This is a genomic window from Frankia torreyi (assembly GCF_000948395.1).
GTDB lineage: Bacteria > Actinomycetota > Actinomycetes > Frankiales > Frankiaceae > Frankia > Frankia torreyi.
This window is the reverse complement of sequence record NZ_JYFN01000043.1, coordinates 1-57,671: the sequence shown is the minus strand read 5'-3', so window position 1 is coordinate 57,671 and position 57,671 is coordinate 1. Positions and strand designations below refer to the sequence as shown.

The 57,671-nt window shown below is 74.1% G+C and carries 27 protein-coding genes and 4 pseudogenes; 7 read left to right on the top strand and 24 right to left on the bottom strand.

The window, feature by feature from the left end; genetic code table 11:
- Positions 1 to 458: 458 nt before the first annotated feature.
- A complete protein-coding gene (locus FF36_RS41545; protein WP_199865463.1) occupies positions 459 to 755 on the top strand; it encodes a DNA glycosylase AlkZ-like family protein in 297 nt (98 codons plus the stop codon).
- 125 nt (positions 756 to 880) lie between these two features.
- Here FF36_RS41545 and ctaD read toward each other — a convergent pair whose 3' ends face one another.
- Together ctaD and FF36_RS22295 are read right to left on the bottom strand one after the other, a co-directional pair.
- The gene (ctaD, locus tag FF36_RS22300) at positions 881 to 2,599 is read right to left on the bottom strand and encodes an aa3-type cytochrome oxidase subunit I (RefSeq protein WP_044887090.1); all 1,719 of its coding nucleotides are present in this window, start codon (positions 2,597 to 2,599) and stop codon (positions 881 to 883) included.
- Positions 2,600 to 3,124: 525 nt separating this feature from the next.
- On the bottom strand, positions 3,125 to 3,712 hold the full coding sequence (locus FF36_RS22295) for a MarR family winged helix-turn-helix transcriptional regulator (RefSeq protein WP_236706202.1): 588 nt from the start codon (positions 3,710 to 3,712) through the stop codon (positions 3,125 to 3,127).
- Between the two features lie 223 nt (positions 3,713 to 3,935).
- Between FF36_RS22295 and FF36_RS22290 the strand changes: the two genes are divergently transcribed.
- The gene (locus FF36_RS22290; RefSeq protein WP_044887098.1) at positions 3,936 to 5,513 is read left to right on the top strand and encodes an MDR family MFS transporter; all 1,578 of its coding nucleotides are present in this window, start codon (positions 3,936 to 3,938) and stop codon (positions 5,511 to 5,513) included.
- Between the two features lie 42 nt (positions 5,514 to 5,555).
- Here FF36_RS22290 and FF36_RS34425 read toward each other — a convergent pair whose 3' ends face one another.
- The 15 genes and pseudogenes from FF36_RS34425 to FF36_RS22235 form a co-directional block, all read right to left on the bottom strand.
- Positions 5,556 to 7,058 (bottom strand): cupin domain-containing protein, encoded by a 1,503-nt coding sequence (locus FF36_RS34425; RefSeq protein ID WP_044887089.1) that lies wholly within the window; start codon positions 7,056 to 7,058, stop codon positions 5,556 to 5,558.
- A pseudogene (locus FF36_RS41065) lies at positions 7,055 to 7,357 on the bottom strand (hypothetical protein); the annotation flags it as partial. The gene FF36_RS34425 and the pseudogene FF36_RS41065, both read right to left, overlap by 4 nt.
- A gap of 1 nt (position 7,358) precedes the next feature.
- On the bottom strand, positions 7,359 to 7,423 hold a 65-nt coding region (locus tag FF36_RS41060; RefSeq protein WP_422615107.1), incomplete at its 3' end, for a hypothetical protein.
- A pseudogene (locus tag FF36_RS41055) lies at positions 7,421 to 8,887 on the bottom strand (amino acid adenylation domain-containing protein); the annotation flags it as partial. The pseudogene FF36_RS41055 and the gene FF36_RS41060, both read right to left, overlap by 3 nt.
- Positions 8,888 to 8,903: 16 nt before the next feature.
- The gene (locus tag FF36_RS22275) at positions 8,904 to 10,055 is read right to left on the bottom strand and encodes a YqcI/YcgG family protein (protein WP_044887088.1); all 1,152 of its coding nucleotides are present in this window, start codon (positions 10,053 to 10,055) and stop codon (positions 8,904 to 8,906) included.
- Positions 10,056 to 10,114: 59 nt separating this feature from the next.
- A pseudogene (locus FF36_RS38735) lies at positions 10,115 to 22,974 on the bottom strand (amino acid adenylation domain-containing protein); the annotation flags it as partial.
- Position 22,975: 1 nt separating this feature from the next.
- Positions 22,976 to 29,295 (bottom strand): annotated as a pseudogene (locus tag FF36_RS38730) (amino acid adenylation domain-containing protein); the annotation flags it as partial.
- A 1-nt stretch (position 29,296) separates the two neighbouring features.
- Positions 29,297 to 29,845: condensation domain-containing protein (locus FF36_RS38725; RefSeq protein ID WP_242422748.1), on the bottom strand; the 549-nt coding region annotated here is incomplete at its 3' end.
- A 92-nt stretch (positions 29,846 to 29,937) separates the two neighbouring features.
- Positions 29,938 to 31,611, bottom strand: coding sequence for a (2,3-dihydroxybenzoyl)adenylate synthase (locus FF36_RS22265; protein WP_044887086.1), 1,674 nt, complete (start codon positions 31,609 to 31,611; stop codon positions 29,938 to 29,940).
- On the bottom strand, positions 31,608 to 36,725 hold the full coding sequence (locus FF36_RS22260) for a salicylate synthase (RefSeq protein WP_082122134.1): 5,118 nt from the start codon (positions 36,723 to 36,725) through the stop codon (positions 31,608 to 31,610). The genes FF36_RS22265 and FF36_RS22260 overlap by 4 nt, the downstream gene beginning before the upstream one ends.
- Positions 36,722 to 37,018 (bottom strand): MbtH family protein, encoded by a 297-nt coding sequence (locus FF36_RS22255; protein ID WP_044887085.1) that lies wholly within the window; start codon positions 37,016 to 37,018, stop codon positions 36,722 to 36,724. The genes FF36_RS22260 and FF36_RS22255 overlap by 4 nt, the downstream gene beginning before the upstream one ends.
- A gap of 129 nt (positions 37,019 to 37,147) precedes the next feature.
- On the bottom strand, positions 37,148 to 38,836 hold the full coding sequence (locus tag FF36_RS22250; RefSeq protein ID WP_044887084.1) for an ABC transporter ATP-binding protein: 1,689 nt from the start codon (positions 38,834 to 38,836) through the stop codon (positions 37,148 to 37,150).
- Positions 38,829 to 40,571: an ABC transporter ATP-binding protein gene (locus FF36_RS22245; protein ID WP_082122135.1), complete on the bottom strand. Its 1,743-nt coding sequence runs from the start codon at positions 40,569 to 40,571 to the stop codon at positions 38,829 to 38,831. Before FF36_RS22245 ends, FF36_RS22250 begins: the two co-directional genes overlap by 8 nt.
- Before the next feature lie 245 nt (positions 40,572 to 40,816).
- A complete protein-coding gene (locus FF36_RS22240; RefSeq protein WP_044887083.1) occupies positions 40,817 to 41,899 on the bottom strand; it encodes a FecCD family ABC transporter permease in 1,083 nt (360 codons plus the stop codon).
- Positions 41,896 to 42,990, bottom strand: coding sequence for a FecCD family ABC transporter permease (locus tag FF36_RS22235; RefSeq protein WP_052681310.1), 1,095 nt, complete (start codon positions 42,988 to 42,990; stop codon positions 41,896 to 41,898). The genes FF36_RS22240 and FF36_RS22235 overlap by 4 nt, the downstream gene beginning before the upstream one ends.
- 342 nt (positions 42,991 to 43,332) lie before the next feature.
- On the opposite strand from FF36_RS22235, the gene FF36_RS22230 reads away from it, so the two are divergent.
- The gene (locus FF36_RS22230; RefSeq protein WP_044887081.1) at positions 43,333 to 44,706 is read left to right on the top strand and encodes a lysine N(6)-hydroxylase/L-ornithine N(5)-oxygenase family protein; all 1,374 of its coding nucleotides are present in this window, start codon (positions 43,333 to 43,335) and stop codon (positions 44,704 to 44,706) included.
- Positions 44,707 to 44,794: 88 nt separating this feature from the next.
- Here the strand turns inward: FF36_RS22230 and FF36_RS22225 are convergent, their stop codons facing one another.
- On the bottom strand, positions 44,795 to 45,808 hold the full coding sequence (locus tag FF36_RS22225; RefSeq protein ID WP_242422742.1) for an iron-siderophore ABC transporter substrate-binding protein: 1,014 nt from the start codon (positions 45,806 to 45,808) through the stop codon (positions 44,795 to 44,797).
- A gap of 325 nt (positions 45,809 to 46,133) precedes the next feature.
- Here FF36_RS22225 and FF36_RS22220 point away from each other — a divergent pair, with 325 nt between their 5' ends.
- Together FF36_RS22220 and FF36_RS22215 are read left to right on the top strand one after the other, a co-directional pair.
- Positions 46,134 to 47,885, top strand: a complete 1,752-nt coding sequence (locus FF36_RS22220; protein ID WP_242419412.1) for an ABC transporter ATP-binding protein — start codon at positions 46,134 to 46,136, stop codon at positions 47,883 to 47,885.
- A complete protein-coding gene (locus tag FF36_RS22215; protein WP_044887079.1) occupies positions 47,882 to 49,687 on the top strand; it encodes an ABC transporter ATP-binding protein in 1,806 nt (601 codons plus the stop codon). Before FF36_RS22220 ends, FF36_RS22215 begins: the two co-directional genes overlap by 4 nt.
- On the opposite strand, the gene FF36_RS22210 is transcribed toward FF36_RS22215, so the two are convergent.
- Positions 49,657 to 51,399: an amino acid adenylation domain-containing protein gene (locus FF36_RS22210; RefSeq protein WP_044887078.1), complete on the bottom strand. Its 1,743-nt coding sequence runs from the start codon at positions 51,397 to 51,399 to the stop codon at positions 49,657 to 49,659. The two genes, FF36_RS22215 and FF36_RS22210, sit on opposite strands and share 31 nt — an antisense overlap.
- A gap of 183 nt (positions 51,400 to 51,582) precedes the next feature.
- Positions 51,583 to 51,960 (bottom strand): dihydrofolate reductase family protein, encoded by a 378-nt coding sequence (locus FF36_RS22205; RefSeq protein WP_242419413.1) that lies wholly within the window; start codon positions 51,958 to 51,960, stop codon positions 51,583 to 51,585.
- Between the two features lie 43 nt (positions 51,961 to 52,003).
- Between FF36_RS22205 and FF36_RS22200 the strand changes: the two genes are divergently transcribed.
- Complete coding sequence (locus FF36_RS22200; protein WP_044887077.1) at positions 52,004 to 52,357, top strand: VOC family protein; 354 nt, start codon at positions 52,004 to 52,006, stop codon at positions 52,355 to 52,357.
- Between the two features lie 31 nt (positions 52,358 to 52,388).
- On the opposite strand, the gene rox is transcribed toward FF36_RS22200, so the two are convergent.
- Positions 52,389 to 54,053 carry a rifampin monooxygenase gene (gene rox, locus FF36_RS22195; protein WP_242419414.1) on the bottom strand — a complete coding sequence of 555 codons (1,665 nt, stop codon included), beginning with the start codon at positions 54,051 to 54,053 and terminating at the stop codon, positions 52,389 to 52,391.
- 26 nt (positions 54,054 to 54,079) lie between these two features.
- Complete coding sequence (locus tag FF36_RS22190) at positions 54,080 to 54,619, bottom strand: TetR family transcriptional regulator (protein ID WP_242422740.1); 540 nt, start codon at positions 54,617 to 54,619, stop codon at positions 54,080 to 54,082.
- 112 nt (positions 54,620 to 54,731) lie between these two features.
- Between FF36_RS22190 and FF36_RS22185 the strand changes: the two genes are divergently transcribed.
- Complete coding sequence (locus FF36_RS22185; protein WP_044887074.1) at positions 54,732 to 55,643, top strand: SDR family oxidoreductase; 912 nt, start codon at positions 54,732 to 54,734, stop codon at positions 55,641 to 55,643.
- Between the two features lie 139 nt (positions 55,644 to 55,782).
- Here FF36_RS22185 and FF36_RS22180 read toward each other — a convergent pair whose 3' ends face one another.
- Together FF36_RS22180 and FF36_RS22175 are read right to left on the bottom strand one after the other, a co-directional pair.
- Positions 55,783 to 57,111: a wax ester/triacylglycerol synthase domain-containing protein gene (locus tag FF36_RS22180; RefSeq protein ID WP_236706196.1), complete on the bottom strand. Its 1,329-nt coding sequence runs from the start codon at positions 57,109 to 57,111 to the stop codon at positions 55,783 to 55,785.
- A gap of 301 nt (positions 57,112 to 57,412) precedes the next feature.
- Positions 57,413 to 57,671, bottom strand: a 259-nt coding sequence (locus tag FF36_RS22175; RefSeq protein WP_242422568.1) for a transposase, incomplete at both ends; no start/stop codon positions are given.

The following is a 57,671-nucleotide window of genomic DNA, read 5'->3' as shown; positions in this document are numbered from 1 at the left end:
CTCGCGGCCGGCCGTTATGTAGCGCGGGGGGAGGCGGGCAGAACAGCACGGATCATCGGGATCTGCAGTGGCAGGCGAGCCCACAGGGCGGCGGCCCGGACGCCCACGCCAACGCTGGTCCAGAGCCGGCCGAACCGCCGCGGGGCGGTTCCGCGGAACCGCCGGAGGCGCCATCCGGGATCCGCCGGTGAGCGACTCGCGGTGAAGAGACCCGGGCACACCTCAGCCGAAGATCTTGTGGGTACCGACGTGCAACCGGGGCACCGCACATCTACCGCCGCGGCGATCTGCCCGCCGTTGCCGCGGCCGTCGAGCCCTTCTCCGAGGCGGACGCCGGAAAACGGAAGGCGAGGTGTCGGGCCGGCTGGCGGAGATGATGGACGAGCCGTACCTGCGCCCCTGCCGGCCCTGCCGGGCCACCCACCTGTACGAGCAGCCGTTCCGGCTGGCCGCGCTGCGTGCCGCCTGGAGCTGGCGGCCGGCACGTCTCCCCCGGTCCTGCAGCCCGTCCCGGGGTTCACCCGCGCCGCCTCGGTGCCCGCGCGCTTCGACTGCTCGGCCGCCCCGGCGCCGTGCTCGTGGACGGCGAGATCGCCGGCCTGTGGCGCCCCCGCGCGTCGGGCGCGAAGCTGCGGCTCCTGGTCACCCCGTGGCGGTCGGTCACGCCGGCGCTGCGCGCGTCGATCACCGACCAGGCCGAGCGGCTCGCCGCGTTCCGCCAGATCCGGCTCGTCGGCGTCGAGCTCGACGACTGACACCGCCGGCTCGCTGCTGGGCTCCACCGAGCTGAGCCGCACCGAGCTGGGCCGCATTTGAAACCGAAACCGCCCCGGATTCTCAGGAGTCCGGGGCGGTTCACGTGCACGCGGGTGCCGCGTTCTTATTCCTTGCGCCGTGGGAGCTGCGTGTGCGCGCCGCCGAGCTCCGGCGTCGCGTGGTAGTCGACGAGGCCGACGACCTCCGGGTAGTGCAGGTCGAAGGCGGGCCGCTCGGAACGGATCCGCGGCAGCGTCTTGAAGTTGTGCCGCGGCGGCGGGCAGGACGTCGCCCACTCCAGCGAGTTGCCGTAGCCCCACGGGTCGTCCACCGTCACGATCGGACCCTTCCGGTACGACGACCACAGGTTGTACAGGAACGGCAGCGTCGACAGCGCAAGCACAAAGCTGCCCGCGGTGGCGATGGTGTTCAGCGTGGTGAAGCCGTCGGCCGGGCTGTAGTCGGCGTAGCGGCGCGGCATACCCCGGACGCCGAGCCAGTGATCCACCAGGAAGGTCGTGTGGAAGCCGACGAACATCGTCCAGAAATGAATCTTCGCGAGCCGCTCGTTCATCATCCGGCCGGTGACCTTCGGGAACCAGAAGTACACCCCGCCGAAGCCGGCGAACAGCAGCCCGGCGACGACGTAGTGGAAGTGGCCGACGACGAAGTAGCTGTCCGAGACGTGGAAGTCGATCGGCGGGCTGGCCAGCAGGACACCGGTAAGACCACCGAACAGGAACGTCATCAGGAAGCCGACGGCGAACAGCATCGGCGCCTCGAAGCTGATCTGTCCGCGCCACATCGTGCCGATCCAGTTGAAGAACTTGACCCCGGTCGGCACCGCGATGAGGAACGTCAGGAAGGCGAAGAACGGCAGCAGCGCCGCACCGGTGACATACATGTGGTGCGCCCACACGGCGATCGCCAGCGCCCCGATGCCGATGGTCGCGTAGACCAGCCCCTTGTAGCCGAACAGCGGCTTGCGGGAGAACACCGGAATGATCTCCGTGATCATCCCGAAGAAAGGCAGGGCGATGATGTACACCTCGGGATGCCCGAAGAACCAGAACAGGTGCTGCCAGAGGATGGCGCCACCGTTGCTCGCGTCGAAGATGTGCGAGCCGAACCGGCGGTCGGCCTCCAGGGCGAGCAACGCGGCCGCGAGCACCGGGAAGGCGACCAGCACCAGGATCGAGGTCACCAGCAGGTTCCAGCAGAAGATCGGCAGCCGGAACATCGTCATGCCGGGCGCCCGCAGGCACAGGATCGTCGTGATGAAGTTGACCGCGCCCAGGATGGTGCCCAGACCGGAGACGGTCAGGCCCACCACCCACAGGTCACTGCCGACACCCGGCGAGTAGGCGGTGTTCGACAGCGGCGCATAGGCGAACCAGCCGAAGGAGGCGGCACCGTTCGGCGTGAGAAAACCGGCGGTGACCGTCAGGCTGCCGAACAGCCAGAACCAGAACGACAACGCGTTCAGGCGTGGAAAAGCCACGTCCGGCGAGCCGATCTGCAGCGGGACCAGGTAGTTCGCGAACGCGAACGCGATCGGCGTGGCGAACATCAGCAGCATCAGCGTGCCGTGCATCGTGAACAACTGGTTGTACTGCTCGTTCGAGATGTACTGCAGGCCCGGCCGGGTGAGCTCGGCCCGCATGAACATCGCCAGGACTCCGGCGAACGCGAAGAACAGCAGCGAGACGATGAAGTACATCACGGCGATGTCCTTGTGAGACGTCGTCCGCAGGTACTGCAACAAGCTCCTCACGACCCTGGGCGGGGCCTCGTCCACCGGCGGGTCCGAATGCCCGGCCGGCGTATCGTGCACGAGTGTCACATTCCACTCCCGATCGTGTTGCCGCTGCCGGCGGTGGCGCGCGCGGTCCCGGCGACGGGTGTCACGACCGCCGCCGGGCAGCCCACAATGAATGTGTCGTTACCGTCGGCGGGGACGGGCCCGACGGATAGACGGCCCCGGGCCGCGCGGCTCGGCGCACCGGCTCCAGAAACCTGCCGGCGCTGGTCACGTTATCCACGCGCTGGTTGCCACGACCCTGTCTGACGGCCCGCATTCGGGGGAACTCCGGCACCCGGGCCGGGCGCACAACGTCCTATGTCCGGCCGGCCCGCCATTGCCGGAAGCGCCCTCCACCCCTGTTTCGGGTCGGCCCATGGCCCGCCACCAGCACGTTCCTTGCCGCAGACCGACCGGCGAGTGCCGTCACGCCGCCCGGGACGACACCCGCAGACGATCAGAGCAGCCGTGATGGCCGGTTGACAGGCCGAACCCCCGAATTTCTTGANCCCCNCCCGAACGGGTGGCCCGCCCCTCCGCCGCGGACTGCCTGGCCGGGCGTGGCGATCAGTCGGCTGGGAAGGCGACGGGGCGTGGACGCATCGCGGCGGGAATGGCGGGCTCCGCGTCGACGATGCGCATGAGCAGGCGCAGCAGCTGCTGCTGCTCGTCCGGCGAGAGCATCTGCACCGACGCCGGGGGAACGGACAGCAGCTCCTGGGCGTGGGCGAGAATGCGTCGGCCCTCCTCGGTCATCGCGACCGTCTTGGCCCGCCGGTCGGTCGGATGCGGCTCACGCCGGGCGACGCCGCGGCGCTCGAGCAGGTCGACGACGCTGGTCAGATAGCTCGGGTCGTAGCGGAAGGATTCGACGAGCTCGCGCATCGGACGCGGCCCGCTTGACAGCACCATAAGAATCTTGAAAGCGGCCGGCGTGAGATCGAATGCCTGGCAGACCGCGTGCATCCGGCCGGGCGCCTCGCCACTGAACATCAACGCCAGGATGGCGCGCCACGCTTCGCGAGCCGTCGTCTCGCCGTCCGTCACTCCGTCCGCAGTCACTCCGCCCGCCGCCGCCCCGCCAGCCGTCACCCCGCGCGTGGCCGCGCCCTGGGCAGCCACCTTTCCGGCGGCCTCCTGAGCGTCCTCGATCACCCCTCAATCGTAGCGGCACGCCGCCGCCCATATCGTGGTCCCAATCATATATTTGACACCACTCAACGAACGCCCGATGCTGGGCGGCGACAAGCTCTGTCCCGTCCGGTCGCCGACGGGGCGACGTCCCGGGTTCCTGCCCGATCGGCTCCGAAGTCGAGCGGACAGGTCCGAACTCGACCGACCGTCCCCAGCGCCCGCCACCTTCACCACGGAGATCAATGTGCCCGACCAACCCAACGCGGCCCCGCCGCCCGCAACCGCCGCGCCCGGGCCCGGGCCCGGGTCGGACGACAGGCTCGACCCGGCACTGATCCGGCTGTCCGTCACGGTGATGCTCGGCGCGATCATGGTGATCCTCGACACGACGATCGTCTCGGTCGCCATCCACGCGCTCGGCAACGAGTTCCACACGTCACTGTCGACGATCTCCTGGGTGAGCACCGGCTATCTGCTCGCGCTGGCCGTCGTGATCCCGCTGGCCGGCTGGTCGGTCGAGCGGTTCGGTGCGACGAGGATGTGGAACATCTCCCTGGCGCTGTTCGTCGCCGGCAGCGCCCTGTGCGGGGTCGCCTGGTCAGCGGAGGCGTTGATCGCCTTCCGGATCCTGCAGGGACTCGGCGGAGGCATGATCATGCCGATCTGCATGACCGTGCTCGCCCAGGCCGCGGGCCCGCGACGGATGGGCCGGGTCATGAGCATCATCGGCGTCCCGACGCTCATCGCGCCGGTCCTCGGCCCGGTCGTCGGCGGTCTGATCGTCGACCATCTCAGCTGGCGCTGGATCTTCTACGTGAACGTGCCGATCGGCGTGCTCGCCCTGTTCCTGTCCTGGCGCGTGCTGCCCCGCGACGACCGCGGCTCGGCGCACCACCGCCTCGATCTACCCGGCCTGGCGCTGATCTCGCCGGGGCTGGCGGCGCTCGTCTACGGCCTGTCCGAGGCAGGCAACGGCGGCGGCTTCGGGGCCGCGAAGGTGGAGGTCAGCATCGGCCTCGGCCTGGCGTTGCTGGCCGGCTTCGTCGGGTACGCCCTGCGCCGCGACGGCGCCCTGCTCGACCTGCGGCTCTTCCGTGACCGGACGTTCAGCATGGCGGGCCTCACGACCTTCGCGATCGGCGCGATGCTGTTCGGCGCGATGTTCCTGCTGCCGCTGTACTACCAGATCGCGCGCGGACAGAGCGCCAGCGACGCCGGACTGCTCATGGCACCGCAGGGACTGGGCGCCATGATCGCCATGACGATCGCGGGACGGGTCGTCGACCGCCGCGGCGCCCGGTCGGTCGTCCCGCTGGGCATGGCGCTCGCCCTGCTCGGCACGCTCCCGTTCACCCAGGTCGACGCGCACACCAACGAGGCGCTGCTGGCCCTGTCGCTGTTCGTCCGCGGGCTGGGCTTCGGAGCGGCGATGATGCCCGCGATGACCGCCGCCTACGCGACGCTCGAGCCGGCGGCGGTGCCGCGCGCGACCACGACCCTGAACATCCTGCAGCGGGTCGGCGGGTCGCTGGCCACCGCGCTGGTCGCCGTCGAGCTGCAGCACGCCATCGCCAGCCGGCTGCCGGGCGTCGGTGGTGGCGAAGGCGCCCTCGCCGAATCGGCGGGGGTGCAGCTTCCCGGCTCGGTCGCCGACAAGGTCGCCGAGGCGTTCGGCACGACGTACTGGTGGATCATCGCGCTGACCGCCGTCGGCTTCGTCGCCAGCCTCTTCCTCCCCGGCCGCCCCGCTGACCCCGCGGCGGACGGCCCCGCCAACCGCCAGCCGCAGATCCCGCGGCCCGAACCAGCCGGGGTGGAGTAGCCCACCGGCGGGTAGCGCCCCGAGCGCCCGACTGGCGCGCGATCAGAACGTCAGGTACATGTCGTCCGGGATGATCGGCTGGTGGTAGGTGCACGAACCGGACAGCACCGTGGATCCGTGGAGCCGCGACTTGGGAATGAGAATCTTGTCGCCGTCACTCAGTGCGATCTTGTGAGTGACATTGTTCCAGAAGTGCATGTCACCCGACTCGATCATGACCAGTCGGTGCTCGTCGTGGACGTGCGTCGTCGACGTCTCGTCGCACGACTCGACGAACGTGTCCAGGTCGACCTCGATCCCCTCGGTCGTGAGGTAGGCGTCGATGGCCCGCGCCTTCGCCTTGTACTCCTCGATCGCGTCCGCCCAGGCCAACTGGTCCGCGAGGTCGCGGTCCCACCGGCGGGCGAGCTCGGCGGCGTCGGTGAAGCCGGCGTGGAAGGCGATCAGGGCCGCGTCCCCGGACAGCGCGAGCAGCGGGGTGAGCAGCGTGTCGACCAGCCTGTCCAGGCCGTCCAGGCCGTCCAGGCCGTCCGGGGTGGCCGGGGTGGCCGGGGTGGCCGGGGTGGCCGGGGTGGCCGCCGACGGTCGCGCGGTGAACAGGGCCGGCCGCTCGCCGAGGCCGTCCTCGATCGCGTCCGCCCAGGCGGTGGCGACGACCGCGTCGTCGATGCACTGGTGCACGAACGCGCCGAGCAGTTCGGCGTGCCGGTACGGCGAGCGGGACAGCAGGTGCAGATGGTTGCCGCGGGCCAACGAGGTGTTCAGGTACAGCTGCCAGTACGCCCCGACCGTCGGGGTGAGCTCGGCCGCGGCGAGCAGCGCCGTCCACGCGGACGAGTCCGCCACCCAGCGCCGGTAGTCCTCGACCAGCAGTTCCCGGGCGACCGCGTGGGCCGGGTCGTACTCGCCGAGCGACGCGCGGGCGGTCGCCGTGCGTGCCGCGGGCAGGAACGCCGAGAGCTGCAACAGCGCGAACGTCGTCGCCTCGCGGCGGTCGCGGGTGCCGCGCAGCACCGCGAACGCGTCCCCCGGATGGTCCCGGCGCTCCTCCCAGTAGCCGCGCAGCTCGCCCAGCACCCCGTCGACCGACGGACCGCCCGACAGGGACGGGCGTTGGGGTGCCAGGAACGAGAACAGGTGACGTTCGAGGACCGGCTGGGCGAGCGCGGCGCGTAGCCGGTTCGCCGCGCCGTAGAAGTCCGCGCCGTCACGATCGGCCGCCGCGTTCCGGTTCGGCGGCAGGTACAGCAGGTCCGCGTCGTAGATGTTGCGCAGCATCCGGTGCCCGAGCAGGCCCGAGAGCCCGAGCGTGTCGTCCGGTCCCAGGGCGGTGCCGTAGTTCAGCCAGGCCAGGTCGGCGGGCCGGACCGGGCGGCGGTACGGGTCGTCCTCGGTGGTCAGCTCCTCCCACTCGGCCGGGCGGAAGGCGGGGTTCGCCGCGAACGCGCGCACCAGCGCGTGCGCGTCCGGACCATCCTGGGCGGCCTCCACCCGGCGGGCCAGTTCGTCGAACCCGGCCAGCGTCGTGGCCTGGTCAGAAGTCATCGGGTTCCTCCTCCAGCGGGAATCGTCGTGGGCTGCGGCTGCTGTTCCTGCGGTGGCTGCTGTTCCTGCGGTGGCTGCGGCGGCGGGGCGGGCGCGGCGAGGGCGCGCCGGTCGATCTTGCCGGCCGCGGTCAGCGGCAGCTCGGCGACGTCGACGAAGGTGTCCGGGACCATGTGCGCGGGAAGCTGCCCGGCCAGGACGGCGCGCAGGTTCGGCGGGCCGCCCGTCCCCGCGCGCACGCAGTACGCCCGCAGCTCGTCGTCGCCCGCCTCGCCGTCGCCCGCCTCGCCGGGGACGACNACGACGGCGGCGTGGCGGATGCCGGGCTGGCCGCACAGGACGTTCTCGATCTCCTCCAGCTCCACCCGGAAGCCGCGGAACTTCACCTGGTTGTCGGCCCGGCCGAGGAACTCGATCTCCCCGTCGGTCCGGAACCGGCCCAGGTCCCCGGTGGCGTACATCCGGCTGCCCGGGACCGAGCTGAACGGGTCGGGCACGAACTGGTCGGCGGTGCGCCGCGGGTCGTTGAGGTAGCCCCGGGCCAGCGGCAACCCGCTGATGAACAGCTCGCCGGCCGCGCCGAGGGGCACCGGGTTGTAGTCGGCGTCCAGAACCCGGATCTGGGTGTTCGGGTTCGGCCGGCCGATCGACACGCGGGCGGTGGCCTGATCCGGGTCGAACACCCGGCAGGACACGCCGATCGTCGCCTCGGCCGGGCCGTAGCCGTGGTAGAGCCGGGCCCGCCACCGCTCCCGGAAGCGCCGGTAGGCCTCGTCGCGCAGGACCTCGCCCCCGCACCAGACGTGCCGCAGCGACCGTCCCGCCTCCTCGGCGTCCGGACGTTCGAGCATCGCCCCGAGCGTGGCCGGCCCGACGTAGCAGAACGTCACCGCATGCGCGTGCACGATCGCGAGCAACGTGCCCGGATCCGTCTCGGCCCCCGGCGGCGCGATCACGATGCGTGCGCCGGCGACCAGCGGCAGGAAGACCTCGTTGATCGAGATGTCGATGCTCAGCGGCGCCTTGTGCAGGACGGTGTCGTCGCCGGTGAGGCCCAGCAGGTCGACCTGCCAGTGCAGCCGGTTGCAGATCGCCTGATGGCGGATCATCACGCCCTTGGGCGTCCCGGTCGAGCCGGAGGTGTAGATGACATAGGCGAGGTTCTCCATGTCCACGGTCGAGTACGAATCCCCGGCCGCGTGCGGGTCCCCGGCGGAGCTCGGGTCCGCGAGGGAGCTCGGGGCGTCGCCCGGGACGGGCCTGGCGGACGTGCCGGCGGTGGCGAGCCGGCCGGCGGGGTCCAGCCGGAGCAGCGGCACGAAGCCGGCGCCGGCCGACAGCTCCGGCGGGGCGCCGGCCGTCCCGGCCACCACCGCGGAGATCCGGGCCTCGTCGGCCACCGCGCTGATGCGCCGCGCCGGCCAGGAGACGTCCAGCGGCACGAACGCGCCGCCGGCCCGCAGCACCCCGAGCAGGGCCACCACCTGGGCGGCCGAGCGTGGCAGGCACACGCCGACGGTCACCTCCGGGCCGACGCCGACCGCGCGCAGCGACGCGGCGAGGGCCTCGGCCCGTCGTTCGAGGTCGAGGTAGGTGAGGGTGACGGCTCCCTGCGCCGCCCGGTCGGCCAGGTCGACGACGGCGGTCGCGTCCGGCGTCCGGCGGGTCGCGTCCGCCACCAGGGCGGTGAGCGAGCGCCCGACGAGCGGGTCCACCCGCCCGCTGGCGAAGGCGTCCGCATCCGTTCCCCGCTGGGCGAGGTCGGTCCGGCCCCCGGCGACGTCGCCCGATGGAACCGACGGGGGGCTGGAAGGCCGGCTCGTGACCATGGTTCGTCCCCTCCGATCAGACGGAACTCGTGGCGACCGGCCCGCGGCCCGGCGCCGGATTCGGGCCGCCGACGGTGCCGTACCGGCCGGTGCGCACCCGCGCGGCACCGCCGGACGAGTCGCCGCCGCGTCCCGACATCCGCCGTCGCAGGCTGCGTGGCCGCATATCGGTCCAGGTCAGCTCGATGCTGTCCAGGCAGTGCTGCCGGGTTCCCGTGACGGAGGTGTCGAACCAGCCGAGCGCGTTGGGCCGCCCGTGCGGCCACACCGAGAACTGCTGTTCCTGGTTGACGACCACCTTGAACGGACCCGTCGCGCCCGACTCGGTCAGCGACGGCCCCGCCTGCCCGGCGGGTGTTCCGGCCGGTTGGCGGCCGGCCCCGGCGTGGAACGGGCAGGACTCGGCGACCGAGGCGTCGTCGCGCAGGAAATACTGCTTCCATTCCCGGTTGGCCGGGTCGCCGTAGGAGCCCAGCAACGGCGTCGAATCCACCTCGTCCATCCGGGCGAGGCGCTCGCGAATGACCTTCCGTGCGGCCGCGCCCCGCGGACTGGTCGGCTCCAGCCCGGCGAAGACCCAACGAGGCTGGAAGGTGATGGTGAAGACCGGGCTGCTGCGGCTGCGCAGTCGCCGGTGCGCCGGCGTGTTGCAGACGACGAAGATGGGGGTGCCGCGGAAGCTGAACTCCCAGCCGGGATCGTCGGTGTCGGTCGGGATGTCCGACGGCCAGGGTTCGCCGTCGCTGTCGTGCAGGTAGCTCAGGATCGACCAGAACCGCTGTTCGTAGGACAGGACGTCGTCGGTCTCCTGCCTCGCCGTCCCGCCGCCGGATCCGAAGAACACGACCAGCGAGGTGTCGCGCGATATCGACTGGTAGACCGACAGATACGTGGCCAGGATGTCCGGCAGGACGGACCAGGTCCGCGCGTCGCGCAGGTCCTCGACGAAACCGAACCGCAGCCCGCCCTTGTGGGCCGCGCCCACCGCGAAGACGCAGGGAAAGGGCTCGGTGTCGGACCTCAGCGTCGCCATGATGTCCCGCGCGCAGGCGGCGCCCCAGCCCGGCATCGGGCCGATGGCCAGGTCCAGGATCTCCTCGCGGACCGCGCCGGTCGCGCCGGTCGCGCCGGTCGCACTGCGCCCACTGGGTTTCGGCGTGTCTCGCACTGTCGTTTCTCTCTTTGCTCAGCCGCGGGCCGATCCCGACCCGCGGTCGTGGGGTGGACTCAGGTGCGGCCGGCCGAAGCGACTGCCGGGTGTTTCGCTGCCCCCGGGTGTGCGGCGCGGGCGGCGAGCGCGGCGAGCGCCCGCAGCCACGCGGCCGCGAGGTTGCCCACCACTACCGCGCCCGGCCCATCCGGGCCGCTGCTCCAGCGCGCGCTCAACTCGGGGCCGTCCGGGCCGTCGACGACTCGCACGATCAGGCTCAACGGGAACGGATCGGGTGAGTCGGCGTTCCAGTCGGCGAAGAGCGCCTCGTCCTCGGCGGCGACGGACCAGTCCGCCACCTCGCCTCGGCTCAGCCGACCCACGTAGTTCAGGTAGATCGTCGGTGTGGGAGCGGCCGACAGGTGCGGCGCGGTCCGCGGGTTGAGGAAGCGCAGCATGCTGTAGTCGGTTCCGCCGTCGGGGAGCTGGGCCAGGAGCGCGCGCACCCGTGCCACGGCGGCGTCCACGGCGAACTCACCGAAGGCGGCGCCGTCGTCGGCGGTCCGCTCGAGCAGGAACGGGAAGATCTCGGCCATCCAGCCGACCGTCCGGGACAGGTCCTGCTGGTCGACGATCTGCTCCTGCCGGCCGTGGGCCTGCACGGCGACGACCATCCCCGCCGCGCCGCCCTCGCCGGGTCGGGTCTGGTCGGCCACGGCCAGGGACAGCGCCGCGAGCAGAAGCTCGCCCACGCCGATACCGAACGCGGCGGGGACCGTCGACAGCAGGGCGGCCGCCCGTTCCGGCGGCAGACTCACGGTGATCGCCTGCGGCTGGCCGACCTGGCCCGACCCGGCCGAAGCCGCTGTCCAGGCCACGGGCGTGGCCCGGTCGTGCAGGTCCACCCAGAACGGCAGCCGGGCCTCCGCCTCGGCCGTGCGCGCCGCCTGGTCGAGACGACGCGCCCACTGCGCGTAGGACACCGGAACAGGGGCGAGCTGGGGCCGCCCACCCGCCCCGAGCGCGGCCGCCGCGGCGCGGAGATCCGCCAGCACGATCGGCCAGGAGACGCCGTCGATCAGCGCGTGGTGAATGATCAGCAGTAGCCGGCCCGGTCGTGCGTCGCCCGCGTCCAGCCAGACGCAGCGGATGGCCTGCCCGTTGTCCGGATCGAGTTCGGCGTTGGCCGCCGCCGCGAGCCCCGAGATCAGCCCCAGCCCGCGCCCGCTGTCGAAGCCGTCGGCCGCGGCGAGGTCGACGGCGTCGATCCGGCGGAGCCAGGGACCGACGTCGACACTGCCGCGCGGCGCGATCGCCAGCGACCAGGCAGGTCCGCCGTCCGCGCCCACCGTCGCCGCACCGGGCGGGACAGGGCCGGCGGCGTCCGAGCGGACGAGCCGAGCCCGCAGCACGTCGTGCTGGTCCACGACCGCCGTGATCGCCGCGCGCAGCGTGGACAGGTCCAGCCCGGCCGGGGTGCGCAGCAGCACCGGCGAGGAGAAGGAGGCGAACGACGCTCCGCGGCCGCGCGCCGCCTGCAGGGCCGGGGTCGGCGGGACGAGGAGCACAGCGGCCGGCCCGGTGCCCGCCTCGGCCACGGCGCTGTCGGACGTGTGCGCCGTCCCCGCGACGGCGGTGGCGGCGGACGGCGCCGGAGCCGAAGCGGGCGCTCGGCGCGTGACGACGGTGGCGAGCGTCTCGGGCGTGCGGTGGCCGAACAGCAGCCGCGGGGTCACGGTGAGGCCGGCGGCCCGGATCCGGGTGACCAGCCGCATGGCGACGATGCTGTCGCCGCCGAGGGCGAAGAAGTCGTCGTCGACGCCGACCGCCTCGACCCCGAGCACCGTCGCGAACGCGGCGACCAGGGCCGCCTCGATGTCGTTCGCGGGATCGCGCCCGGCCGGGGCCCCTTCCTCGTCGCCGGCGGGCAACGCCGGGGCCGGCGGCACGCGGTCGGCACCCGCCGGGGCCGCGAAGGTGGCCGGCCAGCTCAGCGCCAACGCGCGCAGCGGTGCCGACGGGTCGGCGGTGACCGCGGCGAGCACGTCCCGCAGCCGCTCGGCGAGCCGGCTGGCGCTGGAACGGTCGAACAGGTCGTCGCTGTAGGCGACGCCGATGGTCAGGCCGCCGTCGGCCCCGGCCCGTTCGATGAAGTCGAAGGACAGGTCGAACTTGGCGCTGGTCCGTCGCACCGGTTCGAGACGGCCACTGACCGCGTCGAGGTCCAGCTCGTCGACGGCGTCGGACGCCGTCAGGTACACGACCATGACCTGGAACAGCGGATGGCGGGCCAGCAGCCGCGGCGGGTTGACCGCGTCCACCACCCGGTCGAACGGCAGGTCCTGATGGTCGAAGGCGGCGAGGTCGCTGTCGCGGACCCGCCCCAGCAGCTCGCCGAACGACGGGTCACCCGACAGGTCGGTCCGCAGGACCAGCGTGTTGAGGAAGAAGCCGACGAGGTCGTCGACGGTCTCGTCGACCCGGCCGGCGACCGGGCTGCCGAGGGGAACATCCTCCCCGGCGCCCAGTCGGTGCAGCAGCGTCGCGACGGCGGCCCGCAGCACCATGAACATGCTGACGTTGTGCGCCCGCCCGACGGCGCGCAGCGCGGCGAGCGCCCCGGCATCGATCGACGTCTCGACGATCCCGCCGGTGTGGCTCGGCTCGACCGGCCGCGGCCGGTCGGTCGGCAACGCCAGTTCGGCGGGCAGGCCGGCCAACGCCCGCCGCCAGAACTCCCGCGATCTGGCGGCCGGCGAGGACGGGTCGGACTCGTCGCCGAGCAGCTCCCGCTGCCACAGCGTGTAGTCGACGTACTGGACGGGCAGCGGCGCCCACTGCGGTGCACCGCCAGCGAGGCGCGCCCGGTAGGCGACCGACAGGTCGCGGGCCAGCGGAGCGTCGGACCCCTCGTCGGCCGCGATGTGGTGGATCAGGAACTGCGCGAGGTGCAGCTGCGGCGAGCACCGGACGACGCGCACCCGCATCGGTGGCTCGCGTTCGAGGTCGAACGGGTAGGCCGCCGCCTCGACCAGCAGGTCCGCCAGCTCCTGCCCGCCCGGTTCCGGTTGCGGTTGCGGTTCGGGCCGGGCACCGCCGGCCGCGGACGCCCACTCGACCACCTCGAACGGAATCGTCACCTCGGTCGGGTCGAGGATGCGCTGCACCGGCTCGCCGTCGACGGTCGGGAACATGGTCCGCAGCGCCTCGTGCCGGACCACCACGTCGTGCACCGCGGCGCGCAGGGCGGCCACGTCCAGCGGCCCGACCAGGCGCCAGGTGATGGGAATGTTGTAGGTCGGGCTGGGTCCCTCCACCTGCCCGACCACCCACAGGCGCCGCTGCGCGTACGACAGCGGCGGGTGCTGCGGACGCCGCCGACGGCGGACCGCCGCGCGGGCCGTGCCGGCGGAGTCCATCCGCCGGGCGAGCCGGGCCACCGTCGGATCCTCGAAGACCGTCCGCGGCGTGATCTCCACGCCGAACGCCGACCGGATGGCCGCGCACAGCCGCATGACGAGCAGGGAATGGCCGCCGAGGGCGAAGAAGTCGTCGTCGAGGCCGACCCGGTCGAGGCCGAGCACGGCCGCGAACCGCTCGCCGAGCAGCTCCTCCCGGGCGTCGCGGGGGCGCCGGCCGGCAACCGGCGCCGGGGCGGCCGGCTCGGGCAGCGCCGCCCGGTCCAGCTTGCCGTTCACCGTGCGGGGCAGCCCGTCCAGCGCGACGAACGCCTGCGGGACCATGTACGCCGGCAGCACCCGGGCCACGTGGGCCCGGGCCGACTCGACCGGCTCCGGCCCGACCCCAGCCCCGGCTCCGCTCCCGACCCCGGCCCCGGCTGCCGGATCGGGCACCAGGTAGGCGACGAGCTGGAGCGCGGGCGGGGCGTCCGGGCGGAAGACGACCGCGGCCGTGCCGACGCCGGGTGCCGCCGCCAGGGCCCGTTCGATCTCGCCGAGCTCGACCCGGAAGCCGCGCAGCTTGATCTGGTCGTCCGCGCGCCCGAGGAAGGTGAGTGCGCCGTCGGACCGGCGGCGGGCGAGGTCGCCGGTGCGGTACATCCGCTCCCCCGGCGCCCCGAACGGGTCGGCCACGAACCGGCCGGCGGTCAGGCCGAGGCGGCCGAGGTAGCCCCGGGCCAGCCCGGGACCGGACAGGTACAGCTCGCCGGCCACCCCGTCCGGGACCGGCGCCAGCGCGGCGTCCAGCAGGTAGGCCCGGGTGTTGGCGATCGGCGCGGCCCAGCCCGGGTCCGCGCTCGCGGCGGCGGCCGACGGGTCGGTGCCGGTCCCGGTGCTGTGCCAGCCGTAGGCGTCGACCGAGTACTCGGTGGGCCCGTACAGGTCGTGCGCCACCATCCCGGGGATCGCGCGCAGCCGCTCCCACAGCGGCGCCGGGGTGGCCTCGCCACCGACCAGCAGCACGCCCGGCCGGTGGCCGTCGGGGCGCAGGAACCCCTGGCTCAGCAGCTCCTGGAGGTAGGTCGGAGTCAGGTCGAGCACGTCGATGCGGGCCCGCTCGACGTACTCGACGAGCGCGGCCGCGTCCCGGGCGATCCGCTCGTCGACGACGTGGACCTCGTGTCCGGCCAGCAGCCACAGCAACGGCTCCCACGATCCGTCGAAGCTGAACGAGGCCGCGTGCAGGACCCGCTGCGGATCCCGGTCGGGGCCGGCGGCGCGCTCGGCCGGCGCGATGAGGTCGACCGCGTGCGAGGCGAACAGGTTGACCAGGCCCCGGTGGGTGCCGACGACCGCCTTCGGAACGCCGGTCGACCCCGAGGTGTAGATCACGCTGGCCGCACCGGCCGGGTCGGGCCGCGCGGCGGCCCGCTCGGCCCGACCGCCCAGGTCCGGGTCACCGAACACCGGATCGCCGAACGCCGGATCGCCGAGGGGCAGGACGGGGGCGGGGACGGCCGGCAGCCGGCCGGCGAAGGCCCGGGTGGTGAGGACGGCGGTCGGGGCCGCGTCGGCCAGCAGGAACGCGAGCCGGTCGACCGGCTGCTCGACGTCGATCGGCAGGTAGCTCGCGCCCGCCGCCAGCACACCGAAGATCGCCGGCACCATCAGCGCCCGGGGCAGGGCGAGCGCCACCACCGCCTCCGGGTCGCCGCCCAGCCGGGACAGGCGGCCCGCGATCCGGTCCACCTCCCCCGCGAGCTCGGCGAAGGTCGTCCGGCCGCCGGCGGTGACCAGCGCGGTCCGGTCGGGATGCGCGGCCACGGCCCGGGCGAGCAGGTCGGGCACGGTCGTCCCCGGCGCCGACAGCGCTCGCCGCGGGCCGGCGGCCGCGCGCAGGGCGGCCGCCCGCTCCTCGGCGTCGGAGATCTCCAGCCGGCTCACCGGTCCGTCGGGGTCGCGGACGATCCCGGCCAGCAGGCGGAGCAGCCGGTCGGCCAGCCGGGCACCGCCGGCCGGCTCGATGACGTCGGTGGCGAAGTCGACCAGCACGGTGATCTCGCCCCGCGCGGCCCGGTCGACGAACGTCACGTCCAGGTCGAACTTGGCCGCCCCGACCTCGGGGTCGATCCAGGTCACCGGGCCGCCGAACAGCTCCCGGTCGTCGCCGGCCAGGTGGTGGTAGCCGGCCATCACCTGGAACAGCGGGTTGACGCCCGGCGTCCGGCGTGGATTGATCGCCGCGACCACGTCCTCGAAGGGGAGGTCCTGGTGGTCGAAGGCGGCCAGGTCCGTCCCGCGGGTCCGGCCCAGCAGCTCCCGGAAGCTCGGGTCGCCGCCCAGGTCGGACCGGATCACCAGCGTGTTGACCAGGAAGCCGACCAGCCCCTCCAGCGCGGCGTCGGTCCGCCCGGAGATCGGCACGCCGATCGGGATGTCGTCGCCGGAGCCCAGCCGGTGCAGCAGGGCCGCGAGGGCCGCGTGGGCGAGCATCGACATGGAAGTCCCGGTCGCCGCGCACAGCGCCCGCAGCCCGGTCGCGACCGCTTCGGGCAGGACCCGGACCGCCCGCCCCGAGGCGCCGTCGCGGACGGCCGGGCGCGGCCGGTCCAGCGGCAGCGCGATCTCCTCCGGCAGTCCCCGCAGGGCGTCCAGCCAGAAGGCGCGCTGGCGGGCGGCCATGCCGCCCTCGTCGGCCGGGTCGCCGAGCAGGGCCCGCTGCCAGAGCGTGTAGTCGGCGTACTGCACCGGCAACGGCGCCCACGCGGGCGCGCGCCCGGCCCGTCGGGCGGCGTAGGCCGCGTCCAGGTCGAGCAGGAACGGCCGGTCCGACCACTCGTCGGTCGCGATGTGGTGCAGGACGACGACCAGAACGTCGTCGTCGGGGCCGCGCAGCACGGTCAGCCGCAGCGGCGCCTCGGCGGCCAGGTCGAACGGGTGGGCGGCCAGCCGGGTGATCCGGCCGGTCACCTCGCCCGGGGCACACTCGACGACGTCGACGGCGGGGGTCGCGGCCGCGGGGTCGAGGATCCGCTGGTAGGGCTGGCCGTCGACGGCGGCGACGACGACCGTCCGCAGGGCCTCGTGCCGCCCGAGCAGGTCGGTGACGGCGGCGCGCAGCGCGTCGACGTCGAGGCGGGCGCCGACGCGCAGAACGATCGGGTAGTTGTAGGCGTCGTTCCCGCCGGACAACGCCTCGACGAGCCACAGCCGACGCTGCGCCGGGGAGAGCGGGATCCGTTCGGGTCGCTGGCCCGCGACCAGCGCCGGGCGCCCCGCGGTCGGCGCGGCGGTGGACGCGGCGGCGACGCGGTCGGCCAGTCGGGCCGCCAGCGCCTCCACCGTCGGTGCCTCGAACAGGTCGCGGATGGCCAGGTCGACCTCGAGCGCCCCCCGGGCCCGGCTGACCACGCGGGTCGCGAGCAGGGAATGGCCGCCCAGGGCGAAGAAGTCGTCCTCCGCCCCGGCCTCGGGCAGACCGAGAACGTCGGCGAACAGCTCGGCCAGGGTGCGCTCGAGCTCCGTGGCCGGTGCCCGGCCGGAGCTCGCCGCCACCGGCTCGGCCGGCGGCAGGGCGGCCACGTCAAGCTTGCCGTTGGCGTTGCGGGGGATCGCCGGCAGCGGCACGAACGCCGCCGGCACCAGGTAGTCGGGCAGCACCGCCGCAAGATCGGTGCGCAGGCGTGCAACCAGCGCCCCGGCGGCCCGGGCGGCCGTCGGGTCGTTCGTGGGCGCCGCCCGGTCGTCCGGGCGGACGTCACGGGCGCCGGGGACGCCGACGGGCAGGGCCGCGGCCCCCGAGCCGCGCACGAGCACGGCGTCGAGCAGCCCGGGGTCGTCTGGCCGCGCCGCGAGCGCCGCTTCGTAGCCGAGGGTGTCGGCCAGCGCGTAGACGTCCTCGGGCTCGACGGTGCCGCCCCCCGCCTCGGCCTCGCCGGCCGAGCCGCTGGCCGCGACCGCGGCAAGTTCGACGGCTGAGCTCGCGGCCAGGTCGACGGCTCTGCTCGCGGCGAGTTCGGCGGCGATGCGGGCGTCGGGGACGGCGGTCAGGGTCACCCGGGCCGGCCGGCGGGCGCCGATGATCGCGGCGAGCCCGTCGAGGCCGCCTACATCTGCCCCCCAGCTCAGGCGGAGGTCGGCGCCGGCGCCGGTCGGGGTCGGGCGGTCCGCCGCCGCGCGGCGCAGCACGACGTCGTAGCGGTGCCGGGTGAGTTCGTTGCGGTGGCGGCCACGCTTGACCCGCACGCACGCCTCGGCGCCGGCGTCGGCGGCCAGCGCGTGGAAGAACGCGGGCGCGACGACGAGCTCCTTCTCCAGCAGCAGGCGCCGGTCGACGGCCGCCGCGAGCCGGGCCGGATCCGCGCCGGCGCCGGAGCGGGCGAGCTCGAGCGCGGCGTGGAACGCGCGCAGCCGGCCCAGGTCACGGACGTCGCCGACGAGCAGCGATCCACCCGGGGCCAGCAGGTCGAGCGCGCCGAGCAGCACCGTGCGCAGGTAGTCGGCGCTCGGGAAGTACTGGATGACCGAGTTGATGATGATCGTGTCGAAGTAGCCGGTGGGCAGCCCGTCAGTGCGGTGGGCCGGCTGCTGGCGCAGTTCGACCCGGCCGAAACGGGCGGGGTCGGCGGCGATCTCCGCGCGCAGCTTCGCGATGACGGGGGCGGCGAAGTCCGTTCCCCAGTACGCCTCGCACTCCGGCGCGAGCGGGCCGAGCAGCAGGCCGGTGCCGAGGCCGATCTCCAGCACCCGCCGGGGCGCGAGCGCCCGGATCCGGTCGACGGTGGCCGCCCGCCACTCGCGCATGTCCGCCAGCGGGATCGGCTGCCCGTCGTAGCTGGAGTCCCACCCGGCGAAGTCCTCGACGGTCACGGCGGTGGGGATCCGCTCGTACTCGTCGCTGTAGAGCTGTCGCCACTCGCCGACCTGCTCGTCCTCGATGGCCGCCACCTCGGCGGCCGAGGGTCCCGCCGGCACGACGTAGGCGACGAGCCGCTTCGCGCCCGGCGTCACCGGGTCCGCCGCCGCGATGACGGCGGACTGGCTGACCGCCTCGTGCCCGTCGAGGGCGGCGGTGACCTCGCCGAGCTCGATCCGGTGGCCGCGGATCTTGACCTGGTCGTCGGTGCGGCCGAGGAAGTCGAGGTTGCCGTCGTCGGGCCGGCGGGTCACCAGGTCCCCGGTGCGGTACATCCGCCCGCCCGGCCGGGCCGGGTCGGCCACGAAGCGGGTCGCGGTCAGGCCGGGCTGGTCGAGGTAGCCGCGGGCGAGGCCGTCGCCGGAGATGTACAGCTCGCCGGCCACGCCGTCCGGGACCGGGCGCAGCCAGCGGTCGAGCACGTGGACCGCGGTGTTGCGGATCGGCCGCCCGACGGTCGGGGTCGGGCTGTCGGCCGTCGCGGCGCCGAGGGTGTTGATCGTGTATTCGGTCGGCCCGTACAGGTTGTAGCCGGCCGTCCCGTCGGTGGTCCGCAGCCGGGTCCAGAGGGAGTCGGGCACGGCCTCGCCGCCCAGCATGACCAGGGCCGGCCGGTGCCGGTGACCATCCCCCGGGTCGCCGTCGGTGCCGCCATCAGGGGCGCCGTCGGGATCGCCGTCGGGATCGGCGGCCGACTCGGTCCGCTCCAGCAGCCCGGCCTCGAACAGGTGGGCCGCGTAGGTCGGGGTGACGTTGACGACGTCGATCCGGTGGCGGTCGCAGTAGGCGACGAGCCCCTCGGCGTCGCGGCGCAGGTTCTCGTCGCAGATGTGCACCTGGTGGCCCTCGACGAGCCAGAGCAGCTCCTCCCACGACATGTCGAACGCGAACGAGACGGTGTGCGCGACGCGCAGGCGCCGGCCCCCGGTCGCCGCCACCGTCGGGGTGAAGATCTCGTCCCGGTGGTTGAGCCACATGTTCGTCAGCCCGCGGTAGGGCGTGACGACGCCCTTGGGCCGTCCGGTCGAGCCCGACGTGTAGATGATGTAGGCCGGGTGGTCGAGCCGGTCGGCGCGGTCGCGGGCGAAGGCGCCGAGCTCGGCGTCTGCCAGCGGACCGGCCGGGGTGGCGGCCAGCTCGGCGGCGATGGTGTCGGTGTCCAGCGCGAGCCAGGTCGGGCCATCGTGGGCGTCCGCCGCGCCGGGCACCTGCGCGCCGCCGGCCAGGTAGCGGCCGGTCGCCTGGCTCGTGACCAGCAGCGCGGCCCCGCCGTCGGCCACCATCTCCAGCAGGCGCGCCGGCGGATGGTCCAGTTCGAGCGGCAGGTACGCGGCGCCGGTGCGCAGCACGGCGAACAGCGCGACGACCATGTCGACCGTCCGCCCGAGCCCGAGTGCCACCACCGTCTCCGGGCCGGCGCCGTGCGCGATCAGCAGCCGCGCCAGGCGGTTCACCCGGTCGTCGAGGTCGCGGTAGGTCAGCCGCTGCTCGCCGAGGACCAGCGCGACCGACTCGCCGATCCGCGCGGCCCGCGCGGCGAGCAGGTCGGCGACGGTGTCCGTGCCGATCGGCAGCGGCGGGGACACCACCTGGTCCAGCCGGGCCCGCTCGGCCGGTAGCAGCGGGTCGAGGGAGCCCACCGGCGCGTCGAGGTGCGCGACCAGCGCGTCGACCATGGCCAGCAGGCGGGCGAACAGCCCCTCGGCCAGGCCCGGCGCGACGACGTCCGGGCGGTGCTCCAGGCGGACGGTGATCCGCGCGCCGGGGAACAGCACGAACGTCAGCGGATAGTGGGTGTGGTCGAGGCTGCTGCCGGCGACGATCCCGTGGCGGGCGCTGGTCTGGTCGTTCGCCACCTCGTCGATGAAGTTCTGCAGGACGTAGAGCGTGTCGAACAGCACCGGGTGCCCGCTGGCCCGCTGGATCTCGCCGAGCCCGAGGTACTCGTGGTCGAGCAGGTCGAGGCGGTCGGCGGCGACGCGCCGCAGCAGCTCCCCGACCGTCTCCCGCGGGTCGAGCCGGACCCGGACCGGGACGGTGTTCAGGAACAGGCCGACGACCTCGTCCATGCCGTCGAGCTCGGTCGGGCGGCCGGCGACGGTCGTGCCGAACACGACGTCGTCCGAGCCGGTCGTGGCCGCCAGCACCAGCGCCAGCGCGGCGTTGAAGATCGTGTTCAGGGTGACGCCGTGGGCGCGGGAGGCCGCCCGCAGCGCGCTGGCCGTGGCCTCGGGCAGCTCGGCGGTGATCCGCGCGGGGGCGACCGGCGGCAGACCCCGCGCGGCCGGCACCACCATCGTCGGGCCCTCGAGGCCGGCCAGCGCCGACCGCCAGGCCCGCTGCGCGGCGGCGGTGTCCCACGTGCGCAGCCAGCGCAGGTAGTCCCGGAAGGACCCGGCCGCCGCCGGGGCCACGTCCTCGCCGCCGGCGGCGTACAGCCCGAGCAGCCCCTCGACGACGAGCGCACCCGACCAGCCGTCCCACAGCAGCACCTGGCGATTGATCACCAGCCGGGACCGCGTCTCGGCCAGGTGGACGAGGATCAGCCGGAACAGCGGCGGGCGGGCGACGTCGAACGGGCGGGCCCGGTCCTCGGCGGCGATCCGCTCGGCCGTCTCCGACCGTTCGGGCTCGGCCAGTCCGGACAGGTCGATCTCCTCGACCGGGGCGGGCAGCTCGCGCGCGATGACCTGCGCCGGGCGGGACAGCCCGTCGCCGAGGAAGCCGGCGCGCAGGGTCGGGGTGCGGGCCATGAGGGTCGCGCAGGCCACGCGCAGCCGGTCGGCGTCGAGCCGGTGGTCGAAGTCCAGCGAGAACTGGGCGGTGTAGGCGTCGCTGGTCGCGTCGAGCGCCGAGTGGAAGTACAGGCCCTCCTGCAACGGCGAGAGCGGCCAGACGTCCTCGATCGGCGCCGGGAAGGTGCGCGCGATCCGGTCCACCTCGGCCGGTGGGAGCGCGATGAGCTCGGCCGGCTCGCCGGCCGCCGTGGGACCGGCGGCCCGCCCGAGCGAGGCCAGCTCCCGCAGCGCGTCGAGGTAGCCGTCGGCGATGCGGGCGGCCTCGTCCGCCGTCAGCACGGTCGTCAGGTAGGTGAGGGTCGCGCGCAGCACCGGCCCGTCGTCCGTCTCGACGCTGACCAGGTCGACGGTCAGCGGATAGCCGACGCCGAGACCGGGGTCGGGCTCGGCCGCGAGGGCGTCGAACTCCTCGGCCAGTCCCCAGTCAGCGTGGCGGTCGGCGCGGAAGCGACCGAGGTAGTTGAACAGCACCTGGGCCCGCCCGGCCCGGGCCAGCGTCGGGCCGGCCAGCGGGTTGGCGTAGCGGAGCAGGCCGAAGCCGATGCCGCGCTCGGGCGTGGCCCGCAGGCGGGCCGTCACGTCGGCCAGGGTCTCAGCGGCCAGGGTCTCGACAGCCAGGGTCCCGGCAGCCAGGGTCTCGACAGCCAGGGTCTCGACAGCCAGGGTCTCGACAGCCTGGGTCCCGGCGGTCGCGGTCCGCGCCGGGGCGAGCCGGACCGGCGCGATGCTGGTGAACCAGCCGACGGTGCGGGCGAGGTCCAGCCCGGGGGTGATCTCCTCGCGACCGTGGCGTTCGAGATCGACCAGCAGGTCGCCGTCGCCGTCGCCGGCCGCCGGGCGGGGGCGGATCGCCATGCGCAGGCCGGCCAGCAGGATGTCGGTGACCTCGGCGCCGGTTGCCGCGGGGACGTCGGTGAACAGGGCGGCCGTGGCCGTCGGCGGCAGCTCGACGACCAGCCGTCCGGTGTCGGCCACGATGCCCACAGCCGCCGGGCCGAGCGCGGGTTCGGCGGCCGGCGCGGCCGGGCCGAGCGGCTCGGTGAACGGCCGCGCCCCCGGGGCGAGCGCCTGCAGCCAGTGGGTCAGCTCGCCGAGGCGGGCCGGGGCGGCCGCGAGCTCGGTGATCACCTGGCTGAAGGCGCGCAGCGAGGTGCCGACCGGTTCGAGGACCGGCCGGCGGCCGGCGCGGACCGCCGCGTGGGCCGCCTCGAGGTCGGCCAGCAGGATCCGCCAGGACACGCCGTCCACGACGAGGTGGTGGGCCACCAGCACCAGCCGGCCCGGCGCCGTCGGGCCGGCATCGAGCCAGACCGCGCGCAGCACCGCCCCGGCGTCGGGGTCGAGGCGCCCGGCGGCGGAGCCGGAGGCGGCGGCGACCACCGCGCGCAGGGCGGTCGGGTCGAGCCCGGCGGCGTCGATGCGGGTCAGCAGGTCGGGGTCGGGGCCGGCCTGGCCGTCGCCGGGCGGATCGATCTGGAGCAGCCACACCCCGGGCGCGGGCCGCAGCAGCCGGGCCCGCAGGGCGTCGTGGTGCGCGACCAGCGCGCCGAGCGCGGCCCGCAGGTCCGCCTCGGTGGCGCCGGCCGGGGTCCGGACGAGGAAGGCCTGGTTGAACCGCCGGATCTCCCCGCCCCAGTCGGCGAGCCGGGCGACGATCGGCGGCGGGGTCAGCACCCCGGTCGCCGCCGGGTCCGGTCCGGTGGAGGTGGCGAGCGGCGACGGCGGGCCGGCCGGGGTTCCCGCGGACCCGGTGACCGGAGTCGCGGCGGCCTCGGCGGCTTCGGCAGGCGCGGCGGCTTCGGCAGGCGCGGCGGGCGCGGCGGNTTCGGCAGGCGCGGCGGGCGCGGCGGTTTCGGTCGCGGTCCGGCTGGCGACGAGCGCCGCCAGCGCGGCCGGCGTCCGCTGGACGAAGACCTCGCGCGGGGTGACCTCGACGCCCTCGCGGCGGGCCCGGTTGACCAGCTGGATCGCGATGATGCTGTCGCCGCCGAGGGCGAGGAAGTCGTCATCGACGCCGACCCGGTCGACGCCGAGCACGGCGGCGAACACTGTGCACAGCGTGCGCTCGGTGTCCGTGCCGCCCGACCGGGCCGAGGTCGCGGCGGTCAGGTCGGGAGCCGGCAGCGCGGCCCGGTCGAGCTTGCCGTTGCCGGTCAGCGGCAACGCGTCCAACGCGACGACCGCCGCCGGGACCATGAAATCGGGCAACGCCGCCGCGGCGCGGGCCCGCAGCGCCGGCCCGTCGACGCGCCGGCCCGCACGCGGTACGGCGTAGGCGATCAGCCGGCGCCGGCCGGCGTCGTCCTCCCGGGCGACGACGACGACCTGCTCCACCGCCGGGTCGGCGGCCAGGACCGCGGAGATCTCGCCCGGTTCGATCCGGAAGCCGCGGATCTTGACCTGGTCGTCGGCGCGGCCCAGGTACTCCAGCGAGCCGTCCGGGCCCAGCCGGGCCAGGTCGCCCGTGCGGTACATCCGGTCGCCGGGCTCGCCGTACGGGTCGGCCACGAACCGGGTGGCGCTCAGGCCGGTGCGGCCCAGGTAGCCTCGGGCGAGCTGGGCGCCACTGACGTAGATCTCCCCCGGCACGCCGGGCGGCACCGGCGTGAGGTGGCGGTCGAGCAGCCGCGCGCGCAGGCCGGCCAGCGGCTCGCCGATCACGCCTCGGCGCCCCGCGGCGGCAGCGGCCGCGGCGGCCCGGTCCAGCGGCAGGTACGTGACGTGCACCGTGGTCTCGGTGATCCCGTACATGTTGACCAGGGTCGGCGCGTCGTCCGGGTGCCGCTCGTACCAGCCGGCCAGCCGGCCAGGCTCGAGCGCCTCACCGCCGAAGATGACGAAACGCAGGCCGAGGTCGTGCCGGCCGGCGGCCTGGTCGGCCTCCACCAGCGCCGCGAACGCCGCCGGCGTCTGGTTGAGGACGGTCACCGACTCCCGCCGGAGCAGGTCGAGGAACTGCCCGGGGGAACGGGTGACGTCGTGGTCGACGACGACGAGCCGGCCGCCGTGCAGCAGCGGCCCCCACAGCTCCCACACCGAGAAGTCGAACGACACCGAGTGGAACATCGTCCAGACGTCGGTCTCGCCGAAGTGGAACAGCTCCCGGGTGTCGGCGAACAGCCGCACCACGTTGCGGTGCGGGATCAGCGCGCCCTTCGGCCGGCCGGTCGAGCCGGAGGTGTAGATGACATAGGCGAGGTTGTCCGGGCGGGCCCGCCCGGCCCCGTCCGGCGGGGTGGTCGGCGCCGCGGCCAGCGCCGCCACGACCAGCGGGTCGTCCAGTGCGATCAGGGGCACGCCGGCCCGAGCCGGCAGCGCCGCGCGGGTCTCGACGGTGGTCACCGCGCAGGCCGGCGCGGCGTCGCGCAGCATGAACGCGATCCGGTCGGCCGGGTAGGCCGGATCCACCGGCAGGTACGCGCCGCCGGCCTTGAGGACGGCCAGCAGGGTCACGACCAGGTCGGTCGAGCGGGGCAGCGCCACCGCCACGATCGACTCCGGCCCGACGCCCCGCTCCGCGAGCAGCCGAGCGAGTCGGTTGGACCGGGCGTCCAGCTCGGCGTAGGTGAGCTCGGCGTCGCGCCAGCGCAGCGCGACCGCGTCCGGGGTCCGGGCGGCCTGGGCCTCGAACAGCTCGGGCAGGGTGGCGTCGGCGCCCCATCCGGGCGTCGGCGGCGCTGGGAGGAGGGCGGCCCGGTTCCGCTCAGCCGCCGGCAGGGCGGCGACGGCGCCGATCGGCCGGTCGGGGTCGGCGGCGATCTCCTCGAGCAGCGCGAGCATCCGGTCGGCGAGGCCCGCGACCGTCGCGTCGTCGAGGACGCCGCGTAGGTAGCCGAAGGTGAGGCGCAACCCGTCGCCGGGGATCACCCGGATGGTGAGCGCGTAGTGGGTGGCGTCGTGCCCGTCGACCGACGCCAGGCGCGGGCCGTCCGGCGGGATCAGGGTGGCCGGCTCGAACGGGTAGGACTCGAGCACACCCACCGTGTCGAACAGGTCCCCGTGCCCGGCCACCGCCTGGATGTCGGCCAGGCCGAGGTGCTGGTGGGCGAACATGCGGCCCTGCGCCGCCTGGAGCTCGGCGATGAGCGCGGCGAACGTCCCCTGGGCGCTCACCCTGGCCCGGACCGGCACGGTGGTCACGAACAGTCCGATCATGGACTCGACCCCGGGCAGCGCCGGCGGCCGGCCGGCGGTCACCGCGCCGAGGACGACGTCCTCGCGGCCGACCGCCCGGGCGAGCAGGATCGCGTGGGCCGCCCGCAGGATGGAATTCAGGGTGAGCCCCCGCTCGCGCCCGAGCGCGGCCAGGTGGGCGGCCGTCTCGGGGCTGACCGCACGGTCGACGGCGGCCGGGATCGGCACCGTCCCGCTCGCCGACGCGGCTCGATGGCCGCCGCCGGCGGCCATCAGGGTCGGCCCCTCCAGGCCGGCCAGCTCGGCCCGCCAGGCCGCGCGGGCGGCGTCGGAGTCCTGGGCCCGCAGCCAGCGCAGGTAGTCCGAGTACGGGCGGGCGACGGGCAGCCGCGCCGCCGTGACCGGGTCGGCCACGGCGCCGGGATCGGCGACGGCCTCGGAGCCAGCCTCGGTGACGGCCTCGGTGACGGCCTCGGCGCTGGGCTCGGCGCTGGGCTCGGCGGCCAGCGCGAACAGCTCTCGCAGCGCCAGTGGCAGCGACCAGCCGTCCAGGACGACGTGGTGGGCGCAGACCGCGAGCCGGGCGCTGTCCGGGCCCGTGCGGACCCACAGGAACCGGATCAGCGGCGGCGCGGTGAGATCGAAACGCGCGGTGCGGTCGGCCGCGACCAGCCGCTCGGCCTCGGCCGCCCGCTCGGCGGCCGGCCAGGCGGAGAGGTCGACGATTGTCCATTCCGGTTCGGCCCGGTCCAGGATGGCCTGGGCCGGCACGGCGCCGTCGGCCAGGACGGCGGCGCGCAGGACGGCGTGCCGGGCGACGAGCTCCCGCGACGCCGCGCGCAGGCGCTCGGGGTCGAGTCCCTCCCCCGCGAGGTCCAGGACGAACTGGATGACGTAGACGTCCGGCGTGTCATCGCCGTCGACGAGGCGGTGGAACAGCAGCCCCGCCTGCGACGGGGACAGCGGCCAGACCTCGGTCAGCCCGGGCAGCCGCTCCCGCCAGCGCGCCAGGTCCGCCGCGTCGACCGACGCCAGATCCACCGCCGCCGCATCCACCGCCGCCGCATCCACCGCCGCCGCATCCACCGCCGCCGCATCCACCGCCGCCGCATCCACCGCCGCCGCATCCACTGCGGCCGCACGTACCGCCGCCGGATCCACCGGCGTCGAGGCGGCCGCCGCGGCGGCGAGGCCGGCGACGGTCGGGCTGTCGAACACGTCGGCCAGCGCGATCGTCACGCCGGCGGCGGCCGCCCGGGTGACCACGGCGAAGGCCAGGATGCTGTCGCCGCCGAGGTGGAAGAACGAGTCGTCGACGCCGATGCCCGGCTGCCCGAGCACCTCGGCGAACACGTCACGCAGGATCGTCTCGGCCCGGGTCGCCGGGGCCCGGCCGGGCCGGGCGGCGGCGGCGAAGTCCGGGGCGGGCAGCGCCCGGCGGTCGAGCTTGCCGGCGGGAGTGGTGGGCAGGGCGGGCAGCGTCACGAAGGCCGCCGGCACCATGGCCCCGGGCAGGACGCCCGCCGCGTGCGCCCGCAGCTCACCCGCGAGCGTCCGGTCGCCGGCCGGGCCCGCCGGATCCCCCGGGCCGGCGGATCCGGCGGCTGCCGGAACGATGTAGGCGACCAGCGCCGGCCCGGCCGGCCCGTCCGCGCGGACGACGACGGCACAGCGCCCGACGCCCGGGTGACCCTCGAGCACCGCCTCGATCTCACCGGGTTCGATCCGGACGCCGCGGACCTTGACCTGGTCGTCGGAACGGCCGGCGACGACCAGCTCGCCGGTGGCGGTCCAGCGCGCCAGGTCGCCGGTGCGGTATATCCGCTCGCCGGCGTCGAAGGGGCTGGCGACGTACCGGGACGCGGTCAGCGCCGGCCGGTGCAGGTAACCGTGGGCGACGCAGTCGCCGGCGAGGTAAAGCTCGCCGGCGACCCCGGGCGGCACCGGCATGAGCGCGCCGTCCAGCACGTAGGCGCGGGTGTTGCGCAGCGGCCGGCCGACCGCCAGCCGTTCCCCGGCGGTCGCGGCGGCGCGCACCGGGCTCGTCGTCACCCAGACCGTCGTCTCCGTCGGCCCGTACAGGTTGGTGAGGCTCTCCGCGCGGGTGAGCAGCTCCCGGGCGAGGTCGGGCGGTAGCGGCTCGCCGCCGCACAGGGCGCGCACCGCAGGGTAGGGCCCCGGGTCCGCGTTGAGGATGGAACGCCAGCGCGACGGGGTCGCCTGCGCCAGCGTGACCGCTCCCCCGCGCAGCAACCCGGCCAGCGCCGACGGATCGCGGCCCTGGTCGCCCTCGGCAAGGTGGATCGAGGCGCCGACGGTCAGCGGCGCGAGCAGCTCGACGGTGCTCGGGTCGAAGGCCAGCGTCGTCGCGGCGAGCAGCCGGTCCGCCGAGGTGATGCCGACGGTCTCGACGATCGACGCCAGGAAGTTCGTCAGCGCTCGGTGGCCGACGACGACGCCCTTGGGCCGCCCGGTCGAACCCGACGTGTAGATCACGTACACCGGGTTGTCCGGATCGACGGCCGGCGGCCAGGCTTCGGCCGAAGCCGCCGGCCCGGATCGGGGCTCGGATCGGGGCTCGGATCCGGGTTCGCGTTCGGGTTCGCGTTCGGGTCCGTCGATCAGCAGCAGGCCGGTGCCGGGCGCGAGCGGGAGCCGCGCGGCGAGCGCGCGCGTGGTCACCACGACCGCCGGGGACGCGTCCTCGATCATGAAACCGATCCGGTCGGCCGGATAGTCGGGGTCGAGGGGCAGGTAGGCGGCGCCGGCACGACCGGTGCCGGCCAGTGCCACGACCAGGTCGGCCGAGTGGGGCAGCGCGACGGCGACGACAGCCCCCCGCCCGACGCCACGGCCGGCCAGCACCCGCGCGAAGGCGTCGGCCCGCGCGGCGAGGTCGCCGTAGGTCACCATCCCTGCCGCGGTCACCAGCGCCGTACGGTCCGGGACACGCTCGGCCTGGGCGGCGAACAGCGCCGTCCACGACTCGGCCGGGCTGGGCCCGGCGGTGTCGTTCCAGGCGGTCAGGACGCGCTCGCGTTCCGTGCCGGCGAGCAGGTCGACGGCGCCGATCGGGGTGTCGGGGCGGACCAGCCCCGCGGCCAGCAGCCGTTCCAGGCGCGGGCCGACGGTCCGCGCGAACGACGGTGAGACCACGCCGTCCTGGTAGGTCGTCTCCAGTTCGAGCGCGTCGCGGCCGCCGCCGTCACCGAGCTCGGCGACGACCGTCAGCGGGAACTGCGCGGTGCCGTTGTGCGCCGGACGCCGTTCGCCGCGCAGGTCCCGGCCGCGCAGCGCGGCGGCGGCCGGGGTGCGGACGGCGAACATCGTCGTGAACAGGCTGGAGACACCGTCGGCGCGGTCCGGGTTGAGGTCGCGGACGACGTCGGCCAGGTCGACGTCGGCGTGGGCGAACGCGCCCCGACACACCTCGCGGGCGCGGTCGAGCAGGTCGGTGAACGTGTCGGCCGGTCCGACCGCGAGCCGCAGGCAGACGGTGTTGCCGAAGTAGCCGAGCACGCCGGCGGTCTCGGCGCGGTCGCGGTTGACCACCGGCGAGCCGATGGTGATGTCGGTCGCGCCAGTGATCCGGTGCAGCAGGGCACCGTAGGCGGCGAGCAGCACCATGAACGGCGTCGCGCCGTGCCGCGCGGCGAACGCCCGGACCTGGCCGGCCAGCTCGGCGGATGCCTGGTGGACGGTCTGCCGGCCGGCGTCGGGCTCGCCGCCGTCACCGGACCTGTCGCCGTCGCCGTTCGAGGTGCCGTCGCCGTTCGAGGTGCCGTCGCCGTTCGAGGTGCCGTCGGCGGCGGGAGCGGGCAGGCGCACCGGTTCGGGCAGCGGGGTCAGCCGCTGTCGCCAGTAGGCCAGCTCGTCCGGGGTGGGACCGGCCGCGTCCGGCGCGACGGCGTCGAGGAACTGCACGCCGATGCCGGCGCCGGGCTGGTCGTCGGCGCCGCTGTCCCGACGGTCGTAGGTGGCGAGCAGGTCGCCGAAGAAGACGTCCCAGCNGGCGTCGTCCCAGGCGATGTGGTGGGCGGCGAGCGCGAGCGTGTGCCGGTCCGGGCCGTGGCTCAGCACCGTCACCCGCAGCGGCGATTCAGCGGTGAGGTCGAAAGGCCGGCGCGCGGCGCGCACCGCGATCTGGCGGGCGCGCGGCTCGCGGTCCTCGTCAGGTTCGGCAGACAGGTCCACGCTGAGCCAGGCCGGCGTGACGTCGTCGCGGACGACCTGTTCGAGCCCGCCGTCCGCGGTGACCCGGTAGGTGGTGCGCAGGACCTCGTGGCGGCGGGCGACGGCGAGCAGCGCGCCGCGCAGCGCGCTGACGTCCAGCGGTCCGGTCAGCTCGAACGCCGCCGAGATCGTGTAGGCGGCGCTGTCGGGTCGCAGCCGTTGCAGGAACCACATCCGCCGCTGGCCCGGGGTGACCGGGTAGCCCACACCGGGGGTCCGCGCCAGGCGTCGGACGCCGCCGGCCGTCGGCTCGCGCGTCAGGCGCTCCGCCGCCAACCGGCGGCGGAGCAGCTCACGCTTGCGCTGCGCGGAGTCGGGACTGGCCACGGTGCACGTCCTTCCGGTGGTGCGGCTTCGGTGGTGCGGCTTCGAGACGGCGTCTGGATCCGCAGGACCGCGGAGGCACGCGCGAGGGGGCGCTAGCCGAGGCGGCGGCGCAGCTCGCGCTTGTCGATCTTGCCGACGGGGGTGAGGGGGAGCTCGTCGACGACCGTGAGCAGGTCGGGAAGCATGAACCGGGCGAGGCCCCGCTCGCGCAGGTGCGCCTTGAGGGCGCGCAACGTCACCGCCGCGCCGGGCGCTGTGACGATCACCGCGCGGACGCTCTCGCCGACCTGCTCGTCCGCCGCCGCGACGACGGCGGCCTGGGCGACCGCGGGGTGGGTGAGCAGGTGCTCCTCGAGCTCGGTGGCGGAGACGTTCTCCCCGCCCCGGTTGATCACGTCCTTGATCCGCCCCTCGACGACGAGGTTGCCACTCGCTGTGAGCCGAACCAGGTCACCGGTGCGGTAGAAGCCGTCCGGGCTGAACGCGGTCGCGTTGTGCTCGGCGGCCCGGTAGTAGCCCCGCACCGTGTAAGGGCCGCGGGTCCACAGCTCGCCGACGGTTCCCGCGGCGACGTCCGCCCCGTCACGGTCGACGATGCGGATCTCGTCCGCCGCCGCGAGCGGCCGGCCCTGGGTGGTGCAGGCGATCTCGTCGCCGTCGTCGAGGCGGGTGAAGTTCAGCAGGCCCTCGGCCATGCCGAACACCTGCTGGACGGTGGCGCCGAGGGTCGGCCGGATGCGCCGGGCCAGCTCGGCGTCCAGCCGGGCGCCGCCGACCTGGAGCAGGCGCAGGCTCACGGTGTCGGGCCGCTCCCACGCGGCAGCGGTCACCCAGAGGCGGGCGAGCGCCGGCACCAGCGCGGTGACCGTCACCCGCTCGCGGGCGATGAGCTCGAAGACGGTCTCCGGGCTGGGCGAGGGCGCCAGGACCACCGTCGCGCCGACGCCGAGCGCCCCGAGGACGCCCGGGCACGCCAGCGGGAAGTTGTGGGCGGCCGGCAGCGCAACCAGGTAGACGTCCTCGCCGGTCAGCCCACACAGCCCGGCGCTGGCCGAGGCGTTGTAGGCGTAGTCCCAGTGGGTACGCGGGATCAGCTTGGGCTTTCCGGTCGTGCCGCCCGAGATGAGCAACAGCGCGACGCCGGCCGGGTCGGGGGGCGCCGCCGGCCCCACGGGTCGGCCCGCGCGGGCGGCGGCGCCCGCGGCCGCGAGCGCGTCGATCCCGGGGAACGGACCGGCGTCGCCGGCCACCAGCACATGGCGCACCGCCGGGACCGCCGCCACGATCTCCCGAGCGAGCGCGCGGTGGTCGAAACCCTCGTGCTTGTCGGGGATCGCGTAGGCCACCGCGCCGGACAGTCGGGCGAGATGCTCGATCTCGACGCGGCGGTGGGCGGGCAGCGCCAGCACTGGGATCGCCCCCAGCCGCAGCAGCGCGAACAGCAACGTCACGAACTCGATCCGGTTCGGCAGGTGGATCAGGACGCGGTCGCCGGCGGCGAGGCCGAGCCCGGCGAGCCCGGCCGCCAGATCGTCGACGGCCCGATCGAGCTCGGCGTAGGAGAGCCGGACTGGCTGGGTGGGCGGCCCGGCGACGAGGGCGGTCGCCGGACCGAACCGCCGGGCCCAGTCCCGCGGCCGTTCGCCGAGCGGCTCGCCCTGCCAGTAGCCCTCGGCGGCGTACCGGCGCCCGAACTCGGCCGGCCAGGGCACCCAGCCGTCCACCGCGGTCGGCGAGGCCGGGCCGGTCAGCGACCGGCGGATCATCGCTCGGCCCCGATGGTGCCGGCGCCGTCGCCCACGAGGCCGGCGCCGGCGCCCAGCCGCACCGCGATCTCGTCGTCGGACAGACCAGCGATCTCCCAGGCGATCGACGCGACGCGGTCGAGACGCCCGGGTGCGATCTCGGCGGCGCGCATGCGCTGCGCCAACGAGGCCACCGTCGGCGCGCCGAACAGCATGCGGACCGACACCTCACCGGTGTCAAGCTCGTCGCGCAGGCGGGTGACGACGCGGGTGGCCAGCACCGAGTCGCCGCCGAGCGCGAAGAACTCGTCGGTCACCCCGAACGCGTCGCCGCCCAGCACCTCCCGCCAGACCAGCATGATCATCTTTTCCAGGTCGGAACGCGGCGGGGAGGACTGCGGCCGGGGGCCGCAGTCCTCCCGCTCCAGCAGCTCGGCGGCCGCCCTACGGTCGACCTTCCCGTTGGCGCTGAGCGGGAGTTCCGGCACCGCGACGACACGGTCGGGCACCATGTGCGGCGGCAGCAGGCCGCGCAGGCCCGCGCGGACCGCCGCCGGACCGTCCGCCGGATCGGCTCCCGGATCGCCGACGACGAGCGCCCCGAGCGGGGCCGGCCGGCCGGCCCCGCCGCCGATCAGCGCGACCACGCCGGCCCGCACGCCCGGCAGGGCCAGCAGCGCGGCCTCGACCTCGCCCAGCTCGACCCGGAAGCCGCGGATCTTGACTTGCTGGTCGCGACGGCCCAGGAACTCGACGGTGCCGTCGGGCAGGTAGCGGGCCAGGTCCCCGGTGCGGTACCAGCGGGCGCCCGCGTGGGTGACGAACCGGTCGGCCGTGCGCTCGGGGTCGCCGAGGTAGCCGCGGGCGACCCCGGCGCCGCCGATCCACAGCTCGCCGGCGACGTGATCGGGGCAGTCCCGGCCGAGAGCGTCGACGACCCGCAGCGCGACGTTGCGCAGCGGCGTGCCGTAGGGCACCGAACGCCACTGCGCCGGCACCGGACCGCCCCCGACGATCTCGCACACGGTGGAATGGATCGCGGTCTCGGTCGTGCCGCCGAGGCCCAGGAACCGGCAGCCGGGGACGGCCGCGGCGAGCCGGGCCGGCAGGTCGACGCCGACCCGGTCCCCGCCGAGCAGCACCGCCCGCAGGCTGTCCCCGAGCTCGCCCGCCCCGCCGGCCACGGTGAGGATCAGGTCGAGCACGGCCGGGACGCAGTTGAGGATCGTGACCCGGTGCTCGGCGACGAGTTCGGCCCAGCGGGCGGCCTCGCGCCGGGAGTCCTCGTCGACCAGCACCACGGCGCCGCCGACGGACAGCGGCGCGAACAGGTCGAAGACCGACAGGTCGAAGTCGAGGGCGGAGACGGCCAGCGTCCGGTCGTCCGGGCCGAGTCCGAGCCGCTCGGTCAGGTCGTCGAGGGTGTTCATCGCCGCCCGGTGACCGACCTCGACGCCCTTCGGCTGGCCGGTGGAACCGGAGGTGAACAGCACGTAGGCGGGTTCGCCCAGCCGGGCCGGGTCGTCCGCCGCGGCGAGGACGAGGCGGTCGGACGCCGTCTCGGCGGGCTCGCCGGGAGTGCCGTCCAGGCCGAGCGGGGTCACCCCGTCGGGCCACCGCGTGCGGGCCGGCGAAGTGATCACGATGCTGAAGCCGGCGGTCGCCGCGATCCGAGCGACCCGCGCGGGCGGCTGTTCCACCCCGACCGGTACGTAGGCGGCGCCCGCCGCCAGCACGCCCAGGACGGCGACGACCTGCGCCGGCCCCTTGGGCAGGCTGACGGCGACCAGGTCGCCGGGCCGCACGCCGCGGGCGGCGAGCCTGCCCGCGACCGCCCGGGCCCGCGCGGCGAGCTCGCCGTAGGACAGCGAGCCGGCCGGCTCGCCCGTCGCCCCCCACACCAGCGCCGGCGCGCCGGGCCTGCGCTCGGCCAGCGCGAAGAACCCCTCGTGGAGCAGGCGGGTGGACGCCGGCCCCGCGACGGCGCCGACGCGGTCGCGCACCGCGCGCACCGACTCGTCGAGCAGCCCGTCGACGGGCCGGTCCCAGACCGAGCCGTCCCCCGCCTCGCCGGCCGACCTGGTGCCGGCCGAACTGGTGCCGGCCGAACTGGTGCCGGCCGAACTGGTGCCGGCCTCGAGCGGCCTGGGGGTGGCCAGGTCATGCACCAGTCGTTCGAAGGCGGCGAACATCGCGTCGACCACACCGGGCGCGAAGATGTCCTCGCGGACGTCCCAGTTGACCAGCAGGCCCCCGTCGAGCTCGGTGATCTGGGCGTCGAGCAGGACCTGCGGCCCCTGCGAGATGATCCACGCCGGGTCGCCGAACTCGCGGCGCACGGCGGGGTCGAACAGTTCACCGAGGCCCAGGGCGCTGGTGAACACGACCGGGGCCAGCACCCGCTCGCCGCGCGCCCGGCCCGCCTCGCGCAGGATCTCGACGCCGGAGAAGCCGGCGTGGGCGGCGTCGGCGTGCAGCCGGGTCTGGACCCGGCGGGCCCGCTCGACGAACGGGACCCGGTCGGTGAGGTCGATCTCCAGCAGCACCGAGCTGGTGAAGTCGCCCACCACCCGGTCGACGTCGGGGTGCACCTGCTCGCGGTCGAACAACGGGACGTTCAGCAGGAACCGGGGCTGGGTGCTCCAGCCGCCGAGCACCTCGGCGAACGCGGTCGCCACGGCCATCGCCGGGGTGAGGCCGCGGCGGTGGGCCGCCTGCCCCAGCGCGACGCGGGCCTGCTCGGGCAGCCGGAAGTGCCGCCGGGACACCCGCGGCTCGGCCGTGGCGCCGACGGCGGCCAGCGGCGACGCGAGCGCGAGTTCGGGCGGCCCGGGCAGGCTGGGCAGGCGGTCACGCCAGGCGCGCCGGGACCGTTCGGCCTGCGCCTGCCGGCCCGCGGTGTGCTCGGCCCGGTACCGCCGGTAGGTGTATGCCGGCGCGGACGCCACCTCGTCCGGGCGGCCGTAGAGGTTCGCCAGGTCGGCCAGCAGGACGCGGTAGCTGACGGCGTCCGCGGCGACCATGTCGACGTCGAGGTGGAACCGGGTCGCGCCGCCCGGGCGCAGGCTGAGCGCGGTCGCGAAGACCTCCCCGCGTTCGATGTCGAGCATCTCGTGGGACAGCGTGTCGCGCACGGCCGCAAGCCGGGCCGCGGCGACGTCCTCGTCGAGGTCGCGCAGGTCGTGCACGGTCAGCCCGCGCCAGCCCGACCGCTCCTCGACGACCTGGCCGCCGTTGTCGGTGATCCGGGTCCGCAACGCCTCGTGCCGGGAGATGAGCCGTTCGATCGCGGCGGCCAGCCGGTCCGGCTCGACGCCCCGCCCGTCGAACTCGCTGTAGAGGTGGGCGGCGACGCCGCCGAGCGGCTGCCCTGGATCGCGGCCAACCCAGTAGGCGTGCTGCATGAGCGCCAACGGGAACTCCCCGCCGTCCGCCGCGGGCGGATCCGGCCTCGCCGCGGCCGGCTGCGGCGGCCCGTCACCGGCGGCGCCGCCCTCGGCGGCCGGCGCGGCGGCCGAGAGCCGGCCGGCCAGCAGCTTGAACCACGCGTCGAGGGTCGGGTTCTCGGCGAGCTCGGCGAAGTTGACCTCCAGGCCGGCCCGCCGCCAGGCGCCGACCGCCTGGATCAGCGCGATCGACTCCAGTCCGCGTTCGAACAGGTTGTCCTCGTCGCCGACGTCGGCCGGGTCCTCCTCCAGCAGGCCGGCGACCGTGCGCCGCAGCGCCTCCCGGTCCGGTCCGGCCGCCGGCGCCGCCACCAGAAAACGGCTGACGCTGCGCAGTTTCTCGCGGGTCTCCTCCAGCTCCCGCTCGGGGCGCGACGCGCCGACGACGCCCGCCCCCGCGCGCAGCCAGGTCCGCCCGTCGCGCTGGAAGGCCGTGCGCAGGACGAGGGCGGCGTCGAGCGAGCCGTCCGCGGCGACACTGATCACGGCGCCGCTGTAGAGGCCGCGCGGCTGCGGCTCGGCCCGCCTGATCACGGCGAGGGCGGCTGCCTTCGGGACGCCGGTGGCCGTGATGGACGGGAAGACGGCGGCCAACGCGTCCCAGCCGTCGCGGCCGGGCGCCAGCCGGCCGCTGACGCGCGAGGCCAGGTGCTGGACGCTGCCCCGTTCGAGCACGGCCATGAACTCGTCGACGACCAGCGTCCCCGGCTGGCACACCCGCCGCAGCTCCTCCTGGGCCACCTGCACCGACACCGCGTGCTCGTAGATCTCCTTGGGGTCGGTGCGCAGCGCCTCCCGGCGGGCCCGGTCGGCCTCGCCGCCGTCGACCCGCCCGCCGTCGAAGGCCGCGGTGCCGGCCAGCGGCTGGGTGGAGACCTGGCCGCTCGCTGCGACCTCGACGACGGTCTCCGGGCTGAACCCGGCCGCGCGCACGCCGCCGAGGTCGAGCAGGAAGGACCGGGCGGGGGTGTTGCCCCGCCGACCCCGCTCGTACGTCGCGATGAGGTCGATCTCGCCGTCGACCGGGATGACCCGGGAGAGGATCACCTTGCGCAGCCGGCCGGCCCGGATGTCCTCGACGGCGCGGGCGACGCCCTGCCGGTAGTCGTCGGCGCCGTGCTCGAGGTCGGCCAGCGGGCTCAGCCGCGCCGCCTCGTCGGCGGCGGCACCCGTGCTGGCGGCGGCGCCGGTGCCGGTGAGGGCGCCGGTGCCGGTGAGGGCAGGCGCGGTGGCCAGCGCCTCGGCCAGGAGGTCCAGGTCGGCCGGGTCGGCGGCGCGCAGGGTCGCCCCCGCCGCCGTCAGCCGCGCCTCTCGGGCCGGAATGATCAGGTGGACCAGCGACTCGGCCGACTGCGGGCCGGGCAGGCCCGCGATCCGGGAACCGAGCTCGAAACCGGCCCAGCCGCACGCCCGCCAGTCCACCACCGGGACGCTCGCCAGCACGCCGGCCAGGGCCCGCAGCGGCGCGGCGCCGACCGGCTCGACGCGCCAGCCGCCGCCGAACCGGTAGCGGATCTCGTCCCACGACAGAACGATCTCGGCCAGGGCACCCGAGCCGAAGCACCACTCGCCGTCGCGCTCGTAGACGGTGTACGGCGCCTCGGCGCCGCGCCCGAGGCGGGCCGCCGCCGCGAGCGGGTCGCCGGTGAGGCGCACCGTCCGCTCGTGGTAGACCAGCGGCGCTGTCACCGGGACACGCCGGATTCGGCTCCGTCGCGGTGTTCCCGCCCGGCCTCGGCGGACTGGTCGGACCCTCGGTCGGCGGGCTGGTCGGCCGCCATCCGGGCGACCAGGCTGGCCGGGCGCAGGTCGGTCCAGGTGGCCTCGACGTACTCCAGGCAGGCCGTCCGGCTGGCGGCGTCGTGCACCGTCCGCCAGCCCGCCGGAACCGGCGCGAAGGTCGGCCAGAGCGAGTGCTGGCCCTCGGCGTTGACCAGGACGTAGAAGCTTCCGTTTTCGTCATCGAACGGGTTCGTCGACATGCGGTTCCCGTCTCCTCGGGTCTGCGGCCTGAGATGGTGTCTAAGGTTAGGTTTACCTAAATTACTGGGGCGCGTCCAGCCTTATCAGGCAAAAACCCCAGCTCGTACGTGCAAACGACCCGCGGGGGGTTACCTCAGGCGGCCGGCCTCGACGCGGACGGTCCGCGGCAACCGGGCGATGGTGGCCGGGCGGTGCGCGATCACGACCAGCGTCCGGCCCGACCGGAGCCGATCGACGGCGGTCTCCAGCCGGCCGGCCACCTCCGGGTCGAGGTCGGCGGTGGCCTCGTCGAGCAGCAGCACCGGCGGGTCGACCAGCGCGGCCCGCAGTAGCCCGACGATCTGCCGTTCGCCGGCGGACAGTCGCTCGCCGCGCGTCCCCAGGTCGGCGTCGAGCCCGCCGGGCAGCCGGGCGACCCACTCGGTCAGGCCGAGCAGCTCGACCGCCCGCGCCATCGCCGCCCGGTCCGGCGTTCCCGGGGCGAGCGCCAGGTTCTCGGCCAGCGTGCCGGTGATGATGTGCACCTGCTGCGGGATGAGGACGATGCGCGCCCGGACCTGCTCCGGCGACGCGGTCCGCAGATCGATCCCGCCGTAGCTCACCGAGCCCGTATCCGGCTCGTAGAGCCCGGTGAGGAGCTTGGCCAGCGTGGTCTTGCCGGATCCGGTGACGCCTACCAGGCTCGCCCGGTCGCCGGCCGGGAAGGCGACCGAGACGTCGCGCACCACGTCCGCCCCCGGCGCGTAGGCGTAGCGGAGGCGCTCGGCGACCAGGTCGCCCCGCGGCGGCAGGTCGGGAGCCGGCGACGAAGCCGGCGGCGGGTCGGCCGGCGGCAGCGCGTCCAGCAGGTCGACCAGCCGGGCGAGGCCGACCCGGGCGAGCTGGGCCTGGCCGGCGAGCCCCGACAGGGTGAGCATGCTCTCGAACAGGTTGCGCGTGGCGAGCACGAACACGACGACGGTGCCGACGCTGAGCTGCCCCGCCCGCACCAGCCAGACGCTGAGCAGCAGCAGCGCCGCCGTGGCCAGCCCTTCGAGCAGCCCGAACAGCTCCAACCGGCTCTGGACGGCGACGGCCCGGTCGTTCGCCGCCAGCAGTTCGTCGTTGTCGGCCCGGAACCGCCGGACCCACTCGTCCGGCCGCCCCGGCGCGACCAGCGCCTCCTGGGCGGTGAGCGACTCGGTGAAGGTCGCGGTCATCGCCGCGTCCGCCGCCGCCTGCCGGCCGAACGTCTCCGGGGAGGCCCGGTTGAACCAGGCCAGCACGGCGATCGCGATCGGCAGGAACAGGGCGATGAGCAGCAGTGACAGCAGCCACGAGTACACCAGCAGCATCACCGTCGTCAGTCCGATGGTGAGGGTGACGCCGAGCAGGTTGGGGAGCTGGTCGCGCAGGAACAGCGTCAGGTCCGCGATCTCGCCGGTCGAGCGGCGTAGCAGGTCGCCGGTGCGGTGGGCCTCGATGAAGCGCAGCGGGGCGCGGGCGAGGCGTTCGACGACGAGGTCACGCAGACCGCGGATCGTCCGTTCGCCGGCGTCGGAGAGCAGGATCTCCGACCAGCGCAGCATGACCAGGCGGGCCAGGACCACCGCGGTCAGCAGGGCGACAGCCCACCACAGCCGGGATCGGTCGCCGGCGGTCACCGCGTCGACGCCCCACCCGATGGCCGCGGCGACGGCCACCACCGCGGCCGTGCTGGCGACGCTGGCCAGCAACGCGACGGTCATGATCACACGATGCGGGCGCAGGTAGGGCCAGAAGCGCCGGAACACCCCCGCCGTCGACGGTTCCTCGGCCAGCATCCGGACCTCAGCCACTGACGCCTCCCACCCCGACGATGTGATCATCTCCGGTGCCCTCGGCCGGGTCCGCGGCCGCGCCGGCAGGCCCGGCGGCCCCGTCCTGGGCGGTCGGCGTGCCGTCCGTCCCGAGCCGGATCACCCGGTCGGCGACGGCGAGCACGGACGGGCGGTGCGAGATCACCACGAGCGCGACCTCGGGCGCCCACGCCCGCAGCCGGGCGAGGATGGTGGCCTCGGTCGCGGCATCCACCGCCGCGGTGACATCGTCGAGGATCAGCACGCCCGGCCGGCCGATCAGGCCACGGGCCAGGGCGAGGCGCTGGCCCTGACCGCCGGACACCGTCGCGCCGCGCTCCCCCAGCGCCGTGTCGAACCCGTCGGGCAGGCTGGCCACGAACTCGTCGACCGCGGCGACCTCGCAGGCCGCGCGCAGCGCCGAGAACTCGACCGCCCGACCGACGCGAAGGTTGTCCGCGACCGTCCCGGCCAGGATCAGCGGCCGCTGCGGCACCAGGCCGATCCGGCCGGCCAGCTCGACCCGGGTGACCCGCCGCAGGTCGACCCCGCCGAGGCTGACCACGCCCGTGGCCGGGTCCTCCAGCCGGCACAGCACGCGGGCGAGGGTGGTCTTGCCGCTGCCGGTCGGGCCGGTCACCGCGACGAACTCGCCGGGAGCGACGTGCAGGTCGACCGGACCGAGCACCCGGCGCCCGGCGCGGACGGCCGTCACGCCCCGGGCCACCAACGCACCGCCCGCCGGTGGGGTCTCGGCGTCCACCGGGTCGTCGTCGCTGACCGGCGTGTCGAGGATCTCGGCGATCCGGGCGGCCGCGACACGGGCCTGGCCACGCGAGGAGAGCAGATCCACCGCGATCGTGACGGCCAGCGTCAGGGTGGTCATCCACGAGGTGAAGGCGACCAGGCCGCCGACGGTGAGGTCGCCGTGCAGGGCGGCCGTCCCCCCGCTGGCCAGGCCCGCCGCGATCGCGAGGCGGGGGACGGCCGGCGGGACGGCGGTCCAGGACGCGGAGACGCGCGCGGTGGCCATCGTGTGGTCGGTGAGGGCGGCGCTGCGGTCGTGATGGCGGCGCACCAGCGCCGACTCGCCGCCCAGGCCACGCACCGCCGCGCTGGCCGACAGCAGGTCGTCCACCGCGTCGGCCCGGGCGCCGAACGCCTCCGACAGGCCCGTGTTGGCCGCGTCGAACCGGCCGGGGAAGTACGCGTTCGCCAGCGCCACCAGCGGGATCGTCACGACCCCGATGACCAGCAGCAACGGGTCGAGCAGGGCGAACGCGGGCAGCACGACGACGACCGTGACCACGATCCGGACCCAGATGGCCAGGCTCTGCACCCACAGCCGAACCAGGTCGACGTCGCGGGTGGCCCGCATCGCCAGATCACCGTGGCCGTAGCGGGCGAGGGCGGGCCGGTCGAAGGCCGCCACCCGCGCGACGATCGACGCGCGCAGCCCGTGGGCGACGCGGGCGGCGGCCCGGCCCGACCACCACAGGCCGCCGATGCCACCCAGCATGAACGCCACGGCGACCAGCAGCGTGGGGACGACCCAGGTGACCGTGCCGTGCACCGAGCGCGCGGTGATGCCGCGGTCGAGTGCGCGCTGGACGCACCAGGGCAGGGCGAGCATCGCCGCCTGCTGGACCACCGTGGCCAACGCGCCGAGGATCAGCTCGCCCCGTAGCCCGCGCAGCCGCGTCCACAGCAGCCGGCTGCCGGTCGAGCCGTTCACGCGCACCGCCCTTGACTGGATCGGGCCCGCGTCGTCCGACCACACCGCCCGGGCTGGTGGGCCACGGGTCGGGGCGACGGGCTGAAGGCCCGCAGCCCGTGTGATCGGCGACGGCGGGCGGTGACCGTCCACCCGACATATTAGGTATAGCTAACCTAAGTACCTGCGCAACGTCAACCTCTTCGCGGGCGTCCCGTCCAGCCGGACCGACGCGCCGACCGCGCCCGTCACGCCCGTCACGCCCGTCACGCCCGCCGCCGAAGCAGCAGGGCGGCGAGATACACCCCACCGACGGCACCGGTGGCCACGCCGACCGGCAGTTGGACGGGGGCGAACAGGCGTTGGGCCGCGAGGTCGCCGACCGCGACCAGCGCGGCTCCCGCGAGCGCGGTCGATACCAGCGGCGGCGCCGGCGCGGCGGTGAGCCGGCGAGCCAGCGGCGGCGCGGTGAGCGCGACGAACCCGACCGGCCCGGCGGCGGCCGTCGCCGTGGCGGCCAGCGCCGCTCCCACCGCGAGCAGCAGGAGCCGGCTGCGCTCGACGTCCACGCCGAGCGTCTGGGCGGTCTCCCGGCCCATCTCCAGGTAGGCCAGCCGCCGGCCGTGGAACAGGGCGACGGGCATCAGGATCACCAGGGCGAGGGCCAGCGGCCAGGCCTGGTCCCACCCCCGACTGTTCAGGCTGCCGATCAGCCACACCTGGGCGGCCACCGCGGCGGCCAGTGTCGCCCGGGTGATCAGGTAGGAGTTGACCGAGATGAGCAGCGCGCCGACCGCGATCCCGATCAGGATCAGGCGCGGTCCGGCCAGCCCGTGGCGGCGGGACAGCGCGTAGACCAGCGCGCCGGTGAGCAGGCCGCCGGCCACCGCGCCGAGCGACGCCTCCGCCGCGTTTCCGCGCAGCACCAGCAGGACGACGAGCGCCCCGGTGGCCGAGCCGGTGGTGAATCCGAGGATGTCCGGGCTGCCGAGCAGGTTGTTCGACACGCTCTGGAAGATCGATCCGCTCAGCGCCAGCGCGGCGCCCACCAGCAAGCCGGTCACCAGGCGGGGCAGCCGCAGGGAGTTGACGACGAAGTCCGTCCCGCCGTCGGCGTGCCCGAGCAGGGCGCGGAGCACATCCCCGACCGGGATCGGGTAGTCGCCCGTGGTCAACGCCACCAGCCCGGCGGCCACGATCACCACGCCGAGCCCGACGCTGACCGCGACGGCCCGCGGCGAGATCCGCACGGACACGGCATCGCCGCCGAACCGCCGGACCCGCTGGCGGCCCGACGGCCAGCGCGGCTCGCCGGCCGGCGCGAAGCCGCCGAGCGCGGGGCCCGTCACGGTTGGGCCAGGCGGGCTCGGCGGCACAACGCGATGAAGACCGGCGCGCCGACGAAGGCGGCGACGACCCCGACCCGCAGTTCCCCCGGGGCGATGATCACCCGCCCGACCAGGTCCGCCCCGATCAGCAGGATCGCGGCGAGTACGCCGGAGTACGGCAGGACCCACCGGTGGTCCGGCCCGGCGATCGCCCGCGCCGCGTGCGGGACGGCCAAGCCGACGAAGGTGATCGGACCAGCGGCGGCGGTCGCCGCCCCACACAGCAGGACCATGGCGAGCGCTCCTCTCGCCCGGGCCCGGTGTGGGTGGGCGCCCAGCGCGTGGGCGGACTGGTCACCGAGGGCGAGTGCGTTCAACGGGCGGGCGAGGCCGACCGCCAGCAGGATGCCGACCACGATGAACGGCCAGGTGGCCGCGAGGGCGGGGGCGCCCGGCGCGGACAGGGAGCCGACGTCCCAGAACCGCATCTGGTCGAACGTCGTGACGTCGAGCAGTTGGACGGCGTTGACGAACGCGCCGAGCAGGGCGGTCGCCGCCGCGCCCGCCACCACCAGGGTGGCCGGTGTCGCGGCACCGCGACCGGCCGAACCGATCGCGAAGACGGCTACCGAGGTGACCCCGGCACCGACGAAGGCGAACCACACGTAGCCGGCCGGGCTCGTCACACCGAACACCGAGATCCCCACGACGACAGCGGCGGAGGCCCCCATGTTGACGCCGAGCAGCCCCGGTTCGGCCAGGTCGTTGCGGGTCAGCGCCTGGGTGAGCGCGCCGGCCACCCCCAGCGCGGCGCCGACGGCCAGGCCGAGCAGGGTGCGAGGGATCCGCAGATCGTGCACGATGGTGGCGGCCGACGAGCCGTCGTCGTGCCACAGCACCCGCCAGACCACGGCGAACGGCAGATGGTTTGCGCCTACCCGCAGGCTGAGCAGGCACATCCCGGCCAGCGCGAGCACCGCCGCCGCCAGGCCCGCCAGGCGGACGCGCCCCGAGTGCCGGCCACGTGGGCCGATCCGGGCCGGCGGCGCCGTGGACGCCGTCACGGCGGCCGGGGTTAGCGCGAGCGGCCCACCCTCCGCCACTATCTGCACTTCGCCACTATCCGCACTTCTCGCCCCACAATCTGTCGATGGTTAAGTCAGCCTAACTTTGGCTAGGCTAACTTTATTGAGCCGGACGCTAGCCCGGCAACGCCCGTCGCGTCCAGAGCCCCGCCCGCCATCCGCGCCGGGCGGCGATCACCAATCAACGTCATCGAAAGGTCGTCGATTCGGCGGCCCCGACCGCCAGGGCATCGCCGCGTCGGCGCCGGCAGACCGCTTGACACGTCACGGCGACCCTCGGAAGATAAGTTAGGTTTACTTAAAATTACTGAGCGCGCCAATTTTGCTACCGACAGTTAGTCGGTGCGCCCGGAGACCGGAGGATCGGCTGTGGCAAGACGTCCGGCGTCCGCAGACCTCGGCATTTGGGACATCGTCGGAGTCGGTTTTGGTCCTTCGAACCTGGCTCTGGCGATCGCCGCCAGGGAACACAACGCGACCGTGTCCCCCGCGGCAGCACTACGGGTGTCGTTTCTGGAGCAACAACCCCGCTTCGGTTGGCACCGCGGCATGCTCCTCGAAGGAGCCACCATGCAGGTCTGCTATCTCAAAGACCTGGTGACGCTGCGCAATCCGGTCAGCGACTTCGGCTATCTTTCCTTCCTGCACGAACGGAACCGACTGGTCGACTTCATCAACCACAAGACCATGTTCCCGCTGCGCCAGGAATTCCACGACTACCTGGAATGGGCCGCCCACCGGGTGGACGACATGGTCGAATACGACACCCGGGTGGTCGACCTACGGCCCGTGCTGGTGGGCGGTGAGATCGCGCTGATCGACGTCGTCAGCGTGCGCGGCGACACCGGCGAGACGATCGTCCGTCGGGCCCGCAACGTCGTCGTCGCCGTCGGGCTCGAACCGAGCCCGCCGCCCGGCATCGAGCTGGGCGAGCGAGTCTGGCACAATTACGACCTGCTGAACCGGGTGGCCGACATGCCCGCTGCGGTGCGCCAGCGGTTCGTCGTCGTGGGCGCGGGACAGAGCGCGGCCGAGGTCACCGAGTTCCTGCACACCCGATATCCGCAGGCGGAGGTGATGGCCGTCTTCGCCCGCTACGGATACAGCCCGGCGGACAACAGCGCGTTCGCGAACCAGATCTTCGACCCGGCCGCCGTCGATGACTTCTACGAGTCCCCGACCCCGGTGAAGGAGATGCTCAACGCCTATCACCGAAGCACGAACTACTCGGTGGTCGACATCGGCCTCATCGACGAGTTGTACCGCCGCGTCTACCAGGAGAAGGTGCACGGCCGGGAGCGGTTGCGCATCATGCGTGCCTCCCGGCTGGCGGACCTGCGCCGGCTCGACGACGGCGTCGCCGTCGACGTCGAGTTCATGCCGACCGGACAGCGCGAGACCATCGAGGCCGACGTCATCGTCTTCGCCACCGGATACCGATCCCGGGACACGCGGCGCATTCTCGGCACGATGGCCGAGCACTGCCTCGACGACGCCGCCGGCCGGCTGCTCATCGGCCGCGACTACCGCCTGATGACCGGGCCCGACTCCGGCGCCGACCTGTATGTGCTCGGCGCCACCGAGCATTCGCACGGAATCTCCTCGACGCTGCTGTCCAACATCGCGATCCGGGCCGGCGAACTGGTGCAGTCGGTGGCCGCGCGCAGCGCCGAGGCGCAGGCGGCCAGGACCGGAGCCGGAGCCGGGCGCAGCGGCGAGCTCGGCGAGCTGGCGTCGCGCTGATCGGAAAAGTCTCGCGGGTCGAAGCGGGCTCGTGCGGCGCGCGGTGACGAGCGCGTGCCGCACGAGCCCGGGTCGGGACGAGGGCGGATCAGCCGGTCGCGGTGACCTTGGTGAGGGTCGGCTTGAGCTGGTCGAGCTGCCACGGGATGTTGAGGATGGTCGGGTTGTTGACCGCGCCGGCGGTGAAGGCATCCACCTGCAGGACCCGGCCCGCCTTGACCGCCGGAATCTCGGTGAACAGCTTGTTGGCGTTCATCTCGGTCTTCAGTGCCGGGGTGGCGTACCCGATCAGCATGAAGTCGGCGTCCAGGGCGCCGAGCTTCTCCATGCTCAGCGAGCGGTCGACCACGCTGGTCGTCACACCGGGCGCGAGCTTCATGCCGAGCTCGCCGTAGAGCTGCACCGACACCGTCTTCGGGTCGTCGATGACCGCCAGACCGCCGGGCTCGTAGTAGAAGGAGTAGCTGAACGTCCTGCCGACCAGGCCGGGCAGGTCGCCCTTGACCCCCTGGATGATCTTTGTGGTTGCGGCGATCGCCTTCTGGATGTCGGCGTCCCGGCCGACGGCCTTGCCGACGATGGTGCTGTTCTCCTGCCAGGTCGCGATGCCGGCGTCGTCGGTATAGCCGACGGTCGGCGCGATCTTGGAGAGCCGGTCGTAGTAGTCGGCCAGGCTGTAGAAGTTCGTGGCCAGGATCAGGTCGGGGCGCAGCGCGGCGATCTGCTCGAGGTTGAGGTCGCCGCTGGTGTCGAGGGCGGCGCTCTTCGACAGGTCGATCTTCCCCGCAAGCCAGGGAAAGACGCCGTCAGGCTTGTACTCGTTCTTCCCGTACGCGATCGGTGTGAGGCCAAGCGTCGCCAGAGTGTCCTCTTCGTAGCTGAGTGCAATGACCCGCTTCGGCTGGGACTTGATGACCGTGGCGCCGAACTTGTTCTTCAGCGTCACCGGAAAGACACTCGTTGCCGCGCTCGCCGACGCGGCCGTCCCGCCGTCGTCGCCACCGCCGTCGTCGCCACCGCCGCCGCTGCCGCAGCCGGCCGCAACGACCAGCGCCGCGACGGCCATGAACACCGCAGCCAACAGCTTCAGTCTTTTTCGCACCAGCACAACTTTCTCGATTGTGGCGATCATCCGCGTGCCGCGGCGTGCCCGCATGGTCGGAAACAGCAGGCAGATTGCTTGCCCAGAATGTTAGGTATACCTAACCTAAGTTGACCGAACTCGTCAACCCATGGACAGGGCGACCAGGCTCCGTAGGCGGGCCCCGACGGCAGGACCACCGGGTCCGCCAGGTACCCATCCGCCTTCCCGCATCCGGTGGATTAGGTTAACCTTCCCTACCTAGTGCCCCGAGATCGGTTGGGAGGAGTGATCTAGTGCCGCGACCCGCCACGTCCCACTCGTCGAGGGGGGCTCCGGCCGCGCCGTGGGCCCACTCCACCTGATGGCGACCGGCAGCGCCGCGCTCGACCTGGCCGAGTTGCGACGTCCCGTCGGCGGTCGCATCACGCTGGCGGCCGCACTGCAGGCTCTGGCCACGGTGCTGGCGATCGCCCCGGCAGTCGCGCTGGTGGAGATCGCGCGCCGGCTGCTGAGCGGGCCGGGGCAGTCGGTGTGGCCGCTGGCCTGGCTCGCGGTCGGCCTGCTCGTGGCGCGCTTCGCGCTCTACGCCGCGGCAGGCCTGCTCAGTCATCTCGCCGACGCGGACCTCGCCTACCTGCTGCGTCGGCGCCTGACCGAGCAGGTGAGCGCGCTGCCGCTGAGCTGGTTCGCCGGCGGGGTCTCGGCCCGGATGCGCGCGACGGTGCAGGACGACGTGGCGACGCTGCATCACGCGGTGGCCCACGCTCGCGGCGACCTGGCTTCGGCGGTGGCCGGCCCGGCGGTGGTGGTCGGCTACCTCCTCTGGGTCGACTGGCCCTTGGCACTGGTCACGGTGGCGCTCGTCGCCGCGGCCCAGGCGATCCGCATGCGGCTCGCGGTCCGGGCGACCGATCAGGTCAGCCGGATCGCCGCGGCCAACAACGAGCTGACCGCGGCCGTGCTCGAGACAGTCCGGGGCATCAGCGTCGTCAAGGCGTTCGCCCGCGGCCGGGGCGCGCCCCGGTTCACCGCCGCCGCGGCCGAGTATGTCGATGCCGACGAGCAGGCCCAGCGCATCTTCCTGCGGCCCCGCGGGGTGGCCCGGGCGACGGTGGCCCCGGCGACCATCCTGTTCGCGGTCGCTGCCGTCAGCACCGGGCTGGTTGCCGCCGGGTGGAGCGATCCGGTGGACCTCGTGGCCTTCGCCCTCCTCGGGGTCGGGCTGTTCGACCAGATCACCCCGATCTACCTGGCCCAGGACCTGCGGGAACGCTCCCGGGACGCGGCGGTCCGCATCGGCGACCTGCTGCGCGAACCCCGCCAGCCCGTTCTCGAGCCCGCCCGCGCCCGCCCGGTGGGCACCCCACTGACGGTGGAACTCGACGACGTCCACTTCCGCTACCCGGACGGCCACGGTGTCCTGCGCGGCGTCAGCGCGACGCTCCGGCCGGGCACGGTGACGGCACTGGTCGGCCCGTCCGGGGCCGGGAAGTCGACGCTGGCGATGCTGCTGGCCCGCTTCGCCGACGTCACCGGTGGCGCCATCCGGCTGGGCGGGGTCGACCTGCGCGACATCGACCGGGACGAGCTGTACCGCAATGTCGCGTTCCTGCTGCAGGACGTCGTCCTGCTGCGCCGCTCGATCCGCGACAACATCGCCCTGGCCGTTCCCGAGGCGTCCGACGAGGCGGTGCGCGCCGCCGCCCGCGCGGCGGCCGTCGACGACCGCATCCTCGCACTGCCGCGCGGCTACGACTCGGTGGTCGGCGAGGACGCGCACCTCTCCGGCGGGGAGGCGCAGCGGGTCGCGATCGCCCGCACCCTGCTGGCCGGGACGCCGATCGTGCTCCTCGACGAGGCCACCGCGTTCGCCGACCCCGACTCGGAGGCCGCGATCCAGGACGCGCTGGCCGAGCTGGCCGCGGGCCGGACCCTGCTCGTGATCGCACATCGCCTGTACACGGTCACCGAGGCCGACCAGATCCTGGTCCTCGACGACGGCCGGCTGGTCGAGCACGGCCGCCATGACGAGCTGCTCGCCACCGACGGACGCTACGCCCGGCTCTGGCGGGCCCAGCAGGGCGGTCGGGCGTGACCGCGCACCTGCGCGGCCTCGTCCCGGCCGACCAGCACCGGCCGCTGGGCCGGTACCTGGCGGCCGTGACCGGCTACGCCGTCAGCGAGGGCGTCGCCTTCGGAGTGCTCGTCCCGCTGCTGACCGCCCTGATCGACGGCCACCCGGCCACTGCGGCCTGGTGGCTCATCCCGCTCACCGCCGCGGCGGCGGCCGGCTGGTGCGCGCACTACTACCTGGGATCGCGGGCGTTGCGGCTGTCCTCGGCCTGGCGGCGCGCGCTCTACGCACGACTCGGTGACAAGCTTCTGACCTTGCCGTTGGGCTGGTTCGACGGTCCGTCGGCCAGCCAGGTCCCACAGCTGATCATCGGGGACGTCGCACGGGTCGCCACCACCGTCTTCTTCGCCGAGGCCCTGATCGGCGCGGTCCTGACCCCGGTCACGATCGGGGTGTTCATGCTCGGCTTCGACTGGCGGCTGGGGCTCGCCGCGCTGCTCGCCGTCCCGATCGTGCTCGTCGCCGTCTCGATCGGCAGCCGCCTCACCGAACGCACCGAGGCGGCCAACCACGCCGCGACCGTCGAGGCCGGCAGCCGGCTGGTCGAGTTCGCCGGCGCCCAGCCGACGCTGCGGGCCACCGGCAGCACCGCCGCCGGCCGGGCCGCGCTGGACGAGGCGCTGGCCGCCCAGCACCGCGCCGCCCGGCGCGAGATCGTCGGCTCCCTGCCGGGCGAGTATCTCGGCGCGCTCGGTATCCAGCTCGCCTTCACGGCCCTGTTCCTCGCCGGCCTCGCGCTGGTCACGCACCATCACCTCAGCCCGACCCGGATGATCGTCCTCGTCGTGCTGGGCATCAGCCTGCTCCGCCCGCTTGACGCCCTGGTCGGCCTCAGCGCCGCGGTGCGTTCCGCGCAGGCCTCCGCCCAGCGGATCGACGAACTCCTGGCGGTCGAACCGCTCCCGGAACCCGTCACCGGCCGCCGGATCGACCAGGGCAGGATCGAGCTCACCGACGTCCACTTCGCCTATCCCGGCAGCCCCCACGGCCCGAGCCTCGAGGCGACGGATCCCGAGGAGGGGACGAGTCCCGAGGTGCTGAGCGGCCTGACGCTGACGATCCCGGCCGGGCGCACCACCGCGCTCGTCGGCCCCTCCGGCGGGGGGAAGACGACCGTCACCAAGCTGATCGCCCGCTTCCACGACGTCGGCTCCGGCTCGGTGCGCATCGGCGGGGTGGACGTCCGCGACCTCACCAGCCGCGACCTGCTCAACCACATCGCGCTCGTGTTCCAGGACGTCTACCTGCTCGACGGCACCGTCGAGGACAACATCCGCTTCGGCAACCCCGACGCGACCCCGGAGCAGGTCCGCGACGCGGCGTGCCGCGCGCGGGTTGACGCGATCGTCGCCCGGCTGCCGGACGGCTGGGCCAGCCGCGTCGGCGAGGGCGGCCGACTGCTGTCCGGCGGCGAACGCCAACGCGTCGCCATCGCCCGGGCCCTGTGCAAGGACGCGCCGATCGTGCTCCTCGACGAAGCCACGGCCTCCCTCGACACCGAGAACGAGACCGCCGTACACGCCGCCCTGGCCGAGCTCGCCGCCGACCGCACTGTCCTGATCATCGCGCACCGGCTGGACACGATCGTCCGAGCCGACCAGATCGCCGTCCTCGACGGCGGCCGGGTCGTCGAGTGCGGCCGGCACGACGAGCTGCTGGCCCGGGACGGCCGGTACGCCGCGTTCTGGCGTGAACGCGAACGCGCGCGCGGCTGGCGGTTGCGCCGCGACGATCAGGAGCCCGCCGCGCCGGTAAGTCCGTGAGGCGCTGGGAGTCGGTCGGTGGTCGAGGGTGGCGACACCGTCAGTGCCCGGCGGTCCACCTTCCCGCCGGCGGTGACGGGGAGCGTGTCGACCACGGTCACGGCACTCGGCACCATGTACCGGGGCAGCAGCTCGGCGCACCAGGCCAGCACCTCGTCGGCGAACGTCCCGCCCCCGGCCCGCTCGGCCTCGGCGACCACGGCCTCGGCGACCACGGCCTCGGCGACCACGGCCTCGGCGACGGCGACGGCGGGCACGACGAAGGCGAGCAGGCGGGGCGCGGCGACGTCTCGGGACAGCACGACCGCCGCCCGCCGTACCCGGGGGTGCTCGGCCAGCGCCGCCTCGACCTCCTCCAGCTCCAGCCGCATGCCGCGGATCTTCACCTGGTTGTCGGCGCGGCCCACGAACTCCAGCCAGCCGGCGCTGTTCCAGCGGGCGAGGTCACCGGTCCGGTACATCCGCGCGCCGTCACCGGCAAACGGGTTGGCGACGAAACGCGACGCGGTCAGCGCCCCGTTGTGCACGTAACCGCGGCCGAGCAGAAAACCGGCCACGTACAGCTCGCCGACCGCGCCGGAGGGCACGGGGGTCAGCGCGTCGTCGAGGACGTGGAGCTGGGTGTGCGGATTGGGTCGGCCGATCGAGGCGGCGAGACGCTCGGCGCTGTCCCGATAGATGACGTGCGAGACACCGATCGTCGTCTCGGCCGGGCCATACCCGTGGTAGAGCGCGGTGTCGACCTGAGCGCGGAAACGCGCGAAAAGCGCGGGGGTCAGCACCTCGCCACCGCACCACACATGCCGCAGCGAGCTGAGCGCGGGCGTCCCCTCCGCCGCCTCCAGCAGAATGTCCAGCATCGACGACACCAGGTAGACGAAGGTGACCCGCTCCCCCTCGATGAGCTTGAGCAGGTATCCCGGATCCAGCTCACCGTCCGGTTCCGCGACGACCACCCGGCCGCCGCAGACGAGCGGCAGCAGAATCTCGTTGATCGAGATGTCGAACGACAACGGCGCCTTGAACAGGGACGCATCGTCCGCGCCGAAGGCGAACAGATCCCTCACCTGCCAGCGCAGCCGTTCGGCTATCGCGTCGTGCCGGATCATCGCCCCCTTGGGGGTCCCGGTCGAGCCGGACGTGAAGATCACATATGCCAGCCCCGCGGGCAGGATCGGCAGGTCGAGCGGCTCGGACGATTCGGCGCCCCAGGCCCAGGCGCCCAGCTCGACCGGCACGGCCGACACCCCGTCCACCAGCCCGCCGGCCGGCGCCGGCGCCTCCGGGCCGGTCACGATCAGCCGGGCCCGCGCGTCGGCCAACACCCGCCGGCGACGCTGCTCGGGCCAGGCCGGCTCGACCGGAACGAACGCCCCGCCCGCGACCATGGCCGCCAGCACCGCGACGACCATCTCCGCGGATCGGATCAGCCGGATGCCGACAACGTCCTCCGGCCCGAGACCGCGGGCCCGCAACGCCCGGGCGAGCTGGAACACCCGGGCGCCGAGCTCGGCGTAGGTCAACCGCACTCCGGGGGCGACGAGAGCGGCCGCGTCCGGCGAGCGTCGCACCTGGGCGGTGAACAGATCGGCGACGGTCGTGGTCAGCGCGGGCAGGGTGCCGTCGTTGCAGCCTTCGAGCGTCGTCGGCGGCTCGGTCGAGCCGGCCGGCGGCACAGGTTCCTCAGAGCGCAGGCTCACAACCATTCCCATCTGTGCTCGGTGCACCGGGGCGGCGGTCCGATGCCGCGCGGAGCCACGGGTCGGGTGTGTCCCCGGGGCGGAACCCGTGCAGTCACCGATCACCGGCGGCCCGCGCCGATAAGGTAGGCACACGCGTAGATAAGGTTAGGTTTAGCTAAGACTTTGCCAGCTTGTAGTCAGTCGCGCCTCCTGTCAAGGGAACGCCCCTCGCCGACCAGCCCCGCGGCCGGCGCCGAGACCCCGCCGCGGCATGGCGAAGCCGTTCTTCCGCAGGCCGTTGGCGTAGACGCCGTGTTCGACCAGCGTCAGCTTCCGGGTGTCCTGGTCCGTGGTGCTGAACAGCCGCTTGCCCGCGCCGAGCAACAGCGGGAAGACGAGCGGGTGATAGCGGTCGATCAGGCCCGCGTCGAAGAGTCCGTGGTTCAGCGAGGCGCTGCCAGGGACGATGATCGGGCCACCCTCGGGGTGCCGGACGCGCCCCGCGACTCCGGCTCCACGACGGCCGTCAGGGTCTAGGTTGTTGATGTACCGACTCTCGCGGAACCCGCGAACCCACCGGTTCTGCGCCACGCCGGTGCGGGTCGCCGAACCGATCCGGTCCTAGGAGGCACCCATGAGCGACCAGCAGGTACGGATGATCGTCCTGTCGACGGACGATCTCGAGGAATCGATCAAGTTCTACACCGAGACCCTCGGCTTCCCGCTGAAGTTCCGCGACGGTGCCCACTACGCGGCTCTCGACGGCGGCTCCGTGACCATCGCCCTGGCCACCGCGGTCGATCATCCCATACCCGGCCAGGTCGTCGTGGGCATCAAGACCGACGACGTCGACGGCGCAGCCAAGGCGATCGAGGAGAACGGCGGCGCCATCGTGAAGGGCCCCTACGACGACGCTCACGAGCGCCGCGCCGTGGTGTACGACAACAAGGGCAACGGCCTGGTCTTCTACAAGTCGCTTCCGCGCTGACGCACCTTCGAACCGCTCCCCCGCTGGCCGGTCACCGGCCAGCGGGGGGCGGCTCAACCCACGCGTCCCGCGGCACGGCGGCGCCGAACCACCGAGGGAGCTGGTCGAGCAGATCCTGCTGATCGCCACCGACCCACGCCACATGGCCGTCCGGCCGCAGCAGCGCCGCGGGCACGTCCAGTTCCTCGCTGACGTCGACGACGTGGTCGACCCGATCTGCCCACCCCGCCGCCGAAAGCCGGCCGGTCTGGTCGAGCAGCAGTCCGCGGCCGCCGTGCATCAGCCCGTAGAGGCGACCCCGCTTCAGCCCGACATCCCGCAGCCGGCGGCCGACGAGCGGATGCTCGTCGCCGAAGTCGTAGCGGATCCCGATCGCAGTGATCTTTTCGATCAGATATCGATTCACCTCGTCGAAATCCATCAGTTCCGACACCAGCCGGCGCACTGATGCCGGACCCGGCTCGGGGGACAGCAGCACGGCCTGTGCGCGGGTGTTGTCCAGCACGTCGGCGGCGACCGGGTGCCGTTCGGTGTGGTAGCTGTCCAGCAGCCCCTCCGGGGCCCAGCCGCCGATCTCGGCGGCCAGTTTCCAGCCGAGGTTGAAGGCGTCCTGGATCCCGAGGTTGAGGCCCTGGCCGCCCATCGGCGGGTAGATGTGCGCCGCGTCGCCGGCCAGCAGCACCCGGCCGGTTCGATAGCTCTCGGCCTGCCGGGTGGCATCGCCGAAGCGGGAGAGCCAGCGCGGTGCGTGCGCGCCGAAGTCGGTGCCGGCGAACACCCGCACCCGCTGCCTGAACTCCTCGAGGGTCGGCGGGACCGAGCGGTTCTCGGCCACCCCCTCGGCGGGCACGATGATGCGGTACACCCCGTCGCCGATGGGAATGGCACCGAACCGCACATGGGTCCTGCGGACGTCGGCCACCACGGCGGCCAGCGTCTCCGGCGGCACGGTCACCTCCACCTCGCCCAGCAGCGTCTCGACCCTGGTCGGCTCGCCGGGGAAGCCGACGCCGAGCAGCTTGCGCACCGTGCTGCGTCCACCGTCGCAGCCGACGAGGTAGCGCGAGCGCAGCCGAGTGCCGTCGGCCAGCGCGGCGGTCACCTCGTGTTCGTCCTGGCTCAGTCCGACCAGTGCGGTGCCGCGCCGGATCTCGGCGCCGAGCTCGGTGGCGCGCTCGGTCAGCAGACGCTCGGTGCTGTTCTGCGGGATGCCGAGGATGTACGAATGTGCGGTGTCCAGCCGGTCCGGCCACGGCCTGGTGATGCCGGCGAAGAAACCGCCGACCGCGTACTGCTTGCCGAGCGCGAGGAACCGCTCCAGCAGACCGCGCTGGTCCAGCACCTCGATGCTGCGCACGTGCAGACCCAGCGCGCGGGCGTGCCCGGTCGGCGCCGCCTCGCTGTCCACCACGAGCGCGTGCACGCCGTGCAGCCGCAACTCGCCGGCCAGCATCAAACCGGTCGGTCCGCCGCCGACAATGATCACGTCAATCATGAACCGCCCATTCATTGAGATTGCATTTCGGCCAGCGGCTCCGCACGGTCCGGTCCGGTCGCGCACACACGCGAACACACGCACGTCGCGAATCCCTGAATTCCACAGGTTCTGGCTTCGCCGGCGATTCTGCAGCACGACCCGGGTCTTGCCGCAAGCCCCCCAGTGTGCTATACATTGAGAGTGACAGGAAGTCGCCATTCTTCCTGTGGAGGCGAGGCTTTGCACTATCCGGTCGAGGCGATCTCCCGGAGCTGCGCCAGAACATCCCTGGCGATCCGCTGGAACGGCGTCTGGTCCGGGTCCTCGACCCATTGCTCGAAGGCGACGTGCATGATGGTCGTGCCCGTGCGGGCGGCGAGGGCGGCGGTGGTGTCGCCGAGCCCCCGGGCGCGCAGCGCCCCTGCCATGGCGGCGGCCAGTGACGCGGCCTTGATCAGCTCGCGTTCCTGCAGCTCGTGACTGGAGGCGATGATCCGGTGCCGCGGGCCGGCGAACTCACGGACCTCTTCGAACCGGATGGCGGCGGCGTCCAGCGCCGCGCCGATCAGGCCGAGAGCCGAGGCGGACGCGGGGGCGGCCTCGATGGCGGCCACCATCTGCTGCTCCAGTAGCTCCGAGCCCCGAAACAGCACCTCACGCTTGTCCGTGAAGTACCGGAAGAACGTTCGCTTCGTCAGCCCCGCGCGTTCCGCGATCTCCGCGACGGTCGTCTCCTCGTACCCGCGCTCGCCGTAGAGGGCCAGGGCCGCCTCCTGTAGCCGCACCTGCGCATCCGGCTGCCATCTGCCCATGCGACCAGACTAGCGATGACACCTGGTGTCATGGCCATGTTAAGGTGATGGCACCAGGTGACATCAGCGTTCCGGGAGGGTTCCCATGCGTGTTTTCGTGACTGGCGCGTCCGGACACATCGGCTCGGCGGTCGTGCCCGAGCTGCTGCAGGCAGGCCATCAGGTCGTGGGGCTGGCGCGTTCGGACAGCTCGGCCGAGGCGCTCGCGGCCGCAGGCGCCGAGGTCCGGCGCGGCGACCTGGACGATCTCGACGGGCTGCGCGAGGCCGCCGGGGCGGCCGACGGCGTCATCCACCTCGCCTTCAAGCACGACCTGATGGGGTCCGGCGACTTCCCCGCCGCGATCGCCGCCGACTTCGCCGCCATCAAGGCGCTCGCCTCGGCCCTCGAAGGGACGGGCAAGCCGCTCGTCACCTCCTCCGGCACGCTCATGCTCACCCTCGCGGGCATCACCGGACGGCCGGGCACCGAGGCCGATTTCGCTCCCGGCGGTCCGCGGGTCGACGCCGAGAACTTCGTGATCGGGCTGGCCGAACGCGGCGTGCGGTCGTCGATCGTCCGGCTACCTCCGATCGTGCACAGCTCGCTCGATCACCACGGCTTCGCGCACATCCTGATCGGCGTCGCCCGGCAGGCCGGCGTGTCGGCGTACGTGGGGGACGGGGCCAACCGGTGGCCTTCGGTGCACACGCTCGACGCGGCGCGGGTGTACCTGCTGGCGCTGGAGGGCGCCCCGGCCGGGAGCCGGCTCCACGCGGTCGCCGACGAGGGCATCCCCTTCCGTGACATCGCGGCCGCCATCGGCCGCGGGACCGGCCTGCCCGTGACCAGCGTCTCCGCCTCGGACGCCGGCGAGCGCTTCTCCTTCCTCGGCGCGTTCGTGGGGGTGGACAACCCGACCTCCAGCGAGGTGACACGAAAGGTGCTCGGGTGGGAGCCGGCGCATCCGGGACTCATCGAGGACCTGGAGCAGGGCCACTACTTCGGGCAGGGCTGAGCGGATCCGTCGCGGGTGCAGGTTCGCTGTGCGGCGCTCGCTCTTCGCTGTGCGGCGCTCGCCACAGCCGAGCGGGATCGATCTTGACCGGGAAGGCCGAACCGACGTAGCGCCCGGGGCGCCGGCCGGAGGATCAGCGTCACCGGCGCGAGCCGCGGGCCGCCAGCTCCGCGAGCTCCCCCAGTTCGGCCAGCCACAGGTCCGCCAGCGTCTCCTGGCGGGGCACGCTCGCGCTCGCCGTGAACGTGACACGGGCATGCTCGCCGTAGCCGAACAGGCCCACGGAGAGGTGCTGGCGGCCGACGAAGAGCGGAGGCAGCCCGACCAGTCCGGTCACCGGCCGCCCCGCGACGGCCAACCGGCAGCGCAGGCTCCCCGGGTTGGAGGCGACGAGAGCGACCTCGCGGGTGCGCGCGCCCGAGCTTGCGACGTGGGCGAGGAAACGCTGCGAGGCACCGGGCGACAGCTCGGCGAGGGCGAGATGCCGGCGCTCGACCACGCCCAGGCCACCGCCCCGCTTCAACCGGCGCGTGAGCGCGGCGACGCGGACGAGCCGCCGGCCGGGATCCGGTTCGCCGCAGGGCAGGGCGAGGCGGACCCCGGTGGTGAAGTTGGACATCAGCTCCTGTTCGGCGCTGGTCCGGATGCTGATGGGCATCAGCGCGTGGATGGGCCGATGCGGCCGGCGCCATTCCGGCAGCGACCACTGCCGCAGCGCGCCGGCGAGGGCCGCGAGATAGACGTCGTTGATTGTGACCGCATGCCGTCGGGCGATCCGCCGCAGCGCGTCGAGTTCCGTCGTCACCCAGGTGTGGCGGGCCGGTCCGCGGGCCGGCCCACCCCAGGCCGCCAGGGCCCGGGTGGGTGCCAGCCCCCGCAGGTTGCGACCGGCGAGGCGCAGGTAGTCCCCCGTCCGGGGGACGGGAAACGCCGGCGGCAGGGCCAGGGCCGTCTCGTCCCCCTCACCGAACAGCAGGTGTAACGCCCGGTAGAGGGCCCCGCCGTCCTGGTGCACATGACTCGCCCGATAGAGCACCAGGGTGCCGGGGACGGAGTGCCCGCGCAGGAGGTGAAGCATCCACGGCGGTCGACCGAGGTCGACGGGCCGGGTGGCGAGCCGATCGATCGTGCGACGCAGGCCCTCGTCGCCCGACCCCTCCGGGACAGCGGTGACGACCACATGATCGTCCACGTTGACGTCGCCACGCGAGGCCCACCGGGGCGAGGCCTGCTCGGCCTTCGCCCCGCGGCCGTGGCTGTCCTGAGCAGGCGACGCGACGGACTGGAGTCGTTCGGTGAGACGTGGCGCCGCACGAAGCCGGTCCGCGACGTGCGCCCGCAGACCGGCGAGGTCCAGCGGCGGCCCGCCGACGTACAACAGCACACCGATGTCGAGGAACTCGCCGGGGAAACGGCGGGTGAAGGCCAGGAAGGCGTGATCGCCCATCGTCAGAGACCGATCGTGCACGGTGCCCTCCCCTTCCACGGTCGGGTATGCCTGGGAATCATCGCAGCAGCCCGAGTTCCCGCGCCGTGGCGGCGTCCGTATCTTCCCTGCGCCAGCATCGATCGGACGGTCCGGCGAGGATCCGAAGCCGCCGCCCTGTCCCCGTCCCCGCGCGGGGACGGGGACAGGGCGGCTTGTCTGGTGTCCGCGGTGCCCGCGCGAGGCTAGTAGACCGTCGCCACTAATGTTTGGGGTATAGGTGGCGGAGTTTGGTGCGGGCGTCGGCGGTGGTGAAGTGCCAGTGGACTTGGCGCTGGTCGGNGTTGACGGCTGTCTGCCAGGCGGCGAGTTCGGTGTTGAGCACGTCGAGGTCGTCGATGCGGCGGTCGAGGCATTGGCGGGTCAGTGCGGCCAGTTCGATCTCGGCGATGTTGAGCCAGGAGCCGTGTTTGGGGGTGTGGTGGATCTCGAGGCGCCCGGCGAGAGCGAACGCGACGGCGGGGTCGAAGGCCTCGTAGAGCGAGGCGATGCCGTGGGTATTGAGGTTGTCCATGACCAGCACCACCCGCTCGGCGTGGGGG

What these genes read in the sequence shown, in the direction of transcription:
- FF36_RS34425 (WP_044887089.1), bottom strand. Translation starts at nt 7,058, where the DNA reads ATGACTTCTGACCAGGCCACGACGCTGGCCGGGTTCGACGAACTGGCC.
- FF36_RS22265 (WP_044887086.1), bottom strand. Translation starts at nt 31,611, where the DNA reads ATGATCCGCCGGTCGCTGACCGGCCCGGCCTCGCCGACCGCGGTGGAC.
- FF36_RS22255 (WP_044887085.1), bottom strand. Translation starts at nt 37,018, where the DNA reads ATGTCGACGAACCCGTTCGATGACGAAAACGGAAGCTTCTACGTCCTG.
- FF36_RS22210 (WP_044887078.1), bottom strand. Translation starts at nt 51,399, where the DNA reads ATGGGAATGGTTGTGAGCCTGCGCTCTGAGGAACCTGTGCCGCCGGCC.
- FF36_RS22200 (WP_044887077.1), top strand. Translation starts at nt 52,004, where the DNA reads ATGAGCGACCAGCAGGTACGGATGATCGTCCTGTCGACGGACGATCTC.
- rox (WP_242419414.1), bottom strand. Translation starts at nt 54,053, where the DNA reads ATGGCGACTTCCTGTCACTCTCAATGTATAGCACACTGGGGGGCTTGC.
- FF36_RS22185 (WP_044887074.1), top strand. Translation starts at nt 54,732, where the DNA reads ATGCGTGTTTTCGTGACTGGCGCGTCCGGACACATCGGCTCGGCGGTC.